Consider the following 57,671-nt stretch of genomic DNA (forward strand, 5'->3'; position numbering starts at 1 on the left):
TTGCATCATAAGTAATCCAGGCAATGGTGAGTTTACGTTCTACGGAACGTCGATGGACTATTCCAATCAATGTGTTGCCAATAATACGGGAAGGATTGAATTCCACGGTTGCCACATGGAAATGATGGGGCCGTCGTCATACGACAAGCCTCTTTATCACTGTGTAGGAAGTGGATCGATAATATGCCACGGGGGAATGTTTCTTGGCGCGGGAGATCATACAAAGTTTCCCGGTCCACCCATCTTCCTTGAGTCCAATATGTCTCAGATGGTGTTCCATGAGACCCAACTTTACAACCTGACAAGCATGGATGGAAGGGCGTTAAGGGGGCCGGGCCAGTTAAAGATCAGAAGCTCTATCAACACTGGCAATGCCAATGTTGGAACGTACAATAACTGGAATTGCGACCCATTAGGACTGGCCGGGTTCTTCATCCCTCAATCAAAAAGTGCCCTTCTCCTTGATGACGGGGTAGGTCTGATGGGTGGACTATATTCTGATAATTGTGCAGGCATCGGCCAATGGTCTTCCGAGAATGCGAGCGCGGCTCTTTCAACTGATTATGTCTGTGATGGATATCCAGCATCATTGAAAGTGCAGACGCAAGGCAGCGGGGCAAATGATAGGATCGTTATATGTATTCCGATTGAAAAATATCAGTCCGGGACAGTCGCATTAAAAGTCCTGTTTCCGTATGACTTTTCCAGTGGCGCGGTTTCTTCCAATAATGTCATGCCGACAGACACCGATGGCTTGCCTGTTCTTTATTTCAGAACATTCTTTGTGCAGGCTATAGGTTCAGACCAGTTCGGCAGGACCACATTTGGCGCTCCAAATCTGTTTTGCGGTGAAGATGATATTCATATTCCGGAAACTGGATACACAGATTGGATTTCTCACGGAACGTCGCCGGGATATCTTGGCTTGCCAAGTAAGCCAGCAGAACTATCCACGGATATTTCTGGTTCTGGAGCCCCGGCCTTTGCTACTCACATCGCCATTTTATTGGACACAGAGTCTCTTCCAAAATGTACTTTCTACATTGGCTCAATAACCGCCAACCTTTATTGAGGTAATGAAATGAGACGCATACTTATGTTTTTGTGTTTGCTGTTCTTGTCAAGGAATAGTTCACATGCAGACACGCACGCCATTGCTAATTGGGGGATACATAACCCGACCTTTTCCGGAACTGCGAGTGGCGATTTTTCTTTTTCAGGCACGGTTTTATTTCCCAATCCAGCCTCGGGCAATAATTCACAACAGGCCGCCACTACCTATTGGGTCAATCAGGCCATAGCGAGTTCTGGTGGAGCAAACAGTGGATCATATTGTTCAACCTCTGGTTGCACGCTTTCAGCGAACGGTGGCGCCGTTCCCCTCAACCCATTCAATTTCCAAGGCTATAATGCGCTCGGGATCGGTAATACGATGTTTATCTTTTCCAGTGGAACCGGAATTGATATTGGTTTTGGCTATACAGATGATGGAAACGGGGTAAATCCCGGATTTTTATTGAAGTATGCGTCTTTAAACATTGACCGAAGGTTGCGAGTTAACATTCAGGAAACGCCCGCATCTTCTTCTGCCTCCTGCCAAGCAGGAACCTTACTTTTTGACGCGTCCTATGAGTATTACTGCATTTCCAGTGGGAAGTGGGGAAGAATTCCCTGGCAGACTGGCTGGTAAAATAGGCTGCCGATAAACTGTACTTCTTTTTCGAAATGGAAAACTGAAATGGACTGGACAACCCTGTTCCAGACGGTCCTGCCGTATCTGCCTGCCAAAGCTGCGGGAGACATCGTCTCGATCTTGACCTTCCTGATCGCAGCCGCCGCTCTGGCCATGCGCTTCTGGAAGCCGCCTGCGGCCGGCAGCAGGCTGGCGCTGCTCTACAAGGTCGTTTCCAGCCTGGCGCAGTCGAAGGGCTGGAACACCAACGCCTATCAGCCTGATGCCAAGGCCCTGATGATTCCGGCCGAGGCCAGCCGCACGATCGAGGCGGCCAAGCTGGGCCTCGATCCGGCTTCCACCCATCCCAAGGCGGGCGCGCCTCCCAAGCCGACCGCCTGACCCGAAGGAGGCAGGCTCCGCCTGTCAGACCGCTCTTTCTTCCGCCGCCCTCTGAGGCGGTTTTTTTATGTCTGGAGACATCATGCGCAATCGCTTCCTCGCCCTCAGCCTCGGTGCCCTTCTTCTCGGCTCCACGGCGGCCTGCACCACGACCGCAAACACGGCGACCTTCAACACGGCCGCGCTCAACAATGACGCCGCAGCCATCGCCTATGCCGTCCAGGCGATCGAAGGCATTCCCGAACTGGAAAGCCACCTGTCTGCTGCGGACAAGGCGAAGTTCGACAACCTGATCGCGCAGATCCGCAGCGTGTCCGCACAGGTGGCTGCCAACTCGAATGGTTCCATTACGGTCGCGACCGGCAAGGACTGGGCCAAGTCGCTCGGCACGGATCTCGAAACTCTGCTGGCGATCGCGACCCCGATCGTGAAGGTCTACTCGCCCTCGGCTGCCACCTACATGCAGACCGTTCAGGCGATGATTCCGCTGGTCGAGGCGCTGGCCGGTGTCACGGCTGCTCCGTATGTCGCGCCCGTCCAGTCTCCGGAGCTGATCCGCGCCCGGATCTATCAGGGCGTCTGACCATTTTCGCCACATGACGAAAAAGGGGAGCGGCTTCGGCTGCTCCCCTCTTTTTTTGTTTCCGGAGATCCCATGCAGGACAGAAAACTGGGCAAGCGCGCCCCGAAACATGACCCGCGCACCTATCGCCTCGGCCGGGTGCTGGCTGTGCGTCTGCCGGCCGTGCCCACTGCCCGCGACTGGTCGCAGAACGTGCCCTATCAGATGTGGGGCAATGACCGCTTCGGCTGCTGCGCATTCGCGGCTCACGCCGCTCTGGTGGCGACCTGGACCAAAGCCGCGCAATCGCTGGTCATGCTCTCGACCGAAACCGTGCTGGCAAACTATGCAGCGCTCACGGGCTTCAACGAACAGGCAGGGTACGATCCTGGCACCATCCTGCTGGACGAGCTGAACGCCTGGCGTCGTGACGGCCTCCTGCGGCCGGGACAGACCCGCGATTACCTGACGGCCTACGGATCGATCGTACCGACCGATGTCGTGGGGATCCGCCGCGCCATCGCCTATCTGGGCGGCGTGCTGGCGGGTGTGCAGGTGCCGCAAGGCTTCCTCGATCTGGGACTTGGCGAGACCTGGGACTGGGAGGCCATCTCCGACCATACGCCTGCGGGCGGCCATGCCATCGCGCTCGTCGGCTACAACCCGGACGGCGTGTTCTTCAACACCTGGGGCACGCGCACCTTTATGCCGTGGAGCACCTTCACGCGGATTGCAGATGAGGCTTACGGCCTGCTGTCGCGGGAGAACTGGCTGGGCATTCCCGGCACGGCTCCGACCGGTGAGGACTTCGACGCGCTCCTAGCGGAAGTGAGGGCTGCATGACCACGGTTCACAACCTCACGCCGTCTCCGCTGCGGACGGTGACGCTCCAGTCCTGCACCGGGCTTTATGCCCAGGTGATGTGGTGTCCGAAGGCGTCGGCCGACTGTCTGGACTATGTGCTGGATTTCTCCACCCTGCTGGCAGGAACGGGCGATACGCTGACCGCGATCCGCTCCGCTGTCGTCACAACGGCCACGGGTGGGCAATATGACCTCAAGGTCATGTGGTCTGCCGTAGCCGGGACGATGGTCGTGGCCTTCCTCGCCAGCGGCCAGCCGAACACGGCGCAGAAGATCCTCTTTGAAATCACGACCCAGCAGGGCCGCGTCTATTCCGTGATGGCTGTCCTTCAGATCACGGCGCTGACCGCCGCGACCACGCCAGGCGGTGATTTCCCGGTCGATACCCTGACGAACGGCAAGGTGCTGATTGCCGGCATCGAAGCGCTGCCGTCCGGCTATTCTGCGAACGGCCGCGTCGTCATGGCCACGGAAAACACAGCCCCCGTGGGGACGCCGTCGTTCGAGAGCGTGACGGCAGGGACGTATTCCGGCGATGGCTCCGGGCTGGATGTCACATCAGGCGGTAAGGTCCAGACGATCGGGCAATGGATCGCAGCCCTGTCCTCGGGCGGCGCTCAGGGCGTCGGGATCAAGGCGATTAACGTGACGCAGGGTGCTGTCGTAGCCGGCCAGCCGTCTACCGTCACGCTGACCGCAACCCTCACCGATGGGAGCACAACCACACCTGCGACGTTTGAGGTTCCGCCTGGAGCAACCGGAACAGAAGCCAAACTGTCGGCAGCGGCAATCAACACAGCCCTCGGTTATACGGCCGCCAACGGAGCCGATTATTTTCCGCTCTCGATCGACAATACCAAAAATTCGTCAGGAAATTATCACCTTCCCTCCCTGACACGAACTGCGTCCAGTTTCGACAATTCAGGAGGCTTATTCACGGTCGCGGACCCGGATACGATTGACGGCTCGGGCGACGCTGTTAAAAACCCGTTTCTTCAGATAGGTGCATATAACGGGTACTTCGGAACAAATTTCTATGTAATAAAATCTTTGACTAACAATCCTCCGGGGATATTGCTGACAAACAGTACAGGGGAGGAGTTACAAGTAACAGGGTTTTACGACACTTCCGGCAACAGCTATTTTATGTCGATTGGATTTGCTTTAAACGGCAGGTACGCGTCAGATGAAAATGACAATGGATGTTTCGCATTTGTAAATCCAGATAACAAAGCTGCTCGTTATTGGAAAGTTCAGGCATCCACCAATACAAGTGGCCCCTTCTCCCCTGATTTAAAAATCTCTGCCGGGACGTCAGATTTATCCGCTTGGCAGACTCCTCTTGTGACATTCAACGGAGCAACCAATACCGCCAAATATGCCAATGAGCCGATTGTTGCTGCGACCTACACTTTTGCGACACTCCCTACATCTCCCATCGCATGGCAGCGCGCACTGGTGACAGACAAGGCTATTGGCTCTGGCTCACCGGGCGTCATGGCAATGTGGAACCCGAATACGAAAGCCTGGACAGGTCTGGGTGGGGAGACGCTGGTATGAGGGCGCTGTTACTCTGCGGGCTTCTGGCCCTCTCGGCCTGCTCGGCCGGATCCGTATCGCCTGTGACCATCAGTCAGGCCATTGCGGGGGTGCAGGCGGATCTGACGAAGGCCGGCGTCGTCAGTGTCTCAGGTGTGCGGCGCTGGACAGCGGATCAGGCCGCCCGGTTCGATGCCAACGTCCGGGCGCTCCAGTGCGCGCAGCAGACCTCTGATCCGGTCGTGGCAATGATTGCCGGGCCGGTGACGATGGATCTGTCTGGCACGTTCAGTCAGTCGGGATCCTTCTCCGTCTCGGCGTCCTCGCCCCTGCCGGTCTTCGGGCTTCAAGCCGATGCTAGCCGGACGAAAGGCCAGATGATGAATGTGCCAGTGCAGTTTGTGCCGCTCTCCGCCCTGGGTGATGCCGAGGCTGGGCGGGAGGTCGGGTACGCCGGGGCGCTGCTGGGGCAGAACGATGCCGTGCGGGAGCGGGTGGCTGAGCAGATTGAGACCGGACGATCTGCTCTGGTAGCTCACATTACGGTGTTACTCTCGGAATACACTGAAATCTGCCGTCAGAACGAAGTGCGACCGTTCGTAGGAATTCGTCATAGCGCATGACCTAGAGCAAATTTAGGTTTGACACTGGGACGATTCGGCCCTTGATATTCCGTTAGAGAAATTTGCAGGTTTTACCATATAAGACATTGTTTTATATTGTTTTATCTAGTTGCGTCAGGTCCACCATTTTTCCTTGTTTTTCAGAGACTTAAGATTTTGAAGAGTCTCACTTCCCACTAGCTTAGTGCTAGCATAGGGGCAGAAAACAAGGCTTTTGCGCGTGGATAAGCATAGTTCTAGCGTAGTTTCCGCACCATATAATGTGTTCAAACAGACCGGCTCTGCTAACTGGTCCGTCCGCTTCTCGATTCCCGGACAGGGACAAATCCGAAAATCTTTAGGAACGAGAGATCGCCACGAAGCGGAAAAGCTTGCTCAGAGATTCTATTATGAATCCCTCCTGAAAGCTGAGAGCGGTCTGAACGTCCGTGCGAAATCCATCTCACGAATCATTCAAGACTATATTGCCTATATGGAAGCGCGTGTTGCTCAAACACGTATGCCTAAAAATGTAGCACTCCAGAACACAGCCATCCTCACCCGATATGTCGATGGGTTCTTTGGCGCACACAATCCTAACTTCATTTCCAGCAAGACAGTGGATGCCTATCTCTCATGGCGTTCTGACTACTGGATTTCAGGACCGGGAAAAGACGTTTCGTTCATCACATACGAACGCAACGGAAAAACCATCACTTCCCCCATCACAGACAAAAAGCGAGTGCGCCCTACTCCCGCGACGTTGAATCGTGAACGTGCTGCCTTGAGTGGGTTCTTTCAGTTCTGTTTCGATTCGCAGTACATCAAAACCATTCCTGAAATCCGAACTGCCAAGGTGGGTTACACAGCGCGTCCGGGTTTCTCATGTGAGGAATACAAACGTCTTAGGGAGTACGCCCTCGCGCAATTCACAGAGGACAATCTGAATCCTGCTGTGAAGTACGATCGCATTCTGTTCAGTTGCTACATCCAGATCATCGCCATGACAGGCATGAGACCCACAGAAATGAAGAACATGAAGTGGGGTGACGTTCTAGGATTGAAGTTCAACGACAAGGGAAGGCCATACGCGCACGACGTACATCTGAGAGTGTATGGAAAGGCGAAATCACGCGAACTGATCCCGCATAGAGAAGTCAAAGACGCTATCGTTTGGCTTTATCGCACTTATCAGGAACTCGCTTCCTTCTCGCCAGACAAAAACGATCCGCTGTTCCTTCATCAATACAGAACACTAGTCTCTTAGCATCCATTGTGCAGCGGGATCGGTATAATCACTGGATCTGTCTTGTTGTCATGAAGAAGCTCAGCGGGCGCCCGTTCTGATCGGTGACCGTATGGAGCTTCGTATTCATGCCATCTTTTGTTCGTCCGCCAGCCAGTACAGGTCGCTCATCTTCAGTCTCCTCACAGAGCCTGAATCAGGTCCCCACAATCAAATCAATGGGTCTTAGGCCCAGTACCCCGGTCGAGAACCGCAATATCAAACCAGCCCCATGTTCCGCACATCGATCATTCCGAAATCCGTAATCTTGAGATGCGGGATGACAGGGAGCGGCAGAAACGCCAGTTGTAAGAACGGTTCTTCCAGAACCACGCCCATCTCTTTAGCGGCCTTTCGCAATACGACCAGATTGTCACGCACCTGTTCATAAGGCGCATCACTCATCAGCCCCGCGACGGGGAGGCGCAGTTCCGCCAGCACCTGTCCATCACGGACGGCCACAAAACCGCCGCCGGTCTTTTCCAGATGGTTCACCGCGCAGGCCATATCGGCATCATTGGTCCCGACAACACAGATATTATGGCTGTCATGCCCGACAGATGAGGCCAGTGCGCCACTTCTGAGGCCGAAGCCGCGTACAAAGCCGCGTCCGATATTATCGTTATGCCCATGCCGCGCCACGACGCAGACCTTCGCGATATCACGTTCAAGGTCAGGCAGAACGCAATCACCGTCTTCAGGGAGATCCAGACGCAGGAATTCGGTGATGATCTGCCCCGGAATAATCCCCATCACCGGACGGTTTGCGCCGCTGCCTTTAATCCGCATGTCCTGCGCACTCACAGGGTTTGGCAATTGCACGCTGTTCAGCCCAACAGGCGGCACGATCTCACGCTCGGCAAACAGCGCGTCGTTCACCAGACGACCGGCGGAAATGACATTCGACACCTGACAGCGTTCCAGATCGTCGAGCAGGACGATATCGGCGCGCTTGCCGGGCGCGATCTGTCCGCGATCTTTCAGGCCAAAGGCGGTGGCAGCAGAAAGCGAAGCCGCGCGATATGCGGCCAGAGGCTCCACGCCGAGTTCGATAGCCCGGCGGATCAGGAAATCCAGATGGCCTTCATGAGCAATTTCGAGCGGATTGCGGTCATCGGTGCAGAAGGCAAAGAACGGCGATGTGGCGACGTTCAGCAACGGGACCAAGGCTTCAAGATCCTTACAGACCGAGCCTTCCCGGATCAGAACCGTCATCCCTTTCCGCACTTTCTCCAGCGCTTCTTCGGCTGCCGTCGCCTCGTGATCGGTGGAAATTCCGGCTGCCAGATAGCCGTTGAGGGCCTTGCCGCGCATAAGAGGCGCATGGCCGTCGATATGGCCGTCCGCAAAGGCCGCGAGCTTGTCCATGCAGCCCGGATCGCCGTTCAGAACGCCCGGTATATTCATGAATTCGGCCAGACCGATCACTTTTGGATGGTCGCGATAGGGCAGCAGATCATCGACATTCAGGATCGCTCCCGACGTCTCCATGGACGTTGCCGGAACACAGCTTGAGAGATTGACCCGCAAGTCCATGATGGTCCGCTCAGCGGCGGCCAGAAAATAGTCGAATGCGGCACGCCCCAAGACATTGGCCATTTCGTGCGGATCGCAGATGGCGGTCGTGACGCCATGCGGCAGGACGCAGCGGTCGAATTCGAACGGCGTGACGAGCGAGGATTCAACATGCAGATGCGTGTCGATGAAGCCGGGAACAGCGATCCGGCCCGCGCCGTCGATCGTCCGTACGCCGTCATAGTCGCCATAAGTGCCGACGATCCGGTCGCCGCAAATGGCGATATCGGTGGGAACCAGATCGCCCGTAACCAGATCGAACAGCCGGACATTGCGGATGACCAGATCGGCGGGTTCGCGTCCCTGCCCCTGAGCCACCCGGCGCATGATGGTTTTCTGCATATCTGAAATCCTCCGTCCGTCGTCAGCAATTCACGCTTATACCGCATGAAGGCGATGCATCTCAAAGCGGCATGTTGTCGATCAACCGCACCGCTCCTGCCTGCACAGCCAGAAGCGCCAGAGCGTTATCAGAACAGGGCTGTTCGCGGCGGAAGGTGTCCGCGTTCACCACCGTGGCATAATCGATGTCCGGCAGTCCGGCCTTTATCAGACTGACGCGCAAAGCCCCCTCCAGAACATCCGCATTGCGTTCGCCATCTCGGAACAGCCGCGCAGCTTCCTGCAACGTGTGATACAGCGCCGGGGCTCTGTGACGGTTTTCAGGCGTCAGGCGCACATTACGGCTGGACCGCGCCAGGCCATCGTCTTCGCGCGCGATGTCACAGACCACGATTTCGACGGGGATATCCAGATCCACCACGAAACGCCGGACGACCGCGCATTGCTGGGCATCTTTCTGCCCGAAATAAGCCCGCTGCGGCTGAACGATGTTGAACAGCTTCGTCACAACCGTTGCCACACCGGAGAAATGTCCGGGGCGGGACTGGCCTTCGAGTTCGTCCGCAACGCCGCCGACTTCAATGCGGGTTGCGAAACCCGGCGGGTAGAGGATTTCCGGTGTTGGCAGGAATACGAGATCGGCTCCGGCATCCTTCAGAAGCGCCAGATCCCGATCCGGATCGCGCGGATAGGAGGCGTAGTCTTCGTTCGGCCCGAACTGCGTCGGGTTGACGAAAATACTGACGGCTACCGCACCGTTTTCGGCTTTGGCCCTGCGGACGAGGCCCAGATGGCCTTCATGCAGAAAACCCATGGTCGGAACGAAGCCAAGCGTTCCATAGCTTTTGCGTGCGGTACGAAACGCATCAATTGTCTCAAAAACCTGCATCTGTGTTTCCTTTCCGGCCAGAACTGCGCGCCCGGAGCCTGACAAACCCTGCCGCACATGGCAATCAGACGCCTATGACTGCTGCGTCCTCTTCTCCGTCTACCGCACCATCCATCGCCATTATCGGAGCCGGTCCGGCAGGGCTGTTTGCAGCCGAAATCCTGTCGGCGCGAGGATGCAGGGTGCAGGTCTTTGACCGGATGCCCAGCGTGGGGCGCAAGCTGCTCATGGCCGGACGCAGCGGGCTGAACCTGACGCATTCGGAAGCGCTGGACAGGTTTTTGAAGCGCTATGGCAACGCGCAGGACTGGCTCGAACCCACTCTTCGCGCCTTTCCGCCCGAGGCATTGAGACAATGGGCGGAAGACCTCGGACAACCGTGTTTTTCCGGCTCTTCCGGGCGAGTATTTCCCAAAGCCATGAAAGCCTCTCCGCTTCTGCGGGCGTGGCTTGAGCGTCTGGCGCAGCAGGGCGTAGCGATCCGGACCCGGCATCGTTTCGTCGGCTGGGAGGGTTCGGACCCTGTTTTCGATACCCCTGACGGCCGGATCTCGGTTCATGCCGATGCAACCCTCCTGACAATGGGAGGTGCAAGCTGGTCCCGTCTGGGATCGGACGGTCTCTGGGCGGACCTGCTGCCGGAGGACACCGCGCCTTTCGCACCCGCAAACTGCGGTTTCATGCCCAACTGGCCAGCCGATTTCACAGCACGGCACGACGGTAGCGTTCTGCATTCTGTCGGGCTGTCTTTTAACGGACAACAGAGCCGGGGTGATCTGACCATCACGGCCCGCGGGCTTGAAGGATCGGCGCTTTATGCCCTCTCGGCTGCATTGCGGGACGCGATCCAGCGCGACAGACAAGCCGTTCTCACGCTCGATCTTCGTCCTACACTTTCGGCCGAGGACGTTCTGAAACGCCTGCTGGCCCAGCGCGAGCGTGAAAGCCAGACCAACCGCCTGCGCAAGGCACTGGCACTCGATGCGCTCTCCCGCGAACTTCTCAGGCTTGCGACCCCGAAAAACGCCACCCCGCTTCAGCTTACCCAGACCCTCAAGGCCCTTCCCCTACCGCTGATCGGCATGGACGCGCTGGATCGCGCCATCTCGACCGCAGGAGGCGTGCGGCAGGACGCGGTGGATGCACGGTTCATGCTGACATCACGCCCCGGGGTTTTCGTGGCCGGGGAAATGCTGGACTGGGAAGCGCCGACGGGCGGCTATCTGCTTCAGGGATGTTTTTCCACTGCTTATGCGGCGGCAAATGGTGTCCTTGGGTGGCTAGAATCGTCCAGTTCGGCTATCGCCTGACACCATGACATCCATCGTTCTCGGACAGGGCCGCGACGGCTCCGACACCTGCATTGATCTGCCGGAACTCCTGGCCACGCGCCTGCTGGTGCAGGGCAATTCCGGCTCGGGGAAATCGCATCTTCTGCGGCGCCTGCTGGAGCAGACGGCAACCCTCGTCCAGCAGGTGATGATTGATCCGGAAGGCGATTTCGTCACTCTCGCCGACCATTACGGCCATCTGGTAATCGACGTCGAAGATCAGTCCGAAGCCAGCCTTCGCGCCGCTGGGGAGCGCGTGCGGGCCCATCGCGCCTCCGTGGTGCTAAACCTCGAACAGGTCGAAGCCGAAATGCAGCTTCGGGCGGCTGGCGCGTTCCTTAACGGCATGTTCGAAGCCCCCCGCGCGCACTGGTATCCCGCCCTCGTCGTGGTGGACGAAGCCCAGCTTTTCGCACCCGTGACCAGCGGCGACACATCGGACGAAGCGCGCCGCCTGTCGCTCGGGGCCATGACGAACCTCATGTGTCGTGGCCGAAAGCGTGGTCTGGCGGGCGTGATCGCCACCCAGCGTCTGGCGAAGCTGGCGAAGAACGTTGCGGCGGAAGCGTCCAACTTCCTGATGGGCCGGACCTTTCTTGATATCGACATGGCGCGAGCGGCCGATCTGCTGGGTATGGAGCGCCGGGCGGCGGAATCCTTCCGCGATCTGGCGCGCGGTCAGTTCATGGCGCTCGGCCCTGCCCTGAGCCGACGTCCGAAACTCGTGGCCATCGGTCCCGTCACGACCGTCAGTCATGCCACCGGTCCGGTCCTCATGCCGCTTGAGCCTGTTTCCGCCGAAGACCTGCGGGACATCATTCTCGAACCCGTCCATGAGTTTACACCCCGCGCGCGTCGGGACTCCCGTCCGCCTCCGCCGGATCTTCTCGCCCAGCTCGATGCCTATGGGGCCGAGCGTGAAGCCGAGGAGCCTGCCCCCGCAGCCGTAAGCGCCGAGGCAGATCCCGATCAGTTGTGGTCGCTGGTCGCCGAAGTCGTTGCCGGAGAAGGTTCGGACTACAAACCATTGGCGACGTTGTATCAGGACTTTCAGCTCCGGGCACGCATTCAGGGCCTGTCGCGCAATGTGCTGGAACTGGGGGCCTTTAACAGGACGTTGGCCACAATCCGCGCCGGGATGGACCGGGAGCGCTCCGAAAGCGAAGAGTGGAAACAGGCCCAGACAGTCGCCGCGACGCTGCCGGAAGACGTGCAGGGCGTTTTCCTGCTGCTTGCCCGCACGGCGCTGGATGCGGAAACCTGCCCGGACGATGATGCGCTGGCTCGCGCTTATGGAACGCATTCTCTGGGCCGTGCGCGCCGCCAGCTCAACTATCTGGAAGAACGGGAGGTCATCGTGCTTCAGGATACCCCTTTGGGGCGCCGTGTGGCGATCGTCGGACTGGGTTGGCAGACGGCCTGATCAGGCCTCCATACGTCATAATTCTGTCACAACACATTCACGGGAGCTTCACACGCAGTTCTTTAAGGAAAGATTAGGGTCCGGCACGTCCGAACCCTTCTTGCCCCGGAAAGATCTTCGATGCCGCGCAACCTGCTGCGTTCCCGCCTTCTTCTGACCGTTTTCTGCTCGCCATTTGCGCTGGCTGCTGCTCTTCCCCACCCGGCCAGTGCCGCCGCGACCGAAACCAAAAAAGCCACGCCCGCCAAACATGCGGCGAAAAGCAGCGCCAGGCACAAAGCCAAGGTTGATGCTGTGGCCGGTGGCACGGAACAGCTCGTCATCACGGCGCGCCGGACACGCTCCGAACAGGGGCTGAGCCATGTGCAGATCCAGCGCATTCTGCCGGGCGTGAACCCGGTCAAGGCGCTGGAAATGCTGCCGGGCGTCGTATTCAATAACGCTGACCCCTGGGGCAACAACGAGCAGAACTCCTCGCTCTACGTTCACGGGTTCAACCAGAACCAGCTCGGTTATACGCTCGACGGCATTCCCCTCGGCGATCAGGCTTACGGCAACTATAACGGCCTCTCGCCACAGCGCGCAGTCATCAGCGAGAACGTCGGATCGGCCTCGGTTTCTTCCGGTGCAGGTGCGCTCGGCACGGCATCCACGTCCAATCTCGGCGGTACGCTTCAGTTCACAACGCAGGACCCGCTGCACAAGCGTGGCGCGCAGATCGAACAGGTTTTCGGAAGCTGGTCCACGTTCCGCACCTTTGCACGTCTCGATACGGGTGAGTTCGGCAACGGCAATTCGGCCTATGTTTCCTTTGCCCGTCAGGATGCCCGCGCCTGGGACTTCGCCGGTCATCAGGGCGGCTATCAGGTCAACGCAAAGTTCGTTCACAACAGCGAACACGATCATTTCTCGACATTCTTTGACTGGTCGCAGAAGGTCGAGCCCAATGAAGACAGCGTCACGCTGCCGCAGGGTTACGGCATTTATGTCCGCCCGTTCACCTATCCAAATTTCGATTATGCCAAAGCCAACTCCCATGCAGTCGGTCTGAACTATCGCAACTATTACTCTGCGGCCCAGCGCGAGGACTTCCTCGCTTATTCCAAATGGACGCATGATTTCAGCGAAAACCTGCATTGGGATAACAGCATCTATTATCACCATGATCTGGGTGAAGGTGTTGTCGCCGGCCCGATCTCGGCGGCTGGTCTGCCGACACTGTTCGGCGCCTATTATCCAGGACAGGATCTGAATACCGTTTTCGGCGGCTCGGGCTATGCAACCCGCACGACCGAATACTGGGACAATCGTGGCGGTCTGATGTCCACGCTGCGCTACCATCTCGGCAAGCACTCGATCGAGCTTGGCGGCTGGTATGAGCGCAACAACAACACACAGGCCCGTCGCTGGTATCCGCTGGACGCCAATAACCCGACCACCCCTTATGAGCGCCAGCAGAACGCCCTGATCGACCAGTACACCAACAATTTCTACACCAACACATTCGTGACGCATCTGCAGGACAACTGGCAGATTTCGAAAAACTTCTCGCTGATGGCGGGCTTCAAATCCGAGCTGGTCTATACCAACGGCACGCTCCCCGTGGCCGCGAAGCCGGGCTCGCTCTCCCCGTCCTATGCCGTGACGGCACCGGGTGGCGAAATCGACGCGGCCAAGCCGTTCCTGCCCGCTTTCGGCGCGGTCTGGGACATCACGAAGCATGAGCAGTGGTTCGCCAACATTCAGGAGAACATGCGCTCCTTCCAGGATGCGGGCTATGGCAACGCCACCCCGTGGGGCGCAACCAGCCAGGCCGCTTTCGAAGAGTTCAAGAACAACGGCAAGCCCGAAACGTCATGGACCTACGAAACCGGTCTGCGTGAGCACCGCCAGATCCATCTCGGCCCGCTGACGGCGATCGAAGGTCAGGTCGAATACTATCACGTTCACTTCTCGAACCGCCTGCTGGCCGTGGCAACGACGCAGACCCTGTCGTCCATCATCGGCTCCGCTACCACGCTTGCGAACGTGGGTTCAGTTACGACGGATGGTATGGATTTCTCCTTCACCACCCATTTCGGCCCGCATTTCTCGCTGTACAACGCGCTGTCTTACAACAAGTCCACCTATAACGATAACTACAGCACGGGTTCGAGCATCATCCGTACGGCTGGCAAAAACGTTGTGGGCATGCCGGACTGGTCGGAGAAGTTCGTCTTCACCACCAACTGGGGCAATGCTTACGGCCAGTTCACTGGCGACGTTATCGGCAAGCGCTATGCGACCTATACCAACGATATGTGGGCTGCGCCCTACGCGCAGTTTAACCTGAACGCAGGTTATACGTTCCACAATATCCCACATCTGGCATCGCTGAAGGTTCAGGGCAACATTACCAACCTGACAAACACGAAGGGATGGTCCACGATCAACGCGACCCAGACTGCAGGTCAGTTTTCGGCCTTTCCCATCGCGCCGCGTATGTTCTTCCTGAGCCTGAGCGCCGCCCTGTAAGGAACTCTTCCCCATGCTGACACGTCGCCAGAGCCTCGGCCTGCTCGCAGCAGGGTTTCCCGCCCTGCATCTGCGGGCGAAAGCCGCTCCCTCACTGGCGCCGAAGCCACTCGTGTTCGCTCATCGTGGGGCTTCGGCCCTGCGACCAGAGCACACGCTGGCCTCCTATGCCCGCGCCATGATGGATGGTGCGGATTTCATTGAGCCAGATCTTGTCATGACACGAGACGGCCATCTGGTTGTCCGCCATGAAAGCAACATTGTCGGGACGACGGATGTTTCGGAACGCCCCGAATTCGCCTCCCGCCACCGATCCCTCAAAATAGACGGACGGATCGAGACCGGCTGGTTCACTACGGATTTCACGCTGGCCGAACTCAAGACCCTCCGCGCCCGTGAACGCCTCTCCACGATCCGCGTTCATAACACGCGCTATGACGATCACTTCGAAATCCCGACCTTCGAGGAAGTCATCGAGCAGGTCGCAGCCCAATCGGCAGCGACGGGCAAGGTTTTCGGCCTAGTGCCGGAAATCAAGCATTCCACCTATTTCAACAGCCTCGGCCTCAATCCCGAAGCCGCGTTTCTTCAGACCATTGCCGCCCACAATTACACCCGGCAGGCCCCACTGGAACTCCAGTCTTTCGAGACCGGCAATCTGGGGCATATCCGCGCTGATGTCCTGTCCATCAACCCACAGGCACGCCTGATGCTGCTGATGGGCGAACGCAAGGACGTACCGCCGGATCTTCTGGCAGCGGGCCAGAAGACGACCTTTGGTGACCTTATGACGCCAGAGGGCCTGAAAGACATCCGCCGCTATGCCGACGTGATCGGTCCGTCCAATACAGACCTGATCCCACGCGACAGTAACGGCGCCTGGCTGGAACCCTCCAGCCTCGTAACGGATGCCCATCGGGCGGGATTGCTGGTTCATTCCTACACGGCGCGACCAGAAAACCATTTTCTTCCGGCACAGCTTCGTAACAACGCAGGCGACGCTGCGCGCAATCCCGACGGGATGGTCGCAGAACTGCGACGCTATCTGGATATGGGGATCGACGGCTTTTTCACCGACGATCCTGCTCTGGGGCGCATCGCAGTGGATGGCAGAAGCTGACCTCAATCAGCTTTCCACAAAAAAGGAGGTTCCCCGCAAGGGAGACCTCCTTTTTTTGTGACCGTCAGGGTCGCTCTCAGGCGAGTTTGAAATGCTTCAGCATGGCCTTGTTGAAAGCCGGAATATCGGCCGGACAGCGCGAGAAAACATAAGGTCCGTCAACCACGACCTCGTTATCCACCCAGGTTGCCCCCGCATTTTCCAGATCCGTGCGAATGCTCGGCCAGGACGTGACGGTCCGTCCCTTGAGTTCGTTCACCTCGATCAGCGTCTGCACACCATGACAGATGGCTGCAATGGGCTTGTTCGCCTTCACGAACGCTCTGACGAAGGCCACCACATCTTTGTTCATCCGCAAAGAATCCGGGGATGCCAGACCGCCTGGTAGCAGGAGAGCATCGTAATCATTGGGATTTGCACCAATGATCGCCAGATCTGCCCGGATGTTGTGAGAAGGATAAATATCCTTGTTCACAGCCTGAAATTCCCCCGCTTTGAGGGAAATGACCGTAACGGTCGCACCAGCTTTTTCCAATGCGGCGCGTGGTGCGGTCAATTCGATTTCTTCGAGGCCATCGGTGGCCAGCGCAGCGACTCTTACCATGATGTTGTTCCCTTCAGAAAGAAACGGGCAGCCATCATCAGACTACCCGCCAATCCGTTACGCGTTCAGGTAGATTGTCTTGGTCTGGACATAGGCTTCCATGCCATGCTGACCGTCTTCGCCTCCAAGGCCACTTTCCTTGTAGCCATGGTGGAAACCCTGCGGTGCCTCACCGCCCGGACGGTTCACATAGACCTCGCCAAATTCAAGTTCGCGGGTCATACGCAGGATGCGACCCAGATCATTTGTGAAAAGATAGGCTGACAGACCGTAACGACAGTCATTGGCCCAGGCGATGGCCTGATCGAAGTCCTTCACTCGGATCAGGGACATGACCGGACCAAACACCTCGTTATGGACGACGTCCATATCCTGCGTAACATCGGTCAGAAGCGTCGGGGCATAGAAATAACCCTGATCATACACCCCGCCCGTCAAACGTTTGCCGCCAATCGCCAGACGCGCACCCTGCCGCACCGCATGCTCGACGATCGCATGGACCTTGTTGAGCTCGTCCTCGCTGACCTTGGGACCCAGATCCGTGCTGGGATCCGTCGGCAGACCAACCTTCAGCGCCTCGATTTTCTCACGGATTTTCTGCACGAACCTGTCATAGACCGCCTCATGGATATAGGTACGCTCATTGGACGTGCAGACCTGACCCGCGTTGCCAAAGCGGGACGCCACGGCAGCATCGGCAGCTTTGTCCAGATCTGCATCTTCCATGACCATGAACGGTGCCTTGCCACCGAGTTCCAGCCGGACTTCCTTCAGGGTCTCGGATGCAGCAGCCATGATCTTCTTGCCTGCCGGGGTTGAGCCCGTCATCGTAATCAGCCGGATGTCCTTATGCGCCACCAGCGGCACACCGACGTCCTTACCGTCTCCCGTCACAACATTGATGACGCCATGGGGAATCTTGGCCTCCCCGACGAGTTTCGCCAGATGCAGGCACGTCAGCGGCGTCAGCTCATGCGGTTTGAGAACAATGGTGTTCCCCGCGGCGACGGCCGGGCCAATCTTGCGGGCACACAATGCCAGCGGGAAGTTCCAGGCCGTGATGGCTCCGATGACACCCAAGGGCACGCGGTCGATCAGGATTTTCTCGTTCGGCGCGCTGCCCGGAATGATTTCACCCTGAAGGCGCAGCACGTTCTCCGCAGCAAAACGCAGCAGACCAACAGCGAAATCCACCTCGATCCGGGCTTCCTTCAGCGGCTTGCCCATCTCGGCTGTAATGAGAGCGGCCAGCTTTTCCTTGTCCCGCTTCACCAGATCCTTCAGCGCATGGATATAATCAGCGCGTTCAGTCGCCGTGCGACGGCTCCAGCCGGTAAAGGCCGATTTTGCAGCCGAGACAGCAGCGTCAACATCCGCCTGCCCGCCTTTGGCAACTTCGCCAATAACCGCTTTTGTGGCCGGGTTTTCAACCGTGATCCATTCACCATTCTTCGGTGCGACCCAGCTGCCATTGATGAAAAGAGTGCTTTTCTCAGTCATGGAGTTTCCTGCATTCCTGTGTGACGACTTGCGTCCTGTCATGAAACAGACGCGTCAGCACGCCAGCAGTTCAATCGATGACGGGATGGTGGCGACATTCCTGCACAATCAAAAGCGATGATCTGTGACTCTTCAGCTCATTTTTCGTCAGCATCCACATTTTCAGAGGCATGATTCAGAAATCTTCGCCCCAGATCGTTCAGTCCTGGCTCACGCCAGATAAAATAGACTTCGCTCCCCTTGAGATCTTCGGGATATGTAAACGTGATCCCTTCCCCACAACGACTTTGCATCTGTGAAACGATACTGTGGGGAACGCAGGAAATTCCTAACCCCGCCTGAACACAGGCCAGAATCACATCATAGGATTCGACTGTATGGATGATCGCGTTCGACACCTCGTGCCGCTCAAGCCAGGTCTCGAAATACCTTCGATAGAAACAGTCGGTGTTGAACAGGAAAACATGTTGCCCATCCCGCGCTCCATCCTGTCCGGCGGGCATGGCCAGCGCCAGTCTCTCGTGGAACGCAAAACGACTTTCCATCAGAGGGTGCACGATGGGACCATCCGTCAGCGCCAGATCGATCTCCCCATCCGCAAGCATCCGTTCCAGCGTATAAGAGGGGCGGAGGAACATCTTCAGTTCTACACCCGGACAGGCCTTTAGAAACTCCGGCACGATCTGGGGCAGATACGCTTCGAGGGCTACGTCCAGCGCCCCGATATTCAGAATACCGCGCAGGCGACCCTCAGAAAACAGATCCGTCAGGGATTGTGCCCCGGAGACGACCGGGAGCGCCTGCCGATAAAACAGTCGCCCCTCCGGCGTAAGAATCAGGCGGTTTTTTTCGCGCAGAAACAAATCCTGCCCGACTAAAAGCTCCAGCTCCCTAAGACGCGCGGTTACGTTGGAGGCCACACAGTTCAGCCGTCGCGATGCTGCGACGACCGTTCCCTCCTCCACCACGGCGCAAAACATTTCAATCTGGGTAAGGCGAAGCGGATTCATGGGAAAAATATCCTCATCGGGCGCAGTTATCCCCGTGAGAAGATATCCCCAGATTCAGGGAACATCTCCGGGGAAGGCCCTGTGGATTGTTTCTGAAGAACTGGGGAGCGATTGCGCCAGAGCAGCTTTCCTGCGGAGTCGCACGATGAGTGTATCGAGTGCGGATAAAAAGCGGCTTCGGTCGGTTTTCCCGAAGGACGGATTGTAGGTCGTAACCGTCCTTGTCTCGCGCAGACCCTGCATCAGATCCCGCATCGCCGAGACCATACCGACGGAGCGTTCGTCGATTTCCTCGCCATTTGGGCGCAGAACCGCGCCTTTCTTGGCAAGACACCGCACGGCCAGCGGAATGTCGCTGGTAATGACGATGTCGGACGCCGTCACCTGCTCCGCAATCCAGTCATCCGCTACGTCCGGCCCTTCAGGAACCACGACACGTTCAATGAGCGGAGACTGTGGGATGTTCATCCAGCTATTGGCGACAATGACCGTTTTCAGGCCATAGCGCGCACCGACGCGGTAGATCTCGTCCTTGACCGGACAGGCATCGGCATCCACCAGAAGCCGGGTAGTCGCTGTCATTGGTCAGCCCTCCGTCTGGAAGTGACGGATCAGTTCCTCCAGCACCACATCGGGGTGCTTTTCGCCGGAAACGCGGATGACCGGCTCGTCGTCGCCCGGAGCCTCTAATGTGGCAAGTTGGCTTGGAAGTAGGCTTGCGGGCATGAAGTGCCCTTCCCGCCGCTCCAGCCGCGCTGCGAGTTCAGCGGCGGACGTATCGATATGCACGAATTCAATCGGGAGCCCATTGGCGCGAAGCTGTTCACGATAGACGCGTTTGAGCGCGGAGCACGTCAGAACCGCGCCGTGGCCAGCCTCGACCTGTGCCCGCAGCCAGTCATGACACAGCGCAAGCCAAGGTGCGCGATCGGCATCGGTGAGCGGCTGACCGGTGCTCATTTTCTCGACATTTGCAGGAGGATGCAGGGCATCGCCTTCCTGAAAATGCCAGCCAAGTCGGGTGGCCAGTCCGGTCGCAATCGTCGTCTTGCCTGTCCCGGACACGCCCATGACCACGAGGAAATGCGGCTCAAGGCCCATCTTCGAGCGTACGGCCGCAGCCGTCATGGCTCCCACCGCTCCACGCCGTCCGGCGTCGCCACCAGAACGTCCGAAGCCATGTTGAGGAACATGCCGTGCTCTACCACACCGACGATACGATCGATTTTCCCGGCCAGTTTTTCCGGATTTTCAATTGGTCCGAAATGACAGTCCAGAATCATGTTGCCCGTATCCGTCACGAACAGTGACCCAGCGCGGTCGGTCCGTGGCTTCACACCACGCGCACCACAGGCCGCGAGATGTTCCGCCGTACATTCCCAACCGAAGGAAATGACCTCAACGGGGACAGGGGCGCGTTCGCCCAGCAGGTCCACGGGCTTGGTGCCGTCCACAATCACCACGAAACGCTTTGCGGCCTGTGCCACGATTTTTTCGCGAAGGAGCGCGCCGCCCAGACCTTTGATGAGGTTGAGCGAACCGCGCTGGACCTCGTCCGCACCGTCAATCGCAATGTCGATCCGACGATGCGCTCCAAAATCCGTCAGCGGAATTCCGGCCTTGATCGCCTTGTCTTCGCTGTCATCGGATGTCGGAATGCCGAAAATCTCCAGACCTTCGGCAATACGCTCGCCCAGACGCTCGATCATATAGGCGGCCGTGCTGCCCGTTCCGAGACCCACGACCATGCCGCTCTGGACCATATCAGCCGCTTCACGCGCAGCGGTGCGCTTGTGAACGCTCATGTCCGTGCTGCTCATGCGTCTTCTCCGACCGCAGCACGATCTGCAAGAATGACGATCCGGCCTTCGCTCGTCACGCGGGCGGACGGGATGGAGCTGTCGCCTTCGACCAGACGCTCCAGCATTTCGACCTTGGACGATCCCGTCACGAGAAACACGACCAGCGCGCTGGACTGAATGGCAGGGTAGGTCAGTGTGATGCGTTCATAGGGCGCGGTGGACGGTGCGGCCGTTCCAACCCAGGCTTTGCGTTCCTTCAGGACAGGCTGTTCCGGAAACAGCGAGGCCGTATGACCGTCCGTGCCGAGCCCCAGCATGACCAGATCGAACAGCGGACGCTTCGGATCAAGTTCCATAGCGCCATAGGAAGTCTGGAGGGTTTTTTCGTAGGCCTGCGCGTCCGCGTCTACCGTATCGCCGGTCGGAATGGCATGGACGTTCTGTGCAGGCACCGGAACGCGCGACAGCAGGACAGACTGGCCGACCGTGTGGTTGCTGTCTGCGTGCCCTTCCGGAACATGGCGCTCGTCACCGTAGAAAATCTCGACGCGTTCCCACGGGACCAGTTTTGCCCGTGACGGCGTTGCGAGGATTTCGAACAGGCGCTTGGGCGTGGAGCCTCCCGAAAGCGCCACCCGGAACAGGCCGTCCGTCTTGGCGAGAACGCCTTCGATGAAGAGGTCAGCCATCCGCAGGGCGACGGCTTCCGAATCAGGGAGGGTTTCCAAAGTGGCGGTGCGAATATCAGTCGTCATGAATGGGGAACCCTCGGCAGAATGTAGCGCTCGACAGCCTTGGCCCAGCCATCGCGCTCGTTGGTGTCCGTGGAAACCTGTGCGGCGGCTTTCACGTCCTCTTCGGCCTGCCCCATGGCAATTCCCAGTCCTGCGACCGAAAACATCGGCAGGTCGTTATGGGCATCGCCAAGGCAGGCCACCTCATGCGGCGCAATGCCGTGGGCAAGCGCCAGTTCGCGGATCGCCTCGCCCTTGTTGGCAAGGGCCGGCGTCACGTCGAGAAGAATATCGGAAGAGCGCCGCACGCTCGCTTCTCCCTGAAGCAGGACAGCGAGCTCGGTCTCAATATCCTGAAGCAGACCTGTATTGCTGCTCACACCCATCACCTTGCCGATGCCCTCGAACTCCTTGCGCAGGTCAGGAACCTGATGCGGGGTCAGGCCGGTAATGCCCTGTTCGTGCTGGACGAACGGCGTATGGGCATCCTGAACCATCCAGTAGGACTGGCGCAGGAACCAGGTTTCGATCTCATGCAGATGCAGCATGTCATGGACGATCGACAGGACATTCGGCGTAAGAACGCGACTGACACTCGTGGTGCCGTCAGGCCGGAAAATGATACCGCCATTAAAACCGGCATTCTGCCCTGTCAGACCCAGCAGCTCGATATAACGAACCATGGCAGCGGGAGGCCGTGCACTGGCAAGACAAAGAGGAATTCCCCGCTCCTGAAGCGTTTTCACCATCGCCAGCGTAGAGGGCGCGATGGTTTTATCTGGCGTCAGGAGGGTTCCATCCATGTCGGACACGACCATACGGATGGTCTTGGGCAGCGGCGGCAGGTCCGCATGGATGGCGTCGAGGTCAACGGACATAAAAGCCCCTGTAAAAACCCCCGTCAGAGTCTTTGCGGGGGCTGGCTGGTCAGCAATGGCAAAACCATACCCTGCCAGCCAGTCATTGCCCATGAGGGGCGTAGTCTTATTTCTTTTCGACGTGTCCGCCGAAACCGAAACGCTGGGCCGAGAGCACTTTCTCGGCAAAGTTGTTGCCGGACCGCGAACGGAAGCGCGTGAACAGCGCGGCCGTCATGACCGGAGCCGGAACGTCTTCTTCAATAGCGGCCTCGATCGTCCAGCGACCTTCACCAGAGTCCGCAACTTCGCCAGAGAACTCGTCGAGAGTTTCCGAACGGGTCAGGGCCTCGGCCGTCAGATCGAGCAGCCAGGACGACACGACACTGCCGCGACGCCACACTTCGGCAATATCGCCCATGTTGAGTTCGAAACGGTCTTTTTCCACAAGAACGGGGGAATTCTTGCTCTTCATGATGTCGAACCCTTCGGCGAAGGCCTGCATCATGCCGTATTCGATGCCGTTATGGACCATCTTCACGAAGTGCCCCGAACCGGCAGGACCACAATGCAGGTAGCCCTGCTCGGCCCGCGGATCATGGCCCTTGTCACCACGGCCCGGTGTGCGCGCCACGTCCCCGATGCCCGGCGCCAGAGCGCTGAGGATCGGATCAATGTACTCGGCGGTCTCTTTCGTGCCACCGAACATCATGCAGTAGCCGCGTTCCAGACCCCAGACACCGCCTGAGGTGCCGACATCCACATAGGAGATGCCCTTTTCAGCCAGCTCGGCCGAACGGCGGACGTCGTCCTTGTAGTAGGTATTGCCACCGTCGATGATGACATCCCCACGCCCCAGAAGGCCGCCGAGTTCCTGAACGCAGGCTTCGGTGATGGCACCTGCCGGAAGCATAACCCACACCACGCGGTGTTCGTCACCTTCGAGCAGCTTTGCCATCTCGGCCACAGAGCTGGCGGGGGTCGCACGCCCTGCTTCACAACGCCCGGCGACCGAAGCCGTCACTTCCGGCGTACGGTCGTGCACGACGACATCATGTCCGTGGCGCGTCAGACGGACGGCAATATTGCCGCCCATCCGTCCCAGTCCGATGATTCCGATCCGCATGACTTATGCTCCTGCCAGTGCTTCGTGGATTGCCGTTTCCAGAGCCTTCAGCCCGTCTTCCAGCGGTCCATCGATATGAACGCGAAGGGCGCGACGGCCACGGGCCGCGAGCACTTCGAAATCGCCTCGTGCCTGCGCCGCCTTGACGACGCTGAAGCTGAAACCATGACCCGGAACCGGCACGTCCGCCGCATCCGTCGCCGTGACCTGAAGGAACACGCCGCTGTCGGGTCCGCCCTTGTAGGCCTGGCCCGTCGAATGCAGGAACCGGGGGCCGAATTCGGCGGCTGTCGCCACTTTCAGCGTATCCCGCAGCTCCATACGAACGGACTGTGCCCAGTCGCGCGTCTGCTGATCACGGCGGATATAGGCGAGCAGACCGACATAGTCGCCCGGCTTCACACGATCAAAAAGCGTCTTCAGAATGGAGACCGCATCGCTTTTGCTGCCAGAGGCTTCCGTGTTCTTCGCATCTGCATAGAAGGACAGTGGACCGTCCTTGGCGAACGGCGTTTCCGGCGGAAGCGATCCCGTTTCAGCATAAGCCGAGGTCAGCTTGCGCGTTTCGAGCTTGCTGAACTCCACGTCGGGCTGATCGAACGGATCAATCCCGAGAACCGCACCGGCCACAGCCGTCGCGAATTCGAACAGGAAGAATGCCTGTCCGATCTGTGTGGCATCAGCCAGACGGATGGTCACGACTGGTGCGCCAGCAGCCCGCAGAGCACCGAGGCGGCTGTCGGGAACGTCGTCGCCCAGAAGAAGGTCCACGAAAATGCGGTCCGTTCCATAGACATCCGGCGCGCCGAGTTCTTCCTCGTCGATGGGGATCAGGCCGAGGCCCTTCTTGCCGGTGCTTTCGGCGATGAGCTGTTCCAGCCATGCGCCCAGCGACGCAATGCCGTCAGAGGCGAGGATCGTCACCTTGTCGCGGCCGAAGCAATGCGCGGCATGGCCTAGGATCAGGCCCAGAACCGCACCCGGATTGGCAGCCGGAGGCGCGCTTCCGTCACAGGATTCCACCATCAGGCGTGTGACCGTCAGCAGCTTGCGGACGTCAATGCCACTTGCTGCAGCCGGGACGAGACCGAAATTGGACAGGACCGAATAACGCCCGCCGATTTTCGGATCGCCGTAGAACACGCGCCAGAAGCCGTTTTCCTCGGCCACCTTCTGCATGTGCGAGCCGGGATCGGTGATGGCGATGAAGTTGTCACCCGGCTTCTTGCCCAGAGCCTGACCGGCCACCTGCCAGAAATGCGCGAACAGGATGTTCGGCTCCAGCGTTCCACCGGATTTGCTGGCCACGATGAACAGCGTGTTCTTCGGGTCGATGGCTTTCTCGAACGCCGTGACCTGCTGCGGGTCCGTGCTGTCGAGAACATGCAGCTTCGGCCAGCCTTCACGCTGCCCGAATGTCTCGGCCAGAACCTCAGGACCAAGGCTCGAACCACCCATGCCCAGAAGCAGGATATCCTTGAAGCCGCGACTGCGGACATCACGGGCCAGAACTTCCAGCTCCTCGACGTTCCACAGGCGATCCTGCACGATCGTCAGCCAGTTCAGCCAGCCAGCTTCCGGGCCGTTCGTCCAGACCGACGGGTCTTTCTGCCAGATCCGGCGAAGGCCGCCGCTCTGGCTCCAGTCCTTTTCCGCACCGGCGACATCATCGCGCAGTTCCGGCGGCAGATCCGCGCTGACACGCAGCAGACGCTTGCCAATGACGGCTTCGCGCTTGGTTGCCACGGCCGTCAGCAAGGTGTCGAACGACACGCTGAAGGATGCACAGCCTTCCTTGACGAGCTTTGTCGTCACGCCGTCCAGATCCAGGCCAAGGCGCTCGGCCTCGGCCAGCACATGCTGAGCCTGATCGACGTTCTCGGTCAGGCTGGCGCGGGCGTTGCCGTGATCGCGAAATGCATCGAATGTTGCGGGCGGAATGGTGTTGACCGTCTCGGGCCCGATCAGCTCTTCGACATACAGGACGTCGGAATAGGCCTTGTCCTTGGTGCCGGTGCTGGCCCAGAGCAGACGCTGCGGGTTGGCGCCCTTCTCGGCGAGCGCCTTCCAGCGCGGGCTGTTACGGACTTCAAGATAGTACTGATACGCGATCTTGGCATTGGCAATCGCGACCTTGCCACGAATGGCCTTCAGCGCCTCGGCATCTGCATCACCAGCGGCAATGCGACGGTCGATTTCTCCATCGATCTTGGCGTCGATACGGCTGACGAAGAATGAAGCCACGCTGGAGATGCGCGAAATGTCCTCGCCGCGGGATGCGCGAGCTTCGAGCCCGGAAATATAGGCTTCCAGCACCGCTTTGTAGGCATCCAGCGAGAACAGCAGCGTCACGTTGACATTGATGCCGTCAGCGATGGCTTCGCGGATGGCGCCCGTGCCTTCAGACGTTCCGGGGATCTTGATCATCAGGTTTTCGCGCGCGACTGCTTTCCACAGACGGCGGGCTTCCGTGATCGTACCGTGTGCGTCGAACGCCAGATAGGGCGAGACTTCGAGGCTGACATAACCGTCCAGCCCCTTGGTCTTTTCGAACACCGGATACAGCACCGCGCAGGCGGAACGGATATCGTCAATCGCCAGATGCTCGTACAGATCGCCGGGGGGAAGGCCCTCGCCTTCCAGCAGCTTGCGGATCTGCGGATCGTATTCGGTGCCGTGTCCGATGGCCTTCTCAAAGATGGCCGGGTTGGACGTAACGCCCCGCAGGCCGTCTTCGTCCACCAGCTTGCGGAGGCTTCCGTCCTCCGTGAAGCTGCGCTGGATGAAATCCAGCCAGGGGGACTGGCCGTATTTCTCAAGCTCGCGCAGCACGCTGCCGACTTCATTCAGACCGGTATTGGAGATTGTGTCTGCCACAGGATCTCTCCCTTACTTGCCGCGCAGGGCCTGACGCTTTGCCGCGTCAAGAACCGCTTCCGGCGTGAAACCGAATTTCGTGAGAAGTGCGGAGGCCGGGGCCGACGCACCGAACGTGTTCATCGCGATGATCGCACCGCCGATGCCGACATACCGGTCCCAGCCGAACGCTGCGGCCTGCTCGACCGCGACGCGGCCAATGACATCCGGCGGCAGAACGGAATCGCGGTATTCCTGGCTCTGCTCCTCGAAGAGGTCAAAGCTCGGCATGGAGACGACGCGGGCATTAATGCCTTCTTCCGTCAGCTTCTCGTAAGCCGAAACCACGAGACTGACTTCCGAACCCGAGGCGATCAGGATCACGTCAGGCTTGCCGTCACAGCTCGCCAGAACATAACCGCCCTTCGCCAGACCAGCGGCAGACGCATATTTCGTGCGGTCGATCGTCGGCAGGTTCTGACGGCTCAGGGCGAGCACGGCAGGCTTGTGCGTCATCGGGATCAGCGTGCGCCAGGCTTCGGACACTTCGTTCGCGTCGGACGGGCGGATCGTCATGATGCCCGGAGTGGCACGAAGCTGTGCGAGTTGCTCGATCGGCTGATGCGTCGGCCCGTCTTCGCCCACGCCGATGGAGTCATGCGTGAAGATATACAGAACAGGCAGTTCCATGATGGCCGACAGACGGATCGGTGCCTTCATGTAATCGGAGAAGATCAGGAAGCCCGAACCGTAGGAACGAATGCCCGACAGCGCGATACCATTGCAAATGGAGCCCATCGCATGTTCGCGCACACCGAAATGCAGGTTCCGGCCGCCATAGGTGCCGTTCCATTTCTCCGGCTGGAAGGAGCCGCCGCCCTTGATATCCGTCTTGGTGGACGGCGTCAGGTCAGCGGAGCCGCCGATCATCCAGGGAAGGTTCTTCGCAACCGCATTCAGAACCTGACCCGAGCTTGCACGAGAGGCAATGCCCTTGGCATCGGCGTCGAAAGTCGGGATGTCCTTGTCCCAGCCTTCCGGCAGACGATGTTCGATGATGCAGTCGATTTCCGCCGCGAGTTCCGGATGTGCTTCGCGATAAGCCGAGAACAGCTCGCGCCATTCTGCATTGGCTTCCGCACCACGCTTGCCGAGACCCTCAGCGAAATGCTCCTTCACGCCATCAGGTACATAGAAGTCCGGAGCATCTTCCGGCCAGCCATAGACCTTTTTCGCACCCTTGATCTCTTCAGCGCCCAGCGGTTCGCCATGCGCCGAAGCCGTACCAGCCTTTTTGGGCGCGCCATAACCGATGACCGTCTTGAGCACGATCATGCTCGGGCGATCTGTCACCGCACGGGCTGCTTTCAGCGCGGCGAGAATGGCGTCGACATCGTTGCCGTCCGTCAGCGTCTGGACATGCCAGCCATAGGCTTCAAAACGCTTGCCCACATTTTCCGTGAAAGCTAGGTCCGTCGAACCTTCGATGGAAATCTGGTTTGAATCATAGATCCAGGTCAGGTTCCCAAGTGCGAGATGGCCAGCGGTGGACGCGGCTTCCGAAGCCACACCTTCCATCATGTCGCCATCGCCACAGAACACCGTGACGTGATAATCGAACAGCTTGAAGCCCGGGCGATCATAGCGCGCGGACATCCACTTCTGTGCGATCGCCATACCCACGGAATTGCCGCAACCCTGTCCGAGCGGGCCGGTCGTGGTTTCTACACCAGCTGTAAAGCGGTATTCCGGATGACCCGGCGTCTTGGAGTTCAACTGACGGAACTGCGAGAGATCCTCGACAGTGAGGGACGGCGCGTCAACGACCTTGCCATCCTGAATATCCTTCACGCCTGTAAGGAACAGGGTGGAGTACAGCAGCATCGACGCATGACCGACCGAAAGGACGAAACGGTCGCGGGCGGGCCAGCACGGATCGGCCGGATCGTATTTCAGATCGTGCTGCCAGACCGCATACATCGCGGGGGCGAGGGCCATGGCCGTGCCGGGATGGCCGGAATTGGCGCGCTCGACACCTTCCATCGAAAGAGTGCGGATCGTATTGATGGTGAGCTGAGGAAGCGTACTCATCGGAATGGAATCTCCGGCTTGTGACTGACAGGAAGAAACGCAACGATATCTTCCATACCTTCTGTTGCCACGGCATGACGCGAAGTCGCGACAGACGCAATGGCTGATCGGTAAACCATATTGTGAAACACGCTCTTGTGCTTGATGACAACCTGCCGCATTTCGACGGTCGTCATTACCGAAACCCTGAGGAATGGCGCCCGGACGAGGCGCGAATGGCCCGCAGCCCCTCGCAGCGGATCGGGACCATCTTCCGCTGGCAGATGGGCCTCAGGCCACGCTGGCCGGATGCTCTTCCGCCGCAAAAAACCTACGATCAGGTCACGCCTGCTCCGGAGGAATGTTGCGCCACGTTTGTCGGTCATGCGACCGTTCTGCTCCAGTTCGGCCGCGCAGGACGCGCGCCTCTGCGGATCATCACAGATCCGGTATTTTCTGAACGCTGCTCCCCCTTCCGCAGTTTCGGTCCCCGCCGCGTCTGCCCACCCGGCATCGCGCTGGATGCCCTGCCGCCTATCGACATCATCCTCGTCTCGCACTGCCATTACGACCACATGGACCTGCCGAGCCTGCGGGCACTGGCCGAACGTGACGATCCGCTCTGCATCTCCCTGCCGGGCAACCGCCGCCATCTGAAAAAGGCTGCACTTCCCCGCATCATTGAGCTGGACTGGTGGGAAGGTACGACCGACGACAACGCCCGCATTACAGCCACCCCAGCCCTGCATGGAAGCGCACGCACGCCGTTCGATTCCAACCGCGCGCTCTGGGGCGGCTTCACGATTGAAACAGGCGGCCACACCGTGTTTTTCGCGGGCGACACGGCCTGGGGCAAACATTTCGACGCGATCCACCGTCGCTGGCCGCAGATCGACCTCGCCATCCTACCCATTGGGGCCTACGAACCGCGCAACCTGATGCGTCGCGTTCACATGTCCCCCGAAGAGGCACTCATGGCTTTCGATACGCTCAAGGCACAACAGGGACTGCCGATCCATTTCGGCACGTTCCAGCTTACCGACGAGGCCATTCTGGAGCCGCCCACCCGTCTGGAGTTCGCCTGCCGACCCGCTGGCCGCCCTTTCAGGGCGCTGGAAAACGGTGACAGCCTCACTCTTCCGCCCGCTGACACAAAAAGCTAAACTGCCCTCCGACATCCCTTCCCCGGATTTTCTGTCATCGGGGACACCGCCATGTGGAAACCGTCATGAACGCCCAGAACGTCACTTTCACGTCAGACCAGATCACCGCCCTGTTCATCGACGCGGCCCGTGAAGGCGATACCGACCTCCTGACCCAGTTTCTGGACGCCGGCATGGCCATCGATACGCCGGACAGCCGTGGTTATACCGCTCTGATTGTTGCCACCTACAACGGCCACACAGATGCCACGCGCCTGCTGCTGGATCGCGGGGCCGACACGGAAGCCACCGATCTCAAGGGGGCCACCGCACTTTCGGGCGTCGCGTTCAAGGGCCTGACCGAGATCGCGTCACTTCTGCTCGATCATGGCGCCGAGGTGGATCACGCCAACCATGCCGGTCGCACGCCGCTGATGTTTTCCATCATGTTCAACCGCGAAGACATGGCGAAAAAGCTTCTTGCCGCCGGAGCCAACCCGGACCTGAAAGATGCAGATGGCGTCTCCGCACGCGATCTGGCCGAACGCCAACTCATGACCGGCCTGTTCACCAGAGCGTCCGCATGAGCCGTTTGTGGAACCGCCGCGTCCGGGATCTGCACCCTTATGTGCCGGGTGAGCAGCCCAGACTCGCGGACCTGCTGAAGCTCAACACCAACGAGTCTCCCTACGGTCCAAGCCCGAAAGTGCTTGAGGCCATCCGCAACACCGCATCCGACGATCTGCGTCTCTATCCAGACCCGACGGCAGCGGACCTGCGGGACACCATCGCCACCCGGTTCGGCACCACCGTCGATCGCGTTTTCGTCGGCAATGGCTCCGACGAAGTTCTGGCCCATGCCTTCCGCGCGCTGTTCCACGACGATGCGCCGGTTCTGTTCTCGGATGTGACCTACGGTTTTTATCCGGTCTATTGTGGCCTGTTCGACCAGCCGTTCCGCCACATCCCGCTCAATGACGATTTCACAATCGACATCGACGCCTATACCGGCGACTGCGGCGGCATCGCCGTCGCCAACCCGAATGCCAATACGGGAATCGCTCTGCCGCTGGATCAGATCGAAGCGCTCCTCAAGCGCCACCCGGACCGGACCGTCATCATCGACGAAGCCTATGTCGATTTCGGTGCACAATCCGCCATTGAACTGACACATCGCCATGACAACCTTCTGGTGGTCCAGACGCTGTCAAAGTCCTACGCTCTGGCAGGACTGCGTGTGGGTTTTGCGATCGGCTCCCCGGAACTGATCGAGGGTCTCATTCGCGTCAAGGACAGTTTCAATTCCTACCCCCTCTCCCGTCCGGCCCAGGCCGGGGCTATCGCCGCGATTCAGGACACCGACTGGCTCGCGGACATCACGGCCCGCCTCGTTGCGAGCCGCGACCGGCTGGTTCCGCAACTGCAAAATCTTGGCTTCCAAGTCCTGCCGTCCTGTGCCAATTTCATTCTTGTGCACCACCCGGAGCACAAGGCCGGAGCCATCGCCGCAGCCCTGCGCGAGCGTGCGATCCTTGTCCGGCACCTCTCAACCCCGCGCATCCAGGACTGGCTGCGTATCTCGATCGGAACGGACGACGCCTGCACCCGCCTGACTGACGTTTTGCGGGACATCCTCTCCTCCCGATCCTGAATTAACCGGACGGTAATACCCCGTCCCCCATAATCATGAGCCAGACAGGGCCAGATGGGCGCGTTTGCGCGCCTCATCCCGTCATCCTCCGGATGAACGGGAGGCCCATGGATGTTTCATGCGGAAAGACCGAATACATGCGTGCATTTCAGGAACAGATGTCCGACAACCAGCCTATTCGCCGCAATCAGGCCGAAAAGGAAAAGCAGCTTCGGGACCTCAAGGAAACGATCGCTTCCATGAAGTCTCACACGTCTCCGACGTTGAAGGAAAGCATCCAGCGCCGCATCCGCGAACTGGAAACCGAACTGCGCACCATCGCGCGCGAGAAAGCCGCGAAGGCCGCAAACCCGGACGCCCAGTCCGACCGTCAGCGCCGTCCGCCGCGCCGCAACACAATCCGTTCCATGTAAGGGATGGCCGCAGAAGCCGGTACGGAAATCTCGTCCACACCGGCTTTTGCATCAGGAAGCCTAAACGGCTTCCCCTTGAGCCTCTTCCGACGCCCGGTCCCATGCCGCCCCCATCAGACGTAATCTCGTGGGATGCAGGCCGTCCGTCTCGGTCAGAACGTAATAGGCGGTATATTCCCCGGTCGGTTTTCCCGGACGATCCATCAACGTCCTGAAAACATTACGGTCCGCCGTCATCTGCGTTCCGTCCCCAGCCAGAGGCTGATTCCACATTTCCAATGCTTCCGGGGTCCTTGTCCGGTCAATCATCAGGCAGTTCGGGTCCACAAACCCGCCATAGCTTTCGCGGAAAATTCCGCCTCCGATCCCGACCGATTCCCACTGATCCTCGCAGACAGGTTTGAGTGTCTGTGGATGCACGAACCAGCGCCCCGCCCATGCCCAGTCCTGACCTTCGATCGCGGCCAGAAGGGACGACAGATGATCGGGCGCCCACCAGTTATCATCGTCGAGATAAGCAATGCGTGGAGCATTCGAAAGCTGACTAAGCACGCTGCGCAATACGCCGCCGTCCCTCGCCCGCCCAAACCCTCCATGACGCTGTGATGTCGAATAACCGGGCCAGAGCACTTCGACGACCCAACCCGATGGCCGCCCTTCGATCGCGCTCTGAATCAGATCGTCAGCATCGTCTCCCGGGGGACAATCCAGACCGACCATGATCTGGACCCGCAGATTTCCCACTTGCCGGAAAACAGACTGGATCGCCCGGACGATGGTAGGCCGCAGCAGACTGGGCATGACAACCGCTACATCGAACGGACGCTGGTCGGGTCCGCCTGGATCGGCGAAAATATGAAGTCCGGGTTCCATACCGGCACGATACTGCGCACTCAAAGCCCTGTCACCTCATGCGCTGCTCTCTTGCACTTCAACGCTACAGGGCACACCATGAGGGCCAGAATGATCACTGCGAAAGAGTCCAACGTGTCCGCTCCCTCCACCTTTTCGCACGAACAGCTGCTCGACCGTCTGGGCGAGGTCGCTGTCCGCGTTGGCCTGAACATCGCGCCGGGCCAGCAGCTCCTCATCACCGCGCCGCTCACAGCCGTCGCACTGGTCCGGCGCGTCACGGAACACGCTTACAAGGCTGGCGCCTCGCTGGTGACGACCCTGTACGCGGATGACGAAACCACACTCGCCCGTTTCATCCATGCCCCGGACGATGCCTTCGACGTCGCCCCCACATGGCTGGCCGAGGGCATGGCGCGTGCGTTCCGTGAAGGCGCAGCCCGCATGGCCATTACCGGCGCCAATCCAACACTGCTTAAAGGACAGGACCCGGAACGCATTGCACGCGCCAACCGCGCCAGCTCCAAAGCAAACCGCCCGGCAATGGAAATCATCACCCAGTTCGCCGTAAACTGGAATATCATCGCCTGTGCCACACCGGCCTGGGCCGAACAGGTCTTCCCGGACCTCCCCCCTGAAGAAGCTCTCGCCGCCCTGTGGGACGGTATTTTCAAGGCATCTCGCGTAGATGTCGCCGATCCTGTCGCCGAGTGGAAAGCCCATAACGCTGCCCTGCATGCCCGGGCGAAATTCATGAACGACAGCCGCTTCGATGCTCTGCATTTTAGCGGCCCCGGGACGGACCTGACGGTCGGACTCGCAGACGGACATCTCTGGGCAGGCGGCTCAGAAAAATCCGGCAATGGCATCGTCTGCAACCCGAATATCCCGACCGAGGAAATCTTCACGACCCCGCATCGCAGCAAGGTCAACGGGCGCGTCAGCAGCACCAAGCCGCTGTTCCATCAGGGAACTCTGATCGACGAAATCTCGGTGCGTTTTGAAAACGGCCGTATTGTCGAAGCAACCGCCAGTAAGGGCGAGGACGTGCTCAAGCGTATCCTCGATACCGATGAAGGCGCGGCACGGATTGGCGAAGTCGCCCTCGTACCGCATTCCTCGCCCATCTCGGCCAGCAAGATCCTGTATAGGAACACGCTGTTCGATGAGAATGCGTCCAGCCATATCGCACTCGGCCAAGCCTACACGAAGTGCATGGTCGATATCGAAGGTCTGACGCCGGACGAACTTCTGGAACGGGGCGTCAACGACTCCCTTATTCATATCGACTGGATGATCGGTTCGGACAAAATCGATCTTGATGGCCTCAAGAACGGCAACCGCGTGCCGCTGATGCGCGCAGGAGAATGGGTGCAGGCATGACATTTTTCCGCATGACAGGCCTCACGGGCCTGTGCGCCTCTGTCGCGATGCTGCCTGTGGCCGCACAGGCCCAGTCTTATCCGCAATCCGGTTATCCTGCTCAGGCTGGCACCACAAGTCAGACACAGATCGACGGCAGTGTGCCGCTACAAGGAACACCGCAGCAGACTCCGCAGATCCCGCCGCAGGTCCGTGCCGATACGGAGCACGCTATGCAATATCCCCTGCCGTCGGACTTCATGACCCGTGCCGCAGCAACGATTGCCGAGCTTCAGGCCCGAAACATCCAGCCCCCCAATTCGCACGGGGCAGGATTGGCCGAGACAATCAGCCGCATCAGCCAGATTCCCGGATTGGCTCCTGTCCTCCAAAGCCACGGTTTCACGCCTGAAAGCTTCGTGATGGGCATGACAACCTTCGGGATGACTTTGGCCGCCAGCAACGGTCAGCTTCCAGCCGGAATGCCAGGCCCCAATCCTGCCAATGTCGCTCTCTTCAAAGCCCAGCCCGAACAGGTAACGGCCCTGATGCAGGCCATGGGCAATCCACCACACTGAATAAGAAACAGCGGCCATGTCTCCCGCTAGATGACATGGCCGCTTCAGTCTGCGAAAAAGATCCGGATGCCCATTAAACTCGACCCCACGCTACTCCCTGCACTGGATATTCTTGGCATGGCCCAATCCGGCGCACTTCTGCGCGCCGAGCGCGAGACACCACCTGATGGGATTCCTGCCTTCGTCACCCGCGCAGGCTGGGATGAACTCGCGGCAACACATGCCTCAGACCACAGCGCGCCCCACATTGTGCTTCTTCCAGCGCTCGAAAAAGCCGTCTCGCGCATTTTGGCCCACGCGGCACAGAACGCCACCCATACGGGCGAAATGACGTCTGTTACTACGCTACAAACCGATCTCTTTCCCAGCGATCCCGATCTTGTTCTGGCCTTTGTCCGCGACAGCACCCATCCCGTGGCCTGCGCCCTGATCGGCACAGCCCCGCAGATTGAAGCCGCACTTCGCAGCCAGGACGTTGCTCAGGACTGACTGAACTGACGAATGGCGAGTTCATCCAGCGCATTCTGTTCTTTTTTGAGCTGCGCCAATCGCTCTTCTTCCTGCCGCTCTTCCTTCAAAGTTTTGACGGCTTCCATGGCAGCTCTTGCGATAATCAGTGCCGAACGCACTGTTTCACGATCCAGAGCAGCCTCACGACAGCGCGTCTGCGCTTCCGCAACAGCCTGTCGCCCGGCAGGAAGCCAGCGACTGAAGGCTTCCACAGCACCGTCCCCGGCTGTGGGGCTGGAAGCGATCCGCTGTTCACTCAGAATTTCTTCCTGAGCCGCCGACAGCTTTTCTTCTGCAACCGTCTCACGGGCGACGGCCTCCGCAAAGCTTCTTTCAACAAGATCAAGTTCCTGCTCACGCAAAGCAATGAGAGTGTCGAGAGGTGACTGTTCCATCCTGAGAAATCCTTCATGCCGCATTCAAAGGAGTGGTTTGCGGGATCGTCTGCATAATCTGTGCGAGCTGTTCAAAAGCCTCCGCACGTGTGGACCGCTCGTTGCGCCCCTGGGACAGAAACTGGTTCAGTTTGGGCATCAATGCGATGGCCTCGTCAACCTCACGATCCGTGCCCGGCTTGTAAGCCCCGAGCCGGATCATATCCGCCATACGCTGATAGGTCGCCATTGCTGCGCGCGCGCGTTGAGTAAGAGTGTTTTCCTCAGGGGAATTACACCCCGGAACCGCACGGGACAGAGAGCGCAGAACATCGATTGCGGGATAACGTCCCTGCTCGCCGATCTTGCGATCCAGAATGATATGGCCATCCAGAATACCACGCACCGCGTCCGCAACTGGCTCGTTCTGATCGTCGCCTTCCACCAGAACAGTAAAGAGAGCCGTAATCATCCCCTGACCGGGGTCTCCCGGACCAGCCCGCTCCAGAAGTCGAGGCAGCTCGGCAAACACGGAAGGCGGATAACCACGCGTCGCAGGAGGCTCGCCCGCAGAGAGACCGATTTCTCGCAGAGCCATACAAAACCGCGTTACGCTGTCCATCAGAAGCAGAACCGATTTGCCTTGGTCACGGAAATATTCCGCAATCGCCATGGCAGACAGCGCCGCTTCACGACGCATCAGCGGAGGTGAGTCCGATGTTGCAATCACCAGCACACTCCGTGCCAGCCCGTCAGGGCCAAGATCGTCTTCAATGAACTCACGGACCTCACGCCCACGCTCACCCACGAGCGAAATTACGGCAACATCGCACTCCGCCCCTCGCGCAAGCATAGAAAGCAGGGTCGATTTTCCAACACCAGATCCGGCGAAAAGTCCAAGCCTCTGACCACGACGCGATGTTGTGAATGCGTCCAAAGCCCGCACCCCGAGATCAATCCGGTCCCCCAACCGTGCACGACTTGCCGCATTGGGTGGCGAACACTGAATCGCCTGGCGTGAAATTGAGGGAAGTAAAGGTCCTTTTCCATCGATCGGTTGCCCTAACGGGTCCACCACCCGTCCAAGCCAGCTCGAATTAATACCCAAGCCACCACCACGGCGATTGAGAGGCACTCGTGCCGCACAACCCGGACCAATACCATCCAGCACTCCGAAAGACATCAGTCGTGCAAGGTTACCCTGAAACCCCACAACCTCAGATTGCACCACCCGGCCATCACGCGCTGTAATCGCGACTCTATCTCCAATCGTGATGAATCGCTCGATTCCAATGACGGTTATGCAAAGACCAACAACGTCTTTCACGCTTCCCGTAACCCAGTCGCAAGTGAGGTCTGAAAGCATTTCAAGCAGTCTGGCGTAATTGCTCATGGCAGCAGTTTTTGACCGTTTTCTGCGGATTGTTTCAATCCTTACACCCTACAACCCCATAGTTAATACGAACTTAATGTTCTCCTTTTGAGGGAAAAATAATGACAATTTTACGATTTTTTATCTGTAGGTATCGACATGCACAACCTTGGGTAGTAACCATTGGTTCACCAAGCCGGGAGTTGAAACATGCGTATCCTTCTTGTCGATAGCGATCAGTCAGCCGCCACCACGTTGTCCCAGACCCTGCGTACCGCGTCCTTTACCGTTGACCATACGCCCTCTGGCGAAGAGGCCATCGAGATGCTGCGTCATTACGACTATGACGTGGTTGTGCTCGAACTGATGCTAAACGATCTGGAAGGATATGAAGTCATCAGGCGTGTCCGGGCAGCCCGCATCACGACGCCGATCCTTGTCCTTTCGGCCCTGCTCCGTTCTCAGGCCAAAATCCGCGCCTTCTCCATGGGGGCCGATGATTACATGACAAAACCATACGATTCAGACGAACTCGTCGCGCGCCTTCAGGCCGTCATGCGCCGCTCGCGGGGATTTGCCGAGCCAAAGCTGAGGGTGGGTAATCTGGAACTGGATCTGAACGGCAAAAACGTTACCGTCGATGGCGCGGCACTGCACCTGACAGGTAAGGAGTATGCCATTCTGGAATTGCTCGTAATCCGTAAAGGGTCCGTCCTGACCAAGGACGCGTTTCTCAATCACCTTTACGGTGGCATTGATGAGCCGGAAATGAAGATCATTGACGTCTTTATCTGCAAACTACGTCGAAAATTGCAGAATGTTGGTGCGGGTAACCTGATCGCGACTGTCTGGGGACGTGGCTACATCCTGCGAGAAGATGATGTTGCAGAAACTGCTGCTCTTGCCAGCCTGGCCCCCAAAACCCCTGCCCACGTTCTCGAAGCAGCAGTCTGAATCAGGCTGCCACTCGATAGAGCCTTAATAGATATCGGCGGTCAAACATGAGCAATGGCGCGAATAACATCGCAGACATGACCCACCACCTCATGAACGAGCGCCTCATCTTCCGCTTCTACCATGACACGGATCAGCGGTTCCGTTCCACTGGCGCGTAGAACAAGACGGCCACTTCCGGCCAGTCGTTCATCCGCCCAGGCCTTTGCCGCGGCAAGGTCCGGGCTACCCATCGGACTGACACCTGAATAACGGACGTTTTTCAGGAGTTGCGGATATGGCGTGAAGAAACGACAGATTTCACTGGCCGACTTCTTGGTTTCCACAGACACGGCCAGAACCTGCAACGCGGCGATCAGACCATCTCCTGTCGTGGCATAGTCCGACAACACCATATGCCCAGACTGCTCGCCTCCAAGATTGGCACCAATCTCTCGCATCCGCTCTACGACATAACGGTCACCAACCGATGTCCGCTGCAGCTCAAGCCCCTTTTCTGCCAGAGCTTTTTCCAGCCCCATATTGGACATAACAGTCGTAACCACCGTATTGCCACGCAAGCGGTCATGCTGCTTCCAGAAGGCCGCGATCAGGCCGATAATCTGGTCTCCGTCAACAAGATCGCCATTTTCGTCCGCAATCAGAACGCGGTCCGCATCGCCATCCAGAGCAATGCCAAAATCCGCACCATGTTCCCGAACTGCCGCACATAGCGTTTCCGGATGGGTCGACCCCACACCGTCATTGATATTCAGACCATCCGGTTCGCAGCCGATCTTGATGACTTCCGCACCCAGCTCCCACAATGCCTTGGGTGCCACCCGGTACGCTGAACCGTTGGCGCAATCGATGACAATCTTCAGACCGTCCAGACGCAACCCACGCGGGAAAGACGCCTTTGCGTTCTCGATATAACGACCTGCCGCATCCGTCAGACGTGAAGCCCGTCCAATCCTCTCGGGAGAAGCCAGTCGGGCCGAAAGATCCTGAGCCATCAGGTCTTCAATTTCACTTTCAACCTCGTCTGAAAGCTTGAAGCCGTCCGGCCCAAACAGCTTGATACCATTATCCGTAAAGGGATTATGCGAGGCTGAGACCATCACCCCAAGATCAGCGCGAAGAGAGCGGGTCAGCATAGCGATGGCAGGTGTGGGCAGCGGGCCGACCAGAATGACGTCCATCCCGGCTGACAGAAAACCTGCAACCAGAGCACATTCCAGCATATAGCCCGAAAGGCGCGTATCTTTGCCCAGAACGACGCTGTGCCGACGGTTCTGGCTCCGCATGAAATACAGACCGGCAGCCTGCCCCAGCCTCTGCGCGATCTCAACCGTCATGGGCGCGGTATTGGCCGTTCCACGGATGCCGTCAGTGCCGAACAGAGACCTTTTGGTGGCCATAATGCAAAATCCTGCCTGTCTGCCAGAAACAAAAAAGGCGCGGCACCGGGGAGAATTTCCCCGATGACGCGCCTGTCGGTGCGATTGACTGTCTGATTAGCTCGCCTGAGGCGCCGGATCAAACGCTTCAGGACGGGCAGTGGGGACTGAAGCGCGACGGTTGTCAGGCATCTGCCCATCATCCGACGAACGCTCAATCGCCTCGCCGCGCATGATGCGGCCCACATCGTCACCCGTTAGCGTTTCATATTCCAGAAGCGCTGCAGTCAGGCGATGCAGATCATCCAGACGGGTCGTCAGCAGATCATGGGCCTGCTTATAGGCCGTATCGATCAGAGCTTTGACTTCCTTGTCGATCTCGCGGGCAGTTTCTTCAGAGATGTTTTTGTTCTGCGTCACGGAGTGACCCAAAAACACTTCCTGCCCGTTATCGCCATAAGCGATCATGCCCAGCGTGTCGCTCATGCCCCATTCGGTCACCATGCGTCGCGCGAGATCCGTCGCGCTCTTGATGTCACCCGATGCACCGGCGCTGACTTCCTCGCGTCCGAAAATGATTTCTTCGGCAACACGGCCACCCATAGCGATGACCAGACGGGCCAGACACCATTTGCGGCTGTAGGAGATGTTGTCCTTCTCCGGCAGTGTCATGACCAGACCTAGCGCACGCCCACGCGGTACGATTGTCGCTTTGTGGATCGGATCGCTGCCCGGAGTGAAGATCGCACAGATGGCATGACCGGATTCGTGATAGGCGGTCGAGCGCTTTTCGTCTTCGGTCATAACCATGGAACGGCGCTCTGCCCCCATCATGACCTTGTCTTTGGCTTCTTCGAACTGCGCCATACCCACGGTCCGGCGACCCTGACGGGCCGCCATCAGCGCGCCTTCGTTCACAAGATTGGACAGATCCGCACCCGAGAAACCCGGTGTTCCGCGCGCAATAATCTTGGGGTCCACATCCGAAGACAGGGGCACTTTCTTCATGTGAACGCGCAGGATCTTCTCACGGCCAGCCACATCGGGGTTCGGCACCACGACCTGACGATCAAAACGACCGGGACGCAGCAGAGCCGGGTCCAGAACATCCGGACGGTTCGTCGCGGCAATCAGGATCACGCCTTCATTGCTTTCGAAACCGTCCATCTCGACCAGCATCTGGTTGAGGGTCTGTTCGCGCTCGTCATTGCCACCCCCAAGACCTGCACCACGATGGCGGCCCACGGCGTCGATTTCGTCGATGAAGATGATGCAGGGCGCGGACTTCTTACCCTGTTCGAACATGTCACGCACACGCGATGCACCGACACCGACGAACATTTCCACAAAGTCCGAACCGGAAATCGTGAAGAACGGAACGTTGGCCTCGCCCGCAATGGCGCGCGCCAGAAGCGTCTTACCCGTACCAGGAGGGCCAACCAGCAGCGCTCCCTTGGGGATTTTACCGCCCAGACGGGTGAATTTTTGCGGGTCGCGCAGGAACTCGACGATTTCCTGAAGCTCGGATTTTGCTTCATCAATGCCCGCGACGTCTTCAAACGTCACACGACCGGTCTTTTCCGTCAGCAGCTTGGCACGGGATTTGCCGAAACCCATGGCACGGCCACCACCGCCCTGCATCTGGCGGAAAACCATGAAGCACAGCCCCACCAGCAGCAGAACCGGCAGATAGGCGCTGGCATAGCGCAGAATCGGACTTTCTCCACTGTCCATCGGCTTGGCAGTCACTTCGACACCAGCAGAGGTCAGACGGCCCGGAAGGCTCGGATCAAGTGGCGCATAGGTCTCAAAAGACGTACCGTTCGTCAGCGTTCCGGAAACATTCTGCTCCTGGATCACGACCGAACGGACCTGATGCTGGTCCACGTCATGAATGAAATCGGAATAGGCGATCTGCTGGGCTGCATGCTGTCCGCCACCGGGCTGGAAGGCTGTCAGCACTGCCATTCCGACCACGATGATGACCGCCCAGATCGCGACGTTACGGCCTAAATTGTTCATCTCGCTCTCTGTCGTCCTTCAGACTGTTCCGTCAGATGCAGTCCGGGATCACCCCTCACAACTGGCCGACCGGTCACATTCTGCGTTGACTTCATAACATAAGCCTCCGCGTCCACGATCCTACCCCATCCAGAGCAGGAAAACGCATTTCTTGCGTTTTTGAGGATCTTTTTACGTTGTGAGCTGATTTTCTCCCGTCACAGGCACTGCAGAGGCCCAAACAAAATCAGCCTCACCGGACATATACCCTATCCGCGGCCACAGGATCAGCCGACCTTCCTGCCACACAGCTGGAAGACAGCGGGCAGCGGCAGAGGGAATGCCTAGTCTGCGCAGATCCAATCCATGTACGGCGTCGCCCAAAGGTCCGATCACACTGCCCGCCGGAATATCGTGCGTCAGCAGACGCCAGCGCCCGTCCCAGACACAGCCCTCCAGCGCCGCAACCGAGGCAGCAAGAGCCCTCTCTTCCCGCACCAAAATCACGCCATTGCCAAAACGCCCCGCCGGTTGAATCTGAACTCCGGACAACGTCCCGCATCCCTTGCCCAGCAACAGGCGTATAGCCTCCCTCGCCGGCCGATAGGCTTTTCCCGAAACGAGCCGGATCAGAGCGGACAAGGTCTCTTCGTTCATCCCGGCCGGCTCCAGAAAAGCCCATCCTTCGGGATGCCAGACAGCATGCGATGCAAGATTTTCCGCTAGTTCTGCCTCGCGACTCTGGCTCTTCTCCCGTGCCGTCAGATTGAGGGTCTGGACATCGCGTCTTTGCTGAAGGGTCAGATCCTGCCGCCACCGCACCCGCTCAAACCGCCGGTTGGCATTCGAAGGGTCTTCGATCCATGGCAGTCCGGCGGCCTGCAAGGTCAATCGCAGGCGTGACGGGGCGAATGTCAAAAGCGGACGCAGCAGTCGAACGCGCCCCCGCACGGCACGCCTCTGAATACCGCTCAACCCCAGAGGACCGCTCGCCCGCAGGCTTCGCATCCAGACAGTTTCGTCCTGATCGCCCGCATGATGCGCGACAAGAAGATCCAGACACCCGGCTTCAACACAGGCCGCTTCCAGCGCCTCGAACCGGGCCTGTCGCGCCCGTTCCTGCAACCGGCCTTTCGGAAAGGGCGCGAGCGTCAGTAGCCGGGCTGGTACATCCATGGCGGCAAGCCGTTCAACCGTCAGCCGTGCTTCGATAGCCGATTCAGGCCGCAGGGCATGATCCACCACGAAGGCCACGACATTGCGACGCCAACGGCGGCCCAGAAATGCCAGCGCCATAGAATCGGCGCCCCCTGAAACGGCAAGGGCGACTGGCGCGTCCTGGATATCTGGCGGCCAAGCGCCGAGATCCGACATCAGATCATGAAATTCGCATTCCCCGACCGGTAGGTCGGGCCCTGTTTCCAATGGCGCAAAGTTCAATGACAGGCCGCACGGCTCCGGAACGTCGTCTCGGCGGTCTTTACCCGCGGCGCAGGAGTGGGAAATTCTGATTTCAGCTTGTCGAGAGCCTGACAGGCCGAGCCCTTGTCGCCGAGCGCCAGCATCGAAGCCGCCACGCCCAGAAGAGAATCCTGCGCCTTCTGGGACTTCGGGGCCTTCGTATAGGCGTCATAATAGGCGACCGCAGACTGGCGATACTGCTTCTGTCCTGCCAGAGACTGAGCCAGAAGGAACTGGGCATCAACCTTGCCGGACAGACTATGAGCAGTTTTCGCGGCGAAGCGCGCATTGCTCTCCGCATCTGTATAGTTGCCGGATCTGAGGGAAGCATTACCGATCTTCAGCGCATCCAGAGCGGTCTTCGGCTGCTCGGGAGCGTCTGGAGTGGTGGCAGGGGCCTTGTCCGCGGCAACTCCCGGAGTTTTGGCTGGAGCAGGTGTTGAAGCCGCGCCACCCCCGTTCTGGGAAGCAAACTGCATGTCCGAAATCTGCTTGGACACATTAGCCTGATTGTCGCGGACAGAGTTGCTGAGCTGATCCAGTTCGCCACGCATCTGGCGGTTCTGTTCTTCCAGAGCCGAAACACGTTCCAGAAGCTGCGCCGTCAGGTTCCCGTCACCCGCGGAAACCGGGGCCGCCGCCGTCGCACTGGGGGCACTCAGGCCGCCGCCATTCTGAACCTGCGAAAGTTGCTGGCGCAGGGAGGCAATCTGGTCCTGAAGAGCAATGGCTTCGCGTGAAGAAATTTCTCCGCTATCCGGCGCATCCTGCGCCACAGCCGGGAGGACGGGCGAAAGGACGGAAAAAGCCGTGCCCAGAAAGACGGCACGTAGCGAACGGGACAGCACCATAACGGATCTCCTGAGACAAACTCGCACTCACGGGCACGCTGGTAAGTCATGCGTGCAACAATGGTCCAGTCATAAAACAGAAACGGCCGGGGGATAATCCCCCGGCCGCTCATCATCTCAGTCCGTCAGGCCTGAAACGTCGGTTCAGCGAACAGACGTGATGGCGTTACGGTTCTGTGCCCAGGCCTGCTCGTCGTCGCCATCGGCGGTCGGACGATCCTTGCCGTAGGAGATCGTGGTGATGCGCGAAGCGCTCACGCCCTTGGCGACCAGATAGTCACGGGCGGCGTTTGCACGACGCTGGCCGAGAGCAATGTTGTACTCTTCCGTGCCGCGGTCATCGCAGTTGCCAGCAACCTGGATGCTGACCTGCGGGTACTTGGCGAGCCATGCAACCTGCTTGTCCAGCGTAGCGCGAGCTTCTTCGGAGAGCTGGGACTGGTTCAGCTCGTAGAAGACGCGATCGCCAACATTGGCGACCAGATCGGCTTCGCTGCCGGGCGTCGGGCCGGCTTCCTGAGCGACGGCGCCTGCGCCGTTGCTGTCACCCTTGTTGGTGTTGCCGTTGGAACAGGCTGCGAGAACAAGCGCCAGACCGAGCGCGCCAAATACCTTGAACTTCATGTGTCTCAATCCTGAGAACGGCCCCACAAATGGAACCTAATGCGGAAAATGCCGCGTTATTCCGGACCACGTCTTTCCTGTTCGCAACAGACAGGAATCGGTTCCGATCCCTGCATGCCTCACCTGAAAACCAGTGGCCATAAGCGCCCATACTCATGACTCGAATCACGGGTCAAGTGTCGTGTTAACGTCGGTTAAATGTAAAAAGTTCGATTCATATTCGGAACCAGAAATTTCGGCATAAATGTCACAGTAGTTCTGATAAATGTGGCAGAATTCTGCCATATCATCGAAACCAGCGTACTTTCACGCTCCTGAAACATGCGTTACCTGCGTAGCTGCCCAGCGTTACGCTCGTAGCATGGGGAGACGGAAAGATCACCTCTGTCATCCTGACGAGTCCGTCAGCGGCGAAAATCTCGACCGAACTCCGATCCACAATGACCCTCAGACGAACGGCTCCATCCTGCAGGGAAAGGGGTGCCACATGCCGCGTCGTAAAGGCTACGTCCGGCACAGGAACCCCTGATCGACTGCGATCCACGATCAGTTCCTGACGTGCGGAATCATAAAGGATCTCGGTTCCGAACCTGCCGTCCTCCGTCGCTGCCACAGTCAGCACCGCCACGTCTCCGCCCGGCTCAATGAGCAGTTGCAAATCAAGAACTGCACCCGCGAAATCCGCACAGTCCGCAACACTGTCCGGAAGCCTCCAGAGCGTCCCCGCCTCAGGACGGATTTCAGCGGCAACGAAAACCTCTTCCGGGTCACCAAGACTGACCGGCTTTTGCCTTATCAAAAATGCGCTGTCCTTCTGCCGCACAAGAGATAGATGCGCGGGAAGCGTCATCTGGCCGCGCCACGGGACAGTCGGGGTATGGTTGGCGTAATTCCAGTTTCCCATCCAGCCGATGCTGACAGGCGTGGGTGTTCCGGCAAAACAGACAATCGCATAGTTGTCTGGTCCGTAATCCATCCAACGATACTGCCACGGATCATCTGTGGCCGTTGGGTGCTCTGCCGGGGTGAAGGTCGTGCCGTCGAAATCTCCGACGTAATAGAATGTCCCCGATCCGTCGGTCAGACCACCGGGATTGACGCTAACGATCATTACCCATCCAGAATTCCCGGCCTCGTCCTCAATGGGTAGACGCGCCAGAACCGGCACCTCCCACAGCATGTCCGGCGTATGGTAACCGGGCGGGCGAAAGTCACTGAGGAACTCCCAGTTCAGAAAATCAGTGGAGCGGAAGAGTTTGACTATCTGCTGTTCGGCCTCAACCGCCGTCAGCACCCAGTATCCGCCCTCTTCGTACCAGCACAGCGCCGGGTCCCGAAAATTTCGTGATGCAGGATTAAGCGTCAGAACCGGATTGTGAGCGTAGCGGGTCCAGTGCGCTCCACGATCCAGACTTACCGCAACCGAAACCGCCTGCGTACCGTCTTCCTGCTCGCCCGGCATGTCGCGGAACACGCTGGTGTAAAGCGCCAGAAGCGGAGGATTTTCGGCCGTCCCCAGACCGCTGCGATTGTCACGGTCGTAAATTACCGTGCCGGAATAGATCTGCTCCTGCGGCGTTGATGGCAGCGCAACCGGCTGTTCTTCCCAATGCAGCAGATCCCGGCTGGTCGCATGGCCCCAGGAAATATAGCCCATGACAGGCTCGACCGGATTGTGCTGGTAAAAGAGGTGATACACACCATCAATCAGGATCGGCCCGTTCGGATCATTCATCCAGTTCCGGGCCGGGGCATAATGCAGCAGCGGACGCCACTGCCGTGTCTCCTGAAGGGACATGGGGAATTCTCCTGTTCAAGCAGTCCTTGCGACGCCTGACAGGAAAAAGGGTTCCCCGCCCTTTTGCAAATCCGCGCTCCCGAACCGGAAGCGCGGAACACGGCGTCAGCCGTTGCGCGGTGACCAGGCCGGATCGGACGCGCCCGTCGAGGTCCGGATCGGACGCTCGTTGAAGCCCGTAATGTCGATCGTGCCGATCCCCGATGCGAAGCCCGCACCGCCTGCACCGGATGCGCTTTGGCGACAGAATGCCAGCACACGACCATTGGGGCAGAACGTCGCGCTATCGACAGTAAAGCCCTTCGTCAGGATGCGTTCACCGCTGCCATCAGGGTTCATCACACCGAGCGAAAATCCGCCGCCGCCAATACGGGTAAAGGCAATCAGGTCTCCACGCGGAGACCAGACAGGCGAACCATACTGGCCGGTGCCATAGGAAATCCGCTTCGCCGGACCACCCGACGCACTCATGATGTAAAGCTGCGGACTGCCACCACGATCCGAGTTGAACACAATCTGGCTGCCATCCGGGCTGAAACACGGGCTGGTATCGATTGCGCCATTGGAATTGGTGATCTGACGCTTCGCACGCGAGGCCAGATCGACAATGAAGATGTCCGACCCGCTGCCACGCGTAGCGGACAGCACGACAGAGCCACCGGTCGGCGAAAAGCGCGGCGCAAAAGAAATGCCCGCGAACTCACCCAGAATCTGCTGACGACCGGACGCCAGATCGAACAGATACACGCGCGGACGGTTGTTGGCGTAAGACATGAACGCAATCTGGTCACGCACCGGGTTGAAGCGCGGCGTCAGCGTCAGCCATTCGCCGTTCGTCAGCATCCGTTCGTTGGCACCATCCTGATCCATCAGGGCCAGACGCGTGATCTGATGATGGCGCGGACCGGTCCTGGCGATATAGGCGATGCGCGTGTCGAAATAGCCCTTCTCGCCCAGCATCCGCTCATAGATAACATCCGCGATGATATGCGCGATGCGACGCCAGTTGGACGTCGAGGCCGTGTAGGCCGTGCCCTGAAGCTGCTGGCCGGAGAGCACGTTCCACAGACGCATCTCAACACGCACACTGCCCGAACCGACAGCCTGACCAGAAACGGCCGCACGGGCACCCTGCGCCTTGAGCGCGCTGAAATCGGGCGTAGAACCGGGTGGCACGTCGCCGCTCATGACCTTGAACAGGCCAGTGCCGTTCAGATCGGACGTGATGACACCCGAGATCTGTTCACCCAGACCCGCCCCGAAGTTCGGGATGACAATGGGGATCGGCTCCTGACGGGCCTGATCGACGGTGATTTCGGCTTCACCGGGGCCAGAGGCGGCAGCAGATTGGGCAAAAGCGGCCAGAGGCGTTGCCAGAAGACCGCCAGCGGCGGTGGCTCCCAGAACGGAGCGGCGCGAAAACAGCGCGCTCAGGGCCTCGGCGTCAGTATCGGGAATGAAGGACATGAGACTTCCTCGTGGATTAAGGCCTGAAGACAAAACGCAGCTCATGCGTCTGACCAAGCATCTTGGAGGGAATAGGCAGATGGGCACAGGCGGGGCTCAGCACCGCATCCCGCGCCCGCTCCGCCAGAACGCGGTAAGACGGGTCGGAAGCCATTTTCGCAGCCGTATCAGGCGCAAATTTGACAATCCGCGCCTCACCGGTCGCATCGACGGTCACGACCATATGCGCGACAAAACTCGCATAGTTCCGTGCTTCGGTATCTTCGGAATAACAGCGCCGCACGGAGCCACCAATGGCTTTCTGATCTGCCATCGACAGCGACTTGGTGATGTCGCCATTCGGCACACCGCCCCCATTTGGCGCACCGCCCTGCGGCGGATTGGCCTTTGCGGTCGGCGCATGGGTCTGCTTCTGATCGGCGCGGAAATTATCCAGCGTCGCCAGAAGCGAATGGCTATCCGCTTCCGTTTTCTTTGCCGCGTTTGGCTGCGTCATATGCGAGAATTTCGGCATATCCGGCAGCTTGTCGGCTTTCTGTGTCTGCGGGCTCGGCGGCGCAACCATCGTCGATTTCGACGGCGGTGACGGCGTAGGCGGCGATGCAGGTACAGGCTGCGGGGACTCATCCGTCATTTTTGGCGGAAGCTTGATGTCCGGCAGCTTCTGCGGCGGCGTCTCCGGCGGAGGCGGCACAGGCTGAGGCGGCGGAGGGGGCGGAGGCGGCTCTTCCGTCGGCGCCTTCAAAGGTGGCGTCGGAGACGGAGGGGCCTCGTTCTTCACAGGCGCAGGGGCCGGAGCGGGTGTAGGGGCCGGATGAACGGCCTTGACCGGATGGGTCGGCGGACCTGCCTGCTCGAATTCCATCTGTACCGTAGGCGGTTCAGGCGGTTCGGGCGGCTTTTCCGGCGGAATTTGAACAATCAGATACGCGATCAGCCCCAGATGAATGGCGACTGATCCGTAAAGCGCATGACGAAAGCGCCTGTTGTCAGAGCGGCGTGGACGGACCACGGCAGGCGCCTCTTACTGGCCGCTCTGGGGCTGCTGCGCGAGAAGCGCAACATGCGTGAAGCCGCCCGACGTGATCTGGCCCATGACCTGCATCACCTGTCCGTAGTCGATATGCGCATCGGCACGGACAAAAATGCGATGCGTCGGATCGTTCTGCGACTGCGCCTTGAGCTGTTCGACCAGTTGGTCAGACGTAACCTGCTGGTCTCCCAGATAAAGCGAGCCGTCCGTCCGCAGAGACACGGTAATCGGCTTAGAATCCGAATTGACCGGGCTGGCATCCGTCTTCGGCAGATCCACATTGACACCACTGGTCAGCATCGGCGCCGTCACCATGAAAATGATGAGCAGCACCAGCATGACGTCCACCAGTGGCGTGACGTTGATTTCCGAAGCGGGCCGACGCTTGCGGCGTCCGCCTCCTCCAGCCCGTCCTCCCGCAGACATCCCCATGGTTCAGGCCTTCCCGCCGGTCGTATCGTCCGCACGTTCCTCGGACTGACGCGACAGAATGGCCGCGAACTCAGTGCCAAAGGCTTCCATGCGATCCGTGAACTTCTCGAACGAGTTGCTCAGACCGTTATAGGCGATATAGGCCGGGATGGCCGTCACGAGGCCAATGGCCGTTGCAAACAGGGCTTCAGAAATACCCGGCGCCACGACCGAAAGGTTCGTGTTGTGCATCTGCGCGATGGACGCGAAGGAATGCATAATGCCCCAGACCGTTCCGAACAGACCCACGAACGGCGCCACAGGGCCGATCGTTGCGAGAAAGATCAGACGGCGCGTCAGACGGTCGTTCTCACGCATGATGGTGATGTCGATGGCACGGTCCACGCGCTCGCGCACGCCACCCCGCGACAGGTCGATGCCGCCGATCCGGGCGGAACGACGCCACTCGCCCATGGCGGCGCCGAATACGGCCGCCATCGGATGGGTCGGACGCGCACCGTCGGATTCGTAAAGATCGTCAAGCGATCCACCCGACCAGAAACGGTCCTCGAACTCGGTCGCCTCGCGGTTGACGCGCCGGATGAGAATGATTTTTTCCGCAATGATCGCCCATACGCCGACGCTGCACAGCAGCAGACCCAGCATCACCAGCTTTACAACGATGGAGGCGTGCAGGAACAGGTCCAGAGGCGAAAGACCGGTCGCACCGACCGCCCCAAGCGCACTCGAACTTACCTCATGATCCACTGTTCTCTCCTGTACAGATCCTGTCCCTTGCGGGTCAGGACTCTCCATTGCACTTCACGGGGAAACAGGAAAGTGGGTCAGACCTCTCCTGCCTCCAGTTTTCTTACTGCATCACGCCAGCGAGGCGGAATTTTGGCAGGTTTCATGTCAACGGCACTCAGACAGGCCAGTTCCACGTCGATAACCGTAGCCGTTTCGCCACCACCGGAATAATTCCGGACGGTCTGACAAAGTTTCAGCCGTGTCGGAGTCATAGCCTCCAGCGCCGTCTCGATTTCCATCTCATCATCGAGTCGGAGCGGAGAGCGATACCGGATCGAGGCCTGACGCACGACGAAAACCAGTCCAAAATCGTTCAGAAGCTCCGTGACCGACGCATCCGCATCGCGCATCGCCTCGCTCCGTGCCCGCTCGGCAAAACCGAGATAGCGCGCGTGATAGACGATGCCGCCCGCATCGGTGTCTTCGTAATAAACCCGAAATCTGATCTTGTGCGTGGCCATACTGTTTCTCCAGTCATGGTGTGCCCCTGCCCCGAACAATATTCAGGGATTTTCAGGGCGCAGAATCGTCCTGCTCAAGTGTCGAAAGCAGATCTACCTGGCTCGCTGGCGGGTTCAGGCCGAGATGACGCCATCCCGCCTCACCCAGCATCCGCCCACGGGCCGTTCGCAGAACAAGCCCCTCCTGAATGAGGTAAGGCTCGATCACGTCTTCCAGCGTATCGCGCGCTTCGGCAAGCCCCGCCGCCAACGTTTCCACACCAACCGGGCCGCCGTGATGATGTTCGGCAATCCGCTTCAGATACCGCCGGTCCATTGCATCCAACCCGCGCTCGTCCACTTCAAGACGGCCCAGCGCTGCATCGGCCAAGTCCCGATCCACAACGGCGTGCTTCGAGACAAGCGCGAAATCCCGTACCCGACGCAGCAGACGCCCTGCAATACGCGGCGTCCCACGAGACCGACGCGCGATTTCCTGCGCACCATCATCCGTTAGACGCATCCCGAGCTTCATAGCCCCCCGCGAGACAATCGCCCGCAGTTCTTCCGGCGTATAAAACACCAGTCGCAACGGAATTCCGAACCGGTCCCGCAAAGGCGTCGCCAGCAACCCGGCCCGCGTGGTGGCCGCCACAAGCGTGAACGGCGCCAGATCAATCCGCACAGACCGCGCAGCCGGACCTTCGCCGATAATCAGATCGAGCTGAAAATCTTCCATCGCCGGATAGAGGACTTCCTCGATCGCGGGCTGGAGACGGTGAATTTCGTCAATGAACAGCACATCGCGCGGCTGAAGATTCGTCAGAATCGCCGCAAGATCGCCCGCACGCTGGATCACCGGCCCGGACGTTGCCCGAAATCCTACCCCCAGTTCCCGCGCGACGATCTGCGCCAGCGTCGTCTTGCCCAGACCCGGTGGTCCGTGCAGCAGGACATGATCCAGCGCCTCACCACGCGCCCGGGCAGCCTCGATAAAAATAGCGAGATTTTCCCGGCTGGCTTTCTGGCCCGTAAAATCCGCAAGCGTTTCAGGACGTAGGCTGCCCTCGCCCGTATCCTCAGGCTGACGGGCCGGATCGGTTTCGCGATAGTCATCGCTCATCGCGCGAGATCCCTCAGGCTCAGACGGATCGCCAGATCAAGCGTCGCATTTTCGTTCTCGGCCAGAACCTTGCTCAGAACAGGCCATGCCTCGGCCCGACGGAACCCGAGCCCCGCGAGCGCCAGCAACGCATCATTCTCGACACTCGGTCCCGAGACGATCCCCGGCGCGGAGACAGTTCCGCCCCCACCCGGCATTTTTGCAACCTTGTTGCGTAACTCGCTCAAAATCCGGTCCGCCAGACGAGGCCCCACACCGGCTGCCCGCGTCAATGAGCCCTTGTCGCCAGCATTGATCGCAAGCAGGATCTCCCCCGGACTGTTGGCCGACAGGATCGCCAGCGCCACTTTCGCGCCAACACCTTGCACGGTCGTCAGCAGACGGAACCAGTCCCGCTCATCCGTCGTCGCAAAACCGAACAGTTGGATCGCATCCTCGCGCACGATCGTCTCGATCAGCACGCGCGCCACGGAAGGCGGTTGCGGCAGCGTTGCCAATGTGCGGGTCGAGGCTGACACCACATAACCCACGCCGTTGACGTCAACGATGCAGCGTTCGCCCTCAATCTGCCCGACAAGCCCGGTCAGTTGTCCGATCATGCCATGCGCTTCCCGGCTACAACATGCGCCGCACTGGCCCGATGATGGGCATGACAGATCGCAACAGCCAGCGCGTCGGACGCATCGGCCTTGCGGATTTCAGCCCCTGGCAGCAGCCGCTTCACCATCATCGTCACCTGCTCCTTGGTTGCAGACCCGGTCCCGACCACGGATTTCTTGACCGTCATCGCCCCGTATTCCGCAACCGGCAGACCTTCATAGGCGGGCGTCAGAAGCGCCACACCACGCGCATAACCGAGCTTGAGCGTCGAAGAGCCATTGCGGTTAACGTAAGTTTCCTCAACGGCAGCTTCGGCTGGCGCATACTCGCGGATCAGCTTCTTCAGCGCCCCATGCAGTTCGCACAGGCGCAGCGGCACGGATTCGGACCCATCGGTCCCGATCACACCCGACGCCACATGCTTCAGGTGATTGCCGTCTACGTCGATGATGCCCCAGCCCATGAAACGCAGGCCGGGGTCAATGCCCATCAGGCGGATCAAGCAGCCAGCGCCTCGGCCACGTCGTCGGGGATGTCGAAGTTCGCGTAGACGGACTGAACGTCGTCATTGTCTTCCAGCACGTCAATCAGCTTCATGACGGAGCGCGCCTTGTCCTCATCCAGCGTCACGCTGTTTTCCGGACGCCAGTCGAGCTTGGACGACTGCGGTTCGCCAAAACGGGCCTCAAGCGCATCCCGTACAGCGAAGAAATTCTCCATCTCGCAGGTCACTTCATGGCCCTCTTCAGTGGTCACAGCATTATCCGCACCAGCCTCGATCGCCGCTTCCAGCATGTCGTCTTCAGACGCGACGTCCCGCGGATAGCTGATGACGCCCAGGCGCTGGAACATGAACGACACCGAGTTCGTCTCCCCCATCGAACCACCATGCTTGGAGAAGGCTGCCCGCACCTCACCCGCCGTGCGGTTCCGGTTATCTGTCAGACCTTCGACGATGATCGCGACGCCAGCCGGGCCATAGCCCTCGTAACGGACTTCGACGTAATCATCGCCACCAGCCGTACCCGACGCCTTCTTGATGGCGCGTTCGACATTGTCCTTGGGCATGTTGACTTCACGCGCCATGGCCAGTGCAGCGCGCAGGCGCGGGTTGGACGCGGCCTCGGGCAGACCCGAGCGCACTGCAACCGTGATTTCCCGCAGGACCTTGGCGAACTGCTTGGCCCGTTTGGCATCCTGCGCACCCTTGCGGTGCATGATGTTCTTAAACTGTGAATGACCGGCCATCGGTCGCTCCTTCCTCTATCTGCGTGTCAGAGGCTCAGACGAGCCTGCCATGACAGTGTTTGAACTTCAGACCCGATCCACACGGGCACAGGGCATTGCGTGGCGTTTCGGCATTCCAACGCTGAAGCGTCTCGGCATCAGGCTCTTCCCCTGCGGAAACGGCCTGCGGACGCGGCATGAACGGCATTGTAGGCGAGAAAGACGCCACCGGGCCCGGCGCCGGAATTTCCGAACCCGTCGTGCCCTGCGCGAACAGCCCGGCCGGCTCTTCGGATGGGCCAGACGCCTCGGTGTTGATGACCGGGAACGGCGGCGGCTCGGAGACGGCCTGAATGCGGCACATCGTCTCCGTCACGCGGAGCCGCATGTCGTCGAGCATCGCCGTGAACATCTGGAAGGCTTCCTGCTTGTACTCGTTCAGCGGATCGCGCTGACCGTAAGCCCGCAGACCGATGCCCTGACGGAGCTGGTCCAGCCCATGCAAATGCTCTTTCCAGACCGCATCGAACGTCGTCAGCACGACCTGCTTTTCAATCAGACGCATGAGTTCGGGGCCCATATTGGCCGTCCGCGCTGCCTGTGCCTTCGCGGCTTCGGCCTGAATGCGCTCAATCACGCTTTCAGAATCCATGCCGTCTTCCTTCGCCCAGTCCGCGATCGGCAGATCCAGGTTCAGAACACGGGAAACCTCACGGGTCAGTCCCTCCGTATCCCACGCTTCAGCGAAGGATTTTTCAGGGATATGAGCATGCACCAGATCTTCGATCGTATGCTCGCGCAACTCCGCAATCACACCCGACAGGTCGTCTGTCGCCATGTATTCGCGGCGCTGGGCATAAACCTCTTTGCGCTGGTCATTCATGACATCGTCATATTTGAGCGTGTTCTTGCGCATGTCGAAATTGCGCGCTTCAACCCGCTTCTGCGCTTTTTCCAAGGCCTTGTTCAGCCAGGGATGAACGATCGCCTCGCCTTCTTTGAGACCCATTTTCTGCATCATCGCGCCCATGCGATCGCTTGCAAAAATACGGATCAGATCGTCTTCAAGCGACAGGAAGAAGCGTGAATTGCCCGGATCGCCCTGACGACCTGAACGACCGCGAAGCTGGTTGTCCACACGGCGGCTTTCATGGCGTTCCGTGCCGATCACATACAGACCGCCCGCCTTGTGAACCTCCTCATGATGCTCCTCGACACTCGCACGGATGTCCTGCTCAACAGCCTCACGTTGCGCCTCGTCTTCGACGTTCTCGATACTGGCCTTCACCAGCATCTCGATATTGCCGCCGAGTTTAATGTCGGTTCCGCGGCCGGCCATATTGGTTGCAATCGTGATCGCACCCGGCGCACCCGCCTGCGCGACGATGATGGCTTCCTTTTCATGCTGCCGGGCATTGAGCACGTTATGCGGAATGCCGCGCTGCGTGAGGATATGGGAGAGATATTCGCTCTTCTCGATGGAGGTCGTTCCCACGAGAATGGGCTGGCCGGTCTTGTGGATATCGCGGATCAGATCCGCCACGGCATTGAATTTCTCCGCCCCCGTCAGATAGACCTCGTCATCCGTGTCGATCCGCTGGACCGGCAGGTTCGTCGGGATTTCCACCACATCGAGATGGTAGATTTCCGCAAATTCGTCAGCCTCGGTCATGGCCGTACCGGTCATGCCGGACAGCTTCGGGTAGAGGCGGAAATAGTTCTGGAAGGTGATAGAAGCGAGCGTCTGGTTCTCCTGCTGGATCTCCACATGCTCCTTGGCTTCCAGCGCCTGATGCAGACCGTCCGAATAGCGACGCCCGTCCATCATACGACCGGTAAACTCGTCGATAATAACGACCTTGCCCTCACGGACGATATAATCCACATCCCGCATGAACAGCGTATGCGCCCGCAGGGACTGCTGAACGTGATGAACGACAGCCACATTGTGGATATCGTACAGGCCGCCTTCCTGAAGCACTCCGGCCTGCGCCAGAAGCTCCTCGACGCGGTGCGAGCCTTCTTCGGTCAGCGTGACTGACCGCAGCTTCTCGTCCTTGTCGTAAACATCCGGCTCCTGAACGAGTTTCACGACCACATCATCGACAGAGCGATACAGATCGGAGCTGTCATCCGCAGGACCGGAAATGATGAGCGGCGTCCGCGCCTCGTCGATCAGGATGCTGTCCACTTCATCCACGATCGCGTGGTTGAACGGACGCTGCACCATGTCGGCGAGCGAATATTTCATGTTATCGCGCAGGTAGTCGAAGCCGAACTCGTTATTCGTCCCGTAGGTAATGTCCGCAGCGTAGGCCTCGCGGCGCTCACCATCCGACAGGTTCGGCACAATCACACCGGTTGTCAGCCCGAGGAAGCTGTAAAGGACAGACATTTCGTCCGCATCACGACGCGCAAGGTAGTCATTGACCGTGACAACATGCACGCCCTTGCCGCTCAGCGCGTTCAGATAGACCGCAAGCGTTGCAACAAGGGTCTTGCCCTCGCCGGTCCGCATTTCCGCGATCCGGCCGCCATGCAGAACCATGCCGCCAATGAGCTGTACATCGAAATGACGCTTCCCCAGAACCCGCAGAGACGCCTCACGGCATACTGCAAAAGCTTCCGCAAGCAGACCATCAAGGGTTTCGCCTTTTTCAAGTCGCTCCCTGAACTCGATCGTCTTATGGCGAAGCTGCTCGTCAGAGAGGGCCTGGACCGCAGGCTCCAGTGCATTGATCTCGGGCACACGGCGCTGATACGCCTTGAGCGTGCGATCGTTGGCAGAACCGAAAAGGGCGCGGGCGAGGCGTGCGAACATGCTGAACCTTGAGATGCCGAAGGCCCGGAACGCCAGTTCTTTCCATAATCGAAAAGAACCGCACACCGTGCCGTCAGGATTTTCACGTATGCTGGAAATAGGACCGGGGCCGCGCAGGGTCAATGGAGAGGCCCCCGAGAAGCCCGATGAAATGTCCTCATTGTCATTGCACTGTCACATCCAGCGCATAGAACACAGCTTATGCAGTACCCTCGTGAAGGAATGGTAACAGAGCGCACCCTTGCAGGGCGGACCAGCCTTTGTCATGGTGCAGACCATCCTTTTTTCAGGTTACATCCGAGGTAGTCCCCACATGCGGCTTTCCCGCTCCAATTTTGCTCTTGCCGCTCTTCTGGCCGGCACATCAGTCGCAGCATCGACGGCCTTCGCCGCTCCTGCCGCCGCTCCCGCAGCGACCCCGGCTACAACGGCTCCTGCCGCAGCCCCCGCAGCCAACCCGGACATGCTGATCGCCACCGTCAACGGTTCGAAGATCACGCTCGGTGACGTGCAGCGCGCTGCTGGCAACCTCCCCCCGCAGGCCCGGCAGATCCAGCCGTCCGTTCTGATTCCGCTGATCGTCAACCAGCTCGTTGACCAGAAGGCCGTTCAGATTGCTGCCGAAAAGGAAGGCCTGAGCCACAAGCCGGACGTGAAGGCTGCCATGGACGCTGCTGCCACGAACGCCCTGCAGAACGCCTATCTGGAAGAAAAGGTCGGCCCGCTGGTCACCGATTCCACACTGCACGACTTCTACCAGACGCATTATGCGAACAAGAAGCCGGAAGAAGAGATCCACGCCCGCCACATCCTCGTGGACAGCGAAGCGCAGGCCAAGGACATCATCGCCCAGCTCAACAAGGGTGCTGATTTCGGCAAGCTTGCCGCACAGCTCTCCAAGGACAAGGGCTCGGCTGGTGCAAATGGCGGTGATCTCGGCTGGTTCAAGAAGGCTGACATGCTGCCGGCCTTCTCTGCCGCCGCCTTCGCCATGAAGCCGAACACGATCACCCAGACGCCTGTTCACACCCAGTACGGCTGGCACGTGATTCAGGTTCTCGCGACCCGCACGGCCCCGATTCCGACCTTCGACCAGGTGCATGACCAGGTCCGTCAGGAACTGATCCGCGACAAGGTCCGTGATATCGTACAGAACGCCGAATCCCAGGTGAAGGTCGTTCACTACGACTCACAGGGCAAGGTTATCCCGGACGCGGCTCCGGCTGCTGCACCTGCAAAGAAGTAAGACCATGGCAAAGCCGCTCCCCGTCTCTCCGCTCGCTCGTCCACTCCCGGACCTTGCAACGATTGCGGGCGTGCGGCTTTCCGCCGTTGCCGCGGGCATCCGCTATCAGGGCCGTACGGACCTGATGCTGGCGGAATTCGTCCCCGGCACGATTGCGGCAGGCGTCTATACCAAAAACGCCTGTCCCGGCGCTCCGGTCCTCTGGTGCCGTACTGCGCTGACAACACCCTATGCCCGCGCCCTGCTCGTCAATGCAGGCAACGCGAACGTCTTTACCGGTCGCGCCGGAATGCAGGCGTGCTCCGACTGCGCTGACGCCACCGCACAGCTTCTCGACTGTCCTCCGCAGGACGTCTTTCTCGCCTCCACAGGCGTCATCGGCGAAAAACTGCCTCAGGACCGTATTATTGGCGCCCTACCCGCCGCGAAGGCCGGTCTGAAAGAAAATGGCTGGGCTGACGCTGCCCGCGCTATCATGACGACGGATACCTTC

General features: G+C 59.2%; 54 protein-coding genes and 1 pseudogene (2 of these 55 running past the window's edge). 22 read left to right on the forward strand and 33 right to left on the reverse strand.

Annotated elements, in window-relative coordinates; genetic code table 11:
• From ABDK74_RS05050 to ABDK74_RS05085, 8 genes are all read left to right on the forward strand, one after another.
• Positions 1–1,072: the end of a hypothetical protein gene (locus ABDK74_RS05050; RefSeq protein ID WP_346002959.1), read on the forward strand. The gene continues 1,778 nt to the left of window position 1, outside the view; the window shows 1,072 of its 2,850 coding nt (coding positions 1,779–2,850); its start codon lies off the left edge, out of view; it ends in the stop codon at positions 1,070–1,072.
• Between the two features lie 9 nt (positions 1,073–1,081).
• On the forward strand, positions 1,082–1,690 hold the full coding sequence (locus tag ABDK74_RS05055; RefSeq protein WP_346002960.1) for a hypothetical protein: 609 nt from the start codon (positions 1,082–1,084) through the stop codon (positions 1,688–1,690).
• Positions 1,691–1,738: 48 nt separating this feature from the next.
• Entirely contained in the window at positions 1,739–2,074 is a 336-nt protein-coding gene (locus ABDK74_RS05060) for a hypothetical protein (RefSeq protein WP_346002961.1), read from the forward strand.
• 82 nt (positions 2,075–2,156) lie between these two features.
• A complete protein-coding gene (locus ABDK74_RS05065; protein ID WP_346002962.1) occupies positions 2,157–2,657 on the forward strand; it encodes a hypothetical protein in 501 nt (166 codons plus the stop codon).
• 72 nt (positions 2,658–2,729) lie between these two features.
• Positions 2,730–3,479, forward strand: coding sequence for a hypothetical protein (locus ABDK74_RS05070; protein WP_346002963.1), 750 nt, complete (start codon positions 2,730–2,732; stop codon positions 3,477–3,479).
• A complete protein-coding gene (locus ABDK74_RS05075) occupies positions 3,476–5,059 on the forward strand; it encodes a hypothetical protein (RefSeq protein ID WP_346002964.1) in 1,584 nt (527 codons plus the stop codon). The genes ABDK74_RS05070 and ABDK74_RS05075 overlap by 4 nt, the downstream gene beginning before the upstream one ends.
• A complete protein-coding gene (locus ABDK74_RS05080) occupies positions 5,056–5,661 on the forward strand; it encodes a hypothetical protein (RefSeq protein WP_346002965.1) in 606 nt (201 codons plus the stop codon). Before ABDK74_RS05075 ends, ABDK74_RS05080 begins: the two co-directional genes overlap by 4 nt.
• A gap of 220 nt (positions 5,662–5,881) precedes the next feature.
• On the forward strand, positions 5,882–6,907 hold the full coding sequence (locus ABDK74_RS05085; protein ID WP_346002966.1) for a site-specific integrase: 1,026 nt from the start codon (positions 5,882–5,884) through the stop codon (positions 6,905–6,907).
• Here the strand turns inward: ABDK74_RS05085 and ABDK74_RS05090 are convergent.
• From ABDK74_RS05090 to panC, 3 genes and pseudogenes are all read right to left on the reverse strand, one after another.
• Positions 6,899–7,034 (reverse strand): annotated as a pseudogene (locus ABDK74_RS05090) (IS5/IS1182 family transposase); the annotation flags it as partial. The gene ABDK74_RS05085 and the pseudogene ABDK74_RS05090 sit on opposite strands and share 9 nt — an antisense overlap.
• A gap of 110 nt (positions 7,035–7,144) precedes the next feature.
• Complete coding sequence (gene ade / locus ABDK74_RS05095) at positions 7,145–8,842, reverse strand: adenine deaminase (protein ID WP_346002967.1); 1,698 nt, start codon at positions 8,840–8,842, stop codon at positions 7,145–7,147.
• 61 nt (positions 8,843–8,903) lie between these two features.
• A complete protein-coding gene (gene panC / locus ABDK74_RS05100; protein WP_346002968.1) occupies positions 8,904–9,731 on the reverse strand; it encodes a pantoate--beta-alanine ligase in 828 nt (275 codons plus the stop codon).
• Positions 9,732–9,805: 74 nt separating this feature from the next.
• Here panC and ABDK74_RS05105 point away from each other — a divergent pair, with 74 nt between their 5' ends.
• From ABDK74_RS05105 to ABDK74_RS05120, 4 genes are all read left to right on the forward strand, one after another.
• Positions 9,806–11,041 carry a TIGR03862 family flavoprotein gene (locus ABDK74_RS05105; protein ID WP_346002969.1) on the forward strand — a complete coding sequence of 412 codons (1,236 nt, stop codon included), beginning with the start codon at positions 9,806–9,808 and terminating at the stop codon, positions 11,039–11,041.
• A gap of 4 nt (positions 11,042–11,045) precedes the next feature.
• Positions 11,046–12,485, forward strand: a complete 1,440-nt coding sequence (locus ABDK74_RS05110) for an ATP-binding protein (protein WP_346002970.1) — start codon at positions 11,046–11,048, stop codon at positions 12,483–12,485.
• Between the two features lie 120 nt (positions 12,486–12,605).
• Positions 12,606–14,999: a TonB-dependent receptor domain-containing protein gene (locus tag ABDK74_RS05115; protein ID WP_346002971.1), complete on the forward strand. Its 2,394-nt coding sequence runs from the start codon at positions 12,606–12,608 to the stop codon at positions 14,997–14,999.
• Between the two features lie 13 nt (positions 15,000–15,012).
• Entirely contained in the window at positions 15,013–16,119 is a 1,107-nt protein-coding gene (locus ABDK74_RS05120) for a glycerophosphodiester phosphodiesterase family protein (protein ID WP_346002972.1), read from the forward strand.
• 76 nt (positions 16,120–16,195) lie between these two features.
• On the opposite strand, the gene ABDK74_RS05125 is transcribed toward ABDK74_RS05120, so the two are convergent.
• From ABDK74_RS05125 to tkt, 11 genes are all read right to left on the reverse strand, one after another.
• Positions 16,196–16,723, reverse strand: a complete 528-nt coding sequence (locus ABDK74_RS05125) for a type 1 glutamine amidotransferase domain-containing protein (RefSeq protein ID WP_346002973.1) — start codon at positions 16,721–16,723, stop codon at positions 16,196–16,198.
• A gap of 57 nt (positions 16,724–16,780) precedes the next feature.
• Entirely contained in the window at positions 16,781–18,223 is a 1,443-nt protein-coding gene (aldA, locus tag ABDK74_RS05130; RefSeq protein ID WP_346002974.1) for an aldehyde dehydrogenase, read from the reverse strand.
• 137 nt (positions 18,224–18,360) lie between these two features.
• Positions 18,361–19,233, reverse strand: coding sequence for a LysR family transcriptional regulator (locus ABDK74_RS05135; protein ID WP_346002975.1), 873 nt, complete (start codon positions 19,231–19,233; stop codon positions 18,361–18,363).
• Positions 19,234–19,287: 54 nt separating this feature from the next.
• Positions 19,288–19,815, reverse strand: coding sequence for a YaiI/YqxD family protein (locus ABDK74_RS05140; protein WP_346002976.1), 528 nt, complete (start codon positions 19,813–19,815; stop codon positions 19,288–19,290).
• Positions 19,816–19,818: 3 nt separating this feature from the next.
• On the reverse strand, positions 19,819–20,361 hold the full coding sequence (locus ABDK74_RS05145) for a gluconokinase (protein WP_194254262.1): 543 nt from the start codon (positions 20,359–20,361) through the stop codon (positions 19,819–19,821).
• On the reverse strand, positions 20,358–21,053 hold the full coding sequence (gene rpiA, locus ABDK74_RS05150) for a ribose-5-phosphate isomerase RpiA (RefSeq protein WP_346002977.1): 696 nt from the start codon (positions 21,051–21,053) through the stop codon (positions 20,358–20,360). The genes ABDK74_RS05145 and rpiA overlap by 4 nt, the downstream gene beginning before the upstream one ends.
• The gene (gene pgl, locus ABDK74_RS05155; RefSeq protein WP_346002978.1) at positions 21,050–21,790 is read right to left on the reverse strand and encodes a 6-phosphogluconolactonase; all 741 of its coding nucleotides are present in this window, start codon (positions 21,788–21,790) and stop codon (positions 21,050–21,052) included. The genes rpiA and pgl overlap by 4 nt, the downstream gene beginning before the upstream one ends.
• Positions 21,787–22,647, reverse strand: coding sequence for a Cof-type HAD-IIB family hydrolase (locus tag ABDK74_RS05160; protein ID WP_346002979.1), 861 nt, complete (start codon positions 22,645–22,647; stop codon positions 21,787–21,789). Before ABDK74_RS05160 ends, pgl begins: the two co-directional genes overlap by 4 nt.
• Positions 22,648–22,753: 106 nt before the next feature.
• Positions 22,754–23,752 carry a phosphogluconate dehydrogenase (NAD(+)-dependent, decarboxylating) gene (gnd, locus tag ABDK74_RS05165; RefSeq protein ID WP_346002980.1) on the reverse strand — a complete coding sequence of 333 codons (999 nt, stop codon included), beginning with the start codon at positions 23,750–23,752 and terminating at the stop codon, positions 22,754–22,756.
• A gap of 3 nt (positions 23,753–23,755) precedes the next feature.
• Entirely contained in the window at positions 23,756–26,629 is a 2,874-nt protein-coding gene (locus tag ABDK74_RS05170) for a bifunctional transaldolase/phosoglucose isomerase (RefSeq protein ID WP_346002981.1), read from the reverse strand.
• 12 nt (positions 26,630–26,641) lie between these two features.
• The gene (gene tkt, locus ABDK74_RS05175) at positions 26,642–28,699 is read right to left on the reverse strand and encodes a transketolase (RefSeq protein ID WP_346002982.1); all 2,058 of its coding nucleotides are present in this window, start codon (positions 28,697–28,699) and stop codon (positions 26,642–26,644) included.
• Between the two features lie 137 nt (positions 28,700–28,836).
• On the opposite strand from tkt, the gene ABDK74_RS05180 reads away from it, so the two are divergent.
• The 4 genes from ABDK74_RS05180 (at position 28,837) to ABDK74_RS05195 (ending at position 31,884) form a co-directional block, all read left to right on the forward strand.
• On the forward strand, positions 28,837–29,841 hold the full coding sequence (locus tag ABDK74_RS05180) for an MBL fold metallo-hydrolase (RefSeq protein ID WP_408874499.1): 1,005 nt from the start codon (positions 28,837–28,839) through the stop codon (positions 29,839–29,841).
• A 65-nt stretch (positions 29,842–29,906) separates the two neighbouring features.
• Entirely contained in the window at positions 29,907–30,407 is a 501-nt protein-coding gene (locus ABDK74_RS05185; protein ID WP_346002984.1) for an ankyrin repeat domain-containing protein, read from the forward strand.
• Positions 30,404–31,471, forward strand: a complete 1,068-nt coding sequence (hisC, locus tag ABDK74_RS05190) for a histidinol-phosphate transaminase (protein WP_346002985.1) — start codon at positions 30,404–30,406, stop codon at positions 31,469–31,471. The genes ABDK74_RS05185 and hisC overlap by 4 nt, the downstream gene beginning before the upstream one ends.
• A gap of 137 nt (positions 31,472–31,608) precedes the next feature.
• The gene (locus tag ABDK74_RS05195) at positions 31,609–31,884 is read left to right on the forward strand and encodes a hypothetical protein (protein ID WP_346002986.1); all 276 of its coding nucleotides are present in this window, start codon (positions 31,609–31,611) and stop codon (positions 31,882–31,884) included.
• A 60-nt stretch (positions 31,885–31,944) separates the two neighbouring features.
• Here the strand turns inward: ABDK74_RS05195 and ABDK74_RS05200 are convergent, their stop codons facing one another.
• On the reverse strand, positions 31,945–32,781 hold the full coding sequence (locus ABDK74_RS05200) for a glycosyltransferase family A protein (protein WP_346002987.1): 837 nt from the start codon (positions 32,779–32,781) through the stop codon (positions 31,945–31,947).
• A gap of 66 nt (positions 32,782–32,847) precedes the next feature.
• On the opposite strand from ABDK74_RS05200, the gene ABDK74_RS05205 reads away from it, so the two are divergent.
• The 3 genes from ABDK74_RS05205 (at position 32,848) to ABDK74_RS05215 (ending at position 35,165) form a co-directional block, all read left to right on the forward strand.
• On the forward strand, positions 32,848–34,119 hold the full coding sequence (locus ABDK74_RS05205; RefSeq protein WP_346002988.1) for an aminopeptidase: 1,272 nt from the start codon (positions 32,848–32,850) through the stop codon (positions 34,117–34,119).
• Positions 34,116–34,676, forward strand: coding sequence for a hypothetical protein (locus ABDK74_RS05210; RefSeq protein ID WP_346002989.1), 561 nt, complete (start codon positions 34,116–34,118; stop codon positions 34,674–34,676). Before ABDK74_RS05205 ends, ABDK74_RS05210 begins: the two co-directional genes overlap by 4 nt.
• A 66-nt stretch (positions 34,677–34,742) precedes the next feature.
• A complete protein-coding gene (locus ABDK74_RS05215; protein WP_346002990.1) occupies positions 34,743–35,165 on the forward strand; it encodes a hypothetical protein in 423 nt (140 codons plus the stop codon).
• Here the strand turns inward: ABDK74_RS05215 and fliJ are convergent.
• Positions 35,156–35,581 carry a flagellar export protein FliJ gene (fliJ, locus tag ABDK74_RS05220; protein ID WP_346002991.1) on the reverse strand — a complete coding sequence of 142 codons (426 nt, stop codon included), beginning with the start codon at positions 35,579–35,581 and terminating at the stop codon, positions 35,156–35,158. The two genes, ABDK74_RS05215 and fliJ, sit on opposite strands and share 10 nt — an antisense overlap.
• 13 nt (positions 35,582–35,594) lie before the next feature.
• A complete protein-coding gene (fliI, locus tag ABDK74_RS05225; protein ID WP_346002992.1) occupies positions 35,595–36,953 on the reverse strand; it encodes a flagellar protein export ATPase FliI in 1,359 nt (452 codons plus the stop codon).
• Between the two features lie 189 nt (positions 36,954–37,142).
• On the opposite strand from fliI, the gene ABDK74_RS05230 reads away from it, so the two are divergent.
• Positions 37,143–37,886, forward strand: coding sequence for a response regulator transcription factor (locus ABDK74_RS05230; protein WP_194254249.1), 744 nt, complete (start codon positions 37,143–37,145; stop codon positions 37,884–37,886).
• Between the two features lie 41 nt (positions 37,887–37,927).
• On the opposite strand, the gene glmM is transcribed toward ABDK74_RS05230, so the two are convergent.
• The 16 genes from glmM to secA all read right to left on the reverse strand — a co-directional run bounded on the left by glmM (position 37,928) and on the right by secA (position 55,932).
• Positions 37,928–39,286 carry a phosphoglucosamine mutase gene (gene glmM, locus ABDK74_RS05235; RefSeq protein ID WP_346002993.1) on the reverse strand — a complete coding sequence of 453 codons (1,359 nt, stop codon included), beginning with the start codon at positions 39,284–39,286 and terminating at the stop codon, positions 37,928–37,930.
• Positions 39,287–39,382: 96 nt separating this feature from the next.
• A complete protein-coding gene (gene ftsH, locus ABDK74_RS05240) occupies positions 39,383–41,287 on the reverse strand; it encodes an ATP-dependent zinc metalloprotease FtsH (protein WP_194254247.1) in 1,905 nt (634 codons plus the stop codon).
• Between the two features lie 171 nt (positions 41,288–41,458).
• Positions 41,459–42,640: a tRNA lysidine(34) synthetase TilS gene (tilS, locus tag ABDK74_RS05245; RefSeq protein WP_346002994.1), complete on the reverse strand. Its 1,182-nt coding sequence runs from the start codon at positions 42,638–42,640 to the stop codon at positions 41,459–41,461.
• Between the two features lie 62 nt (positions 42,641–42,702).
• Complete coding sequence (locus tag ABDK74_RS05250) at positions 42,703–43,578, reverse strand: tetratricopeptide repeat protein (protein ID WP_346002995.1); 876 nt, start codon at positions 43,576–43,578, stop codon at positions 42,703–42,705.
• A 144-nt stretch (positions 43,579–43,722) separates the two neighbouring features.
• Positions 43,723–44,202, reverse strand: coding sequence for a peptidoglycan-associated lipoprotein Pal (pal, locus tag ABDK74_RS05255; protein ID WP_194254244.1), 480 nt, complete (start codon positions 44,200–44,202; stop codon positions 43,723–43,725).
• 286 nt (positions 44,203–44,488) lie between these two features.
• Positions 44,489–46,000, reverse strand: a complete 1,512-nt coding sequence (locus ABDK74_RS05260) for a glycoside hydrolase family 32 protein (protein ID WP_346002996.1) — start codon at positions 45,998–46,000, stop codon at positions 44,489–44,491.
• Between the two features lie 105 nt (positions 46,001–46,105).
• Entirely contained in the window at positions 46,106–47,467 is a 1,362-nt protein-coding gene (gene tolB, locus ABDK74_RS05265; RefSeq protein ID WP_346002997.1) for a Tol-Pal system beta propeller repeat protein TolB, read from the reverse strand.
• Between the two features lie 16 nt (positions 47,468–47,483).
• On the reverse strand, positions 47,484–48,479 hold the full coding sequence (locus tag ABDK74_RS05270) for an energy transducer TonB (RefSeq protein ID WP_346002998.1): 996 nt from the start codon (positions 48,477–48,479) through the stop codon (positions 47,484–47,486).
• A 12-nt stretch (positions 48,480–48,491) separates the two neighbouring features.
• The gene (tolR, locus tag ABDK74_RS05275; RefSeq protein ID WP_194254240.1) at positions 48,492–48,932 is read right to left on the reverse strand and encodes a protein TolR; all 441 of its coding nucleotides are present in this window, start codon (positions 48,930–48,932) and stop codon (positions 48,492–48,494) included.
• A gap of 3 nt (positions 48,933–48,935) precedes the next feature.
• On the reverse strand, positions 48,936–49,727 hold the full coding sequence (tolQ, locus tag ABDK74_RS05280; protein ID WP_194254239.1) for a protein TolQ: 792 nt from the start codon (positions 49,725–49,727) through the stop codon (positions 48,936–48,938).
• Between the two features lie 29 nt (positions 49,728–49,756).
• Positions 49,757–50,182: a tol-pal system-associated acyl-CoA thioesterase gene (gene ybgC, locus ABDK74_RS05285; RefSeq protein WP_346002999.1), complete on the reverse strand. Its 426-nt coding sequence runs from the start codon at positions 50,180–50,182 to the stop codon at positions 49,757–49,759.
• Between the two features lie 52 nt (positions 50,183–50,234).
• Positions 50,235–51,284, reverse strand: a complete 1,050-nt coding sequence (gene ruvB / locus ABDK74_RS05290; protein WP_346003000.1) for a Holliday junction branch migration DNA helicase RuvB — start codon at positions 51,282–51,284, stop codon at positions 50,235–50,237.
• Entirely contained in the window at positions 51,281–51,883 is a 603-nt protein-coding gene (gene ruvA, locus ABDK74_RS05295; protein ID WP_194254237.1) for a Holliday junction branch migration protein RuvA, read from the reverse strand. The genes ruvB and ruvA overlap by 4 nt, the downstream gene beginning before the upstream one ends.
• Positions 51,880–52,386, reverse strand: a complete 507-nt coding sequence (gene ruvC, locus ABDK74_RS05300; RefSeq protein ID WP_041111979.1) for a crossover junction endodeoxyribonuclease RuvC — start codon at positions 52,384–52,386, stop codon at positions 51,880–51,882. The genes ruvA and ruvC overlap by 4 nt, the downstream gene beginning before the upstream one ends.
• Positions 52,383–53,132 carry a YebC/PmpR family DNA-binding transcriptional regulator gene (locus ABDK74_RS05305; RefSeq protein ID WP_346003001.1) on the reverse strand — a complete coding sequence of 250 codons (750 nt, stop codon included), beginning with the start codon at positions 53,130–53,132 and terminating at the stop codon, positions 52,383–52,385. Before ABDK74_RS05305 ends, ruvC begins: the two co-directional genes overlap by 4 nt.
• Positions 53,133–53,166: 34 nt before the next feature.
• Entirely contained in the window at positions 53,167–55,932 is a 2,766-nt protein-coding gene (gene secA, locus ABDK74_RS05310) for a preprotein translocase subunit SecA (RefSeq protein ID WP_346004165.1), read from the reverse strand.
• Positions 55,933–56,245: 313 nt separating this feature from the next.
• On the opposite strand from secA, the gene ABDK74_RS05315 reads away from it, so the two are divergent.
• Together ABDK74_RS05315 and argJ are read left to right on the forward strand one after the other, a co-directional pair.
• Positions 56,246–57,178 (forward strand): peptidylprolyl isomerase, encoded by a 933-nt coding sequence (locus ABDK74_RS05315; RefSeq protein WP_346003002.1) that lies wholly within the window; start codon positions 56,246–56,248, stop codon positions 57,176–57,178.
• A 4-nt stretch (positions 57,179–57,182) separates the two neighbouring features.
• Positions 57,183–57,671 carry the beginning of a bifunctional glutamate N-acetyltransferase/amino-acid acetyltransferase ArgJ gene (gene argJ / locus ABDK74_RS05320; RefSeq protein ID WP_346003003.1) on the forward strand. The gene runs 747 nt beyond the window's last position, so 489 of the gene's 1,236 nt are visible here — the first part of the coding sequence; its start codon is at positions 57,183–57,185; its stop codon lies off the right edge, out of view.

This window comes from Gluconobacter sp. OJB (assembly GCF_039638275.1).
Classification (GTDB): Bacteria; Pseudomonadota; Alphaproteobacteria; order Acetobacterales; family Acetobacteraceae; genus Gluconobacter; species Gluconobacter cerevisiae.

Bases quoted from the DNA above. Each gene is read 5' to 3' on its own strand.
- panC (WP_346002968.1), bottom strand. From the start codon at position 9,731: ATGCAGGTTTTTGAGACAATTGATGCGTTTCGTACCGCACGCAAAAGC.
- secA (WP_346004165.1), bottom strand. From the start codon at position 55,932: ATGTTCGCACGCCTCGCCCGCGCCCTTTTCGGTTCTGCCAACGATCGC.
- ABDK74_RS05250 (WP_346002995.1), bottom strand. From the start codon at position 43,578: ATGGTGCTGTCCCGTTCGCTACGTGCCGTCTTTCTGGGCACGGCTTTT.
- ABDK74_RS05230 (WP_194254249.1), top strand. From the start codon at position 37,143: ATGCGTATCCTTCTTGTCGATAGCGATCAGTCAGCCGCCACCACGTTG.
- pal (WP_194254244.1), bottom strand. From the start codon at position 44,202: ATGAAGTTCAAGGTATTTGGCGCGCTCGGTCTGGCGCTTGTTCTCGCA.
- ABDK74_RS05135 (WP_346002975.1), bottom strand. From the start codon at position 19,233: ATGAATCCGCTTCGCCTTACCCAGATTGAAATGTTTTGCGCCGTGGTG.
- ABDK74_RS05145 (WP_194254262.1), bottom strand. From the start codon at position 20,361: ATGACGGCTGCGGCCGTACGCTCGAAGATGGGCCTTGAGCCGCATTTC.
- fliJ (WP_346002991.1), bottom strand. From the start codon at position 35,581: ATGGAACAGTCACCTCTCGACACTCTCATTGCTTTGCGTGAGCAGGAA.
- fliI (WP_346002992.1), bottom strand. From the start codon at position 36,953: ATGAGCAATTACGCCAGACTGCTTGAAATGCTTTCAGACCTCACTTGC.
- tolR (WP_194254240.1), bottom strand. From the start codon at position 48,932: ATGGGGATGTCTGCGGGAGGACGGGCTGGAGGAGGCGGACGCCGCAAG.
- ABDK74_RS05055 (WP_346002960.1), top strand. From the start codon at position 1,082: ATGAGACGCATACTTATGTTTTTGTGTTTGCTGTTCTTGTCAAGGAAT.
- ABDK74_RS05215 (WP_346002990.1), top strand. From the start codon at position 34,743: ATGCCCATTAAACTCGACCCCACGCTACTCCCTGCACTGGATATTCTT.
- ruvB (WP_346003000.1), bottom strand. From the start codon at position 51,284: ATGAGCGATGACTATCGCGAAACCGATCCGGCCCGTCAGCCTGAGGAT.
- ybgC (WP_346002999.1), bottom strand. From the start codon at position 50,182: ATGGCCACGCACAAGATCAGATTTCGGGTTTATTACGAAGACACCGAT.
- ABDK74_RS05315 (WP_346003002.1), top strand. From the start codon at position 56,246: ATGCGGCTTTCCCGCTCCAATTTTGCTCTTGCCGCTCTTCTGGCCGGC.
- ABDK74_RS05210 (WP_346002989.1), top strand. From the start codon at position 34,116: ATGACATTTTTCCGCATGACAGGCCTCACGGGCCTGTGCGCCTCTGTC.
- ABDK74_RS05185 (WP_346002984.1), top strand. From the start codon at position 29,907: ATGAACGCCCAGAACGTCACTTTCACGTCAGACCAGATCACCGCCCTG.
- ABDK74_RS05260 (WP_346002996.1), bottom strand. From the start codon at position 46,000: ATGTCCCTTCAGGAGACACGGCAGTGGCGTCCGCTGCTGCATTATGCC.
- glmM (WP_346002993.1), bottom strand. From the start codon at position 39,286: ATGGCCACCAAAAGGTCTCTGTTCGGCACTGACGGCATCCGTGGAACG.
- ABDK74_RS05110 (WP_346002970.1), top strand. From the start codon at position 11,046: ATGACATCCATCGTTCTCGGACAGGGCCGCGACGGCTCCGACACCTGC.
- gnd (WP_346002980.1), bottom strand. From the start codon at position 23,752: ATGCGGATCGGAATCATCGGACTGGGACGGATGGGCGGCAATATTGCC.
- aldA (WP_346002974.1), bottom strand. From the start codon at position 18,223: ATGACTGAGAAAAGCACTCTTTTCATCAATGGCAGCTGGGTCGCACCG.
- ABDK74_RS05160 (WP_346002979.1), bottom strand. From the start codon at position 22,647: ATGTCCGTTGACCTCGACGCCATCCATGCGGACCTGCCGCCGCTGCCC.
- tilS (WP_346002994.1), bottom strand. From the start codon at position 42,640: ATGTCGGATCTCGGCGCTTGGCCGCCAGATATCCAGGACGCGCCAGTC.
- ABDK74_RS05115 (WP_346002971.1), top strand. From the start codon at position 12,606: ATGCCGCGCAACCTGCTGCGTTCCCGCCTTCTTCTGACCGTTTTCTGC.
- ABDK74_RS05120 (WP_346002972.1), top strand. From the start codon at position 15,013: ATGCTGACACGTCGCCAGAGCCTCGGCCTGCTCGCAGCAGGGTTTCCC.
- ABDK74_RS05075 (WP_346002964.1), top strand. From the start codon at position 3,476: ATGACCACGGTTCACAACCTCACGCCGTCTCCGCTGCGGACGGTGACG.
- ABDK74_RS05305 (WP_346003001.1), bottom strand. From the start codon at position 53,132: ATGGCCGGTCATTCACAGTTTAAGAACATCATGCACCGCAAGGGTGCG.
- ABDK74_RS05080 (WP_346002965.1), top strand. From the start codon at position 5,056: ATGAGGGCGCTGTTACTCTGCGGGCTTCTGGCCCTCTCGGCCTGCTCG.
- ABDK74_RS05140 (WP_346002976.1), bottom strand. From the start codon at position 19,815: ATGACAGCGACTACCCGGCTTCTGGTGGATGCCGATGCCTGTCCGGTC.
- pgl (WP_346002978.1), bottom strand. From the start codon at position 21,790: ATGACGACTGATATTCGCACCGCCACTTTGGAAACCCTCCCTGATTCG.
- ABDK74_RS05070 (WP_346002963.1), top strand. From the start codon at position 2,730: ATGCAGGACAGAAAACTGGGCAAGCGCGCCCCGAAACATGACCCGCGC.
- ABDK74_RS05205 (WP_346002988.1), top strand. From the start codon at position 32,848: ATGATCACTGCGAAAGAGTCCAACGTGTCCGCTCCCTCCACCTTTTCG.
- ABDK74_RS05105 (WP_346002969.1), top strand. From the start codon at position 9,806: ATGACTGCTGCGTCCTCTTCTCCGTCTACCGCACCATCCATCGCCATT.
- tolQ (WP_194254239.1), bottom strand. From the start codon at position 49,727: ATGGAGAGTCCTGACCCGCAAGGGACAGGATCTGTACAGGAGAGAACA.
- tolB (WP_346002997.1), bottom strand. From the start codon at position 47,467: ATGTCCTTCATTCCCGATACTGACGCCGAGGCCCTGAGCGCGCTGTTT.
- tkt (WP_346002982.1), bottom strand. From the start codon at position 28,699: ATGAGTACGCTTCCTCAGCTCACCATCAATACGATCCGCACTCTTTCG.
- hisC (WP_346002985.1), top strand. From the start codon at position 30,404: ATGAGCCGTTTGTGGAACCGCCGCGTCCGGGATCTGCACCCTTATGTG.
- ruvA (WP_194254237.1), bottom strand. From the start codon at position 51,883: ATGATCGGACAACTGACCGGGCTTGTCGGGCAGATTGAGGGCGAACGC.
- ABDK74_RS05195 (WP_346002986.1), top strand. From the start codon at position 31,609: ATGCGTGCATTTCAGGAACAGATGTCCGACAACCAGCCTATTCGCCGC.
- rpiA (WP_346002977.1), bottom strand. From the start codon at position 21,053: ATGAGCAGCACGGACATGAGCGTTCACAAGCGCACCGCTGCGCGTGAA.
- ade (WP_346002967.1), bottom strand. From the start codon at position 8,842: ATGCAGAAAACCATCATGCGCCGGGTGGCTCAGGGGCAGGGACGCGAA.
- ftsH (WP_194254247.1), bottom strand. From the start codon at position 41,287: ATGAACAATTTAGGCCGTAACGTCGCGATCTGGGCGGTCATCATCGTG.
- ABDK74_RS05125 (WP_346002973.1), bottom strand. From the start codon at position 16,723: ATGGTAAGAGTCGCTGCGCTGGCCACCGATGGCCTCGAAGAAATCGAA.
- ABDK74_RS05065 (WP_346002962.1), top strand. From the start codon at position 2,157: ATGCGCAATCGCTTCCTCGCCCTCAGCCTCGGTGCCCTTCTTCTCGGC.
- ABDK74_RS05060 (WP_346002961.1), top strand. From the start codon at position 1,739: ATGGACTGGACAACCCTGTTCCAGACGGTCCTGCCGTATCTGCCTGCC.